The following is a 48,719-nucleotide window of genomic DNA, read 5'->3' on the forward strand; positions in this document are numbered from 1 at the left end:
CACCTCGGCCCCGAGCGCCACCAGCGTCTCGATCAACACCGCGGTCTGCACCGTCATGTGCAACGAACCCGCGATCCGCGCCCCGTGCAACGGACGCGCCTCGGCGTACTCACGCCGCAACGCCATCAAACCCGGCATCTCATGCTCGGCGAGCCGGATCTCCTTGCGACCGAACTCCGCCAGGCCCAGATCGGCCACGGCGAACTCGATGCCGTTGCGGGTCCCGGCGTAGGCGGGGACGGAGCTGTCGACGAGCGTCATCTCGTTCCTCTCAGGCGAGGCCGGCGGCGGCACGCAGCGCCGCGGCCCGGTCGGTGCGTTCCCAGGGCAGGTCGACGTCGGTGCGGCCGAAGTGGCCGTACGCCGAGGTCGGCGAGTAGATCGGGCGGTGCAGGTCGAGGTAGCCGCGGAACGCGGCGGGGCGCAGGTCGAAGTGCTCGGCGACGAGCTTCTCGATCAGGCGGCGGTCGACCTGCTCGGTGCCGAACGTCTCCACCATCAGCGAGACCGGCCGGGCGACCCCGATCGCGTAGGCGACCTGCACCTCGGCGCGGCGGGCGAGCCCGGCGGCGACGACGTTCTTGGCGACGTGGCGCGCCGCATACGCGGCCGAGCGGTCCACCTTGGACGGGTCCTTGCCGGAGAACGCTCCCCCGCCGTGCCGGGCGAACCCGCCGTAGGTGTCCACGATGATCTTGCGTCCGGTCAGCCCCGCGTCGCCGACCGGACCGCCGATGACGAACCGGCCGGTCGGGTTGACCAGCAGGTCGGTCTTCAGCGCGGCGGCGTCGTAGAGCTCCTCCGGCAGCTCGGAGGTGACGACGTGGCGCCACAGGTCCTCGCGGATCTGCTCGGAGGTCGCCTCCTCGGCGTGCTGGGTGGAGATCAGCACCCGCTCGACGGCGACCGGCACCCCGTCGACGTAGCGGACCGACACCTGGGTCTTGCCGTCCGGGCGCAGGTACGAGAGCGTGCCGTCCTTGCGCACCACGGCGAGCCGCCGCGAGAGCCGGTGCGCGAGCGCGATCGGCATCGGCATGTACTCGGGCGTCTCGTCGGTGGCGTAGCCGAACATCATCCCCTGGTCACCGGCGCCCGCCCGGTCCAGCTCGTCCTCGGAGAGGCGGCCGCGGTGCTCGTGCGCCTCGTCGACGCCCTGGGCGATGTCCGGCGACTGCTTGTCCAGCGCCACGAGCACCGCGCAGTTGTGCCCGTCGAAGCCGTAGCGGCCGTCGTCGTAGCCGATGCGGTTGACGGTGTCGCGGACGATCTGCGTGTAGTCCAGCTGCTGCGGGGTGGTGATCTCCCCGGCGAGCACCACCATGCCGGTGGTGATCAGCGTCTCGCACGCCACCCGCGAGAGCGGGTCGTTCGCGAGCGCGGCGTCGAGGACCGCGTCCGAGATCGCGTCGGCGATCTTGTCCGGGTGTCCTTCGGTCACCGACTCCGAGGTGAACAGGTACTCGTGCGGCTCGGACTGGGTCATCGCGTCGCTCCTCCTCGGGGGGCGTCCGGATCGGGTTCGGGGTCGGGGTCGGGGGCGCCGGTGAGCTCCCCGCGGACCTGCGCGGCGCCGGAGACCATGGCCGCGAGCTTCGCCCTGGCGACGGCGCCGGTGACGTTGCGCAGCCCGCAGTCGGGGTTGATCACCAGGCGCTCGGCGGGCACGAGCTCGAGCGCCCCGCGGATGCGGGAGGCGACGAGGTCGGGGGTCTCGACGTGGTTGGTCTTGACGTCGACGACCCCCACGCCGACCGCGCGGTCCCACCCGTGCTTGGCGACGACGGTCAGGTCGTCGTAGCCCTTGCGGGCGAACTCGAGCACGAGCTGGTCCACGCGGGCGTCGAGCACGGCGGGGAACAGGAAGTCGTAGTGCCCCTCCCAGGACGGGCGGGCGTAGCGGTTGCCGTAGCAGACGTGCAGGCCCCAGGTGACGTCGACGCCCTCGGTGACGATGTTGACCGCCTCGACCGCCGTCTCCGCCTCGTGCGGGTAGCCGGCGAGGAACGGCTCGTCGATCTGCAGCAGCCGCGCGCCGCGCGCCGCGAGCGCGTGCGCCTCGGCGTTGAGGTGGCGGGCGATCGCGAACACCAGGTCCCGCCGGTCGGCGTACGCCTCGTTGTGCACCCGGCGGGCCAGCGAGAACGGGCCGGTGAACGAGAACTTGATCGGCCGGTCGGTCTGGGCCGCGGTGAACGCGAAGTCGTCGGCGAGCCCCAGCGGCGCGTCGCCCGTGGGCGGGGGCAGCGGGGCGCGCACCCGGGTGTCGTAGTAGTCGAAGTAGAAGTCCTTCGCGGTGTGCGGGATCTCGATGCCGGGCAGGCGGGCGAGGAAGTAGTCGAGGTCGTTGTCGCGGCGCAGCTCGCCGTCGGACACGATGTCGATCCCGGCCAGCTCCTGGTCGCGCAGCGCGGCCTTGATCGCCATCTCGTGCACGTCCTGCAGCTGGGCGTGGCTCATGCGCCCGCGGAAGTACTCGGTCTTGAGCCGCTCCATCCACTCCGGCACCGGGTAGGAGCCGACGACGGTGGTGGGCAGCAGGGGCAGGCCGTCCATCAGTCCCGCACCTGCGCGGTCATCGTGACGATGTTGCCGCCGCTGCGGTGGCGGAACCGCTCGTAGTGCACGTCGAAACCGCGCCGGCGGCCCACGTGCGCGAGCAGCGGCCCGTTCACCCAGTTGACGACCGAGCCGTCGTACTTGCCGGGCCCGCGGAAGTGGGTCCGGTAGGCGTCGATGTCGGTGACGAACAGGTCGTGGCAGACGAGCCTGCCGAACGGGTGCAGCAGCGTGAGGCTGTCGACGAAGCTGGCGAGCGCCCCGCCCGAGACGTGCATCCGCACGTCCGCGCCCGACTCCAGCAGCGGGCGCAGCAGCTCGCCGGTGAGCGGGAGCTGCCCGCCCAGGTCGTCGTCCGGCACGAGCCGGTAGGTGTCCAGCCCGGGCAGGGGGACGTAGCGCTCCTCCAGGCGCAGCGCCGACCAGGTGCGCCGCCAGAACTCCACCGCCGACTCGACATCGGAGAAGTGCGCCGGCGCGGCGTCGGGCAGCAGGGCGGGACCCAGCCGCAGGAGCTTGTGCACCAGCGCCGGGAGGTCCTCGGTGCGCGCGCCGACCGAGTCGGCCAGCTCCGCGGCCGGGTCGGCGGGCAGGTAGGTGCGGGTCTGCACCTCGTAGGTCCGCCCGCCGAGCTGGGCGACCTCGTCGGTGGGCAGGTTGTCGTAGACGTTGGAGACGTAAACCAGGAACGCCTTGTACTGCAGGAAGCCCAGCGAGGTCCGGGGCCGGGTGGCGTCGAGGGCGAACGAGCTGACGTGCGCGATGTGCTCGGCCACGGTCTGGCGGGCGAGGTCGAGCACGTGCGGCGAGTAGTCGCACATGAGGTAGTGCAGGCGCCGGTAGTAGCCGGCGCCGTGCTCGCGGTCGCGCGCGGCGAACTCGTCGAGGAACACCTTGGCCTGGCCGCCGTTGCCCACCCCGAGCTCGACGACGTAGAGCTCGTCGGGCAGCGCACCGGCGGCCGACAGCCGGTCCCACACGGCGAACAGCCCGTCGACCAGCTCCCGCGCGGCGTCCCGGTTGCGCGCGTCGCTCTCCCCGCCCGGCAGCGCCTGCTCGTACCCGCGGCCGGTGGCCTTCTCCCACAGCTCGAGCGCCGACCAGTAGAGGGCGTTGAAGTCCCAGATGAGCGACTCGCTGCCGCGGCCCCAGTCCTCCAGCACCACCCGGTCCGGGGCGCCGCGCAGCCGGGCCGCGGTCAGCTCCTTGAGCGGGACGCCGTCGCTGCGCCGCACGTCGACGGCGACCTCGAGGTCGTCCTCGCGCACCCCCATCGGGACGGGGGCGCCGGAGGCGGCACCCCCGGGCGCGGAGTGCAGGATCGGGCGCACGTCCACGACGTCGCGGAAGTTCTCCCGGTACTGCACCCAGTCGGAGACGACCCGCACCTTCGCCAGGTCCACCGACCCCTCGGCGAGGGCCTCCACGACGGGCACCAGCGAGGTCGACAGGTCGACGGGGGCGTTCCCCCGGAGCCTGGTGTGCGGCCGGAAATCCACGAGCATCATCGATCGCCCTTCACGTTCCTCGGGAATGCGGTGCGGAATTCCGGCGGCTGGCCCGCCGGGCGATTCCGCCGCATCCACGGCAACGCCGGAAACCCGGTCCGCCTGCATTTCGCCGACCGTTCCTGCGTTGGTTCGCGATCAGGTTGGCAGGCCGACGGGGTCCGGGTCTTCGGGCCGCGCCTCAAACCTCCTGGCCGTTCCGCTGTGGTCGGCCACAACGCGACCCCCTCGACCGGCGTCGTCCGCCGGGGCCGTGGCCTGCGCCGACGGCGGCGGTACGAGCCGTTGTGCCGCGACCCCAACGCCAGCCGCGTCGCGGTTGTGGGGTTCGACAACGACCGTCGCGGCCCCGACGCGCGCGTTGCCCCGGACGCGAACCGCGCCGTAGGGTCCACCCATGTCGGCCGCCGACGCATTCCCGGATCGGCTGTCCCCCGCCCGTTCTCCGGTGGCTGGAATGGGGCAGGCGGACGGCGCCGACGAGTTGGTCCGGCTGCGGCGGCTCGTCGCGATGTGCAGCCACCTGTCCGCGGCCGCGGCGCAGCAGACCGACCTGGAACCGGTGCTGCGGTTCCTCGCGGCGAACACGCGCTCGTCGGTGGCCGTGCTCGACCGCGGGCTCGAGGTGATCGCGACGGGAGGAGACGCCGACGGCGTCGTCGCCCGCGCTCGCCACCACTCGGGCACCGCCGGCTTCAAGGGCGTCCTCACCGCGGCGGCCCGCAACCGGCGGGCCCTGCGCGTCCCGGGGCGCGGGCGCAGCGGCTCGGTGCTCGTCGCCCCGGTGTCGGTCGGCGACGAGGTGGCCGGCTACCTCGTCGCGGTCACCGACGCGGTGGAGGGCGACGCGGGCGGGATGGGCGACGACCTGATGCTGCTCGCCTGCGAGCACGCCGCGATGGTGTGCGGGGTACTGCTGGGGCGGGAGGTCGTCGTCACCGCCGCGGCCGGCCGGGCCCGCCGGGAGCTCGTCGAGGGCCTGCTGCTGCACCGCGGGCAGGACGACGGCGAGGCGTCCCGGTGGGCCAAGCACCTCGGCTACGACGAGTCGCGCCACCACGCGGTCGTGTCCGTCGCGCTCGGCACGGGCGGCCGGGCCGCGCCGCAGCCCGCCGTCGAGGGCCTGCTCGCCCGGCTCGCGGGCGACGCGATCCTCGCCACCCGCACCGACGAGGTGGTGGCGATCGTCCCCGAGCACGGCGGGGTGAGCGCCACCGAGCGCGCGCGGCGCATCGCGACCGACTGCATCGCCGGGCTGGCCAAGCGCGGGCTCACGGTCGCCGCCATCGGGATCGGCAACGCCTACCGGCCCGCGGCCGACATCGCGAGCTCCTACTCCGAGGCGCGGCGCGCGGCCGCCTCCGGCGAACGGATGGGCACCGGGCGGGTCGTGCTGTTCTCCGAGCTCGGCATCCACCGGCTCCTGCTGCGGTTCCCCGACGTCGCCGAGCTGCGGGCGTTCGCCGACGACGTCATCGGCGACCTGGTCCGGGAGGACGAGGCGGCGGGCACCGACTACGTCGCGACGCTGTCGGTGTACTTCGAGGAGCTGGGCAGCCCGAGCCGCGCCGCGAAGCGGCTCCACGTGCACCCCAACACCGTCGCCTACCGGCTGCGGCGGGTGGAGGAGATCACCGGCCTGCGGCTGGACCTGCAGCGGGACCGGCTCATGGTCGAGGTGGCCGTCGAGATCCTGGAAGGGCTGAACGCGCGATGACCCCGATGACGGCCGCCGAGTTCCGCTCCCTCCTCGCCGAGCGCACCCTCGTCGCCGACGGCGCGATGGGGACGATGCTGCACGCGGCGGGCAACGCGCTCGACCAGGCCCTGCCGGCGATCTCGCTGTCGGACCCCGCGCTCGTGCGCGCGGTGCACGACAGCTACGTCGACGCCGGGGTCGACATCATCCAGACGAACACCTTCGGCGCCTCCCGCCTGCGGCTCGCCGAGCACGGCCTCGCCGAGAAGACCGAGGAGATCAACCACAGCGCGGCCCGCATCGCCCGGGAGGCCGCGGCGGGCGGGCGGATCCTCGTCGCCGGGTCGGTCGCCCCCGCGGTGAGCGTGCACCAGCGCAGGCGGATCGGGCGCGCCGCCCGCGCCGACGCGCTGCGCGAGCAGATCACCGCGCTCGCGGCCGCCGGCGTCGACCTGATCCAGCTGGAGACGTTCGGCTACCTCGACGAGCTGCTCGAGGCCGTCGAGGTCGCCCTCGGCGCGGTCGAGATCCCCGTCGTCGCGCAGGCGACCTTCGGGCCCGACGCGCGCACGCTCAGCGGGCACACACCCGCGGAGGTCGCGTCCGCGCTCGCGGGCACCCCGATCGCGGCGCTGGGCACCAACTGCACGATCGGGCCGCAGCGGATGCTGGCGGTCGTGCGCGAGCTGCGCGCGCACACCGACCTCCCGCTCACCGCGCTGCCGAACGCCGGGCTGCCCCGGCGCACCGGCCCCGCCCGGTTCGAGTACGACATCGACGCGGAGTACCTCGTGCGGTACGTCCGCGAGCTGCTCGACACGGGCGCATCCGTCGTCGGCGGCTGCTGCGGGACGACCCCGACCCAGCTCGCCGCCGTCGTCGAGATGGCCGCGCGGCACCCGGCGCGCACCACCCCGCGGCTAGCCGCCCCGCCCGCCGCCCCGGTCCCGGCGCCCGCCCCCGCCACGGCCCCGTCGGTCGCCGCCGCCGGGTCGGTGGTCGTCGAGCTCACGCCGGAGGTCGGGGCGACCGTCGACGAGACCGCGGAGCTGGCCGCACGGCTCACCGATCTGGGGGTCACCCTGCTCTGCGTCGGCGCGGGCACCGGGGTGGGCGCCCGCGTCACCCCAGCCGACCTGGCTCTGACCCTGCACCAGCAGCTCGGCGTCGAGGTCATGGCGACGGTCACCACCTGGGACCGGACGATCATGGCGCTGCAGGCCGACCTGCTCGGGGCGCACGCGCTGGGGCTGCAGCGCATCGTCTGCGAGACCGGCAGCCCGCCCCTGCTCGGCGACTACCCGCACGTGGACGGAGTCTGGGACGTCGACGCGATCGGGCTGATCGAGCTGCTCGCCGGGCTCAACGAGGGCACCGACTTCTACGGCCTGCAGCTGCCCGCCAAGACCGACTTCGAGATCGGCACCCGGATCAACCCCGGCTGCCGCGACCTCGCCCAGGCCGCCGCCCGCGCCCGCGCGAAGATCGCCGCCGGGGCCCAGTTCCTGATCACCCGCCCGCTCTACGACGTCGACGACCTGCAACGCCTGCTCGACGCGATCGGCGACGACCGGCCGCCCGTGCTCGCCGCCATCCGCCCGCTGACCGGGTTCGAGGAGGCGGAGTTCCTCGCGCACGAGGTGCCGGACGTGCACATCCCCGACGCCGTGCTGGCCCGGCTGGAGCGGGCGGGCGCCGCGGGGGCGGCGGCCGGGCTGGAGCTGGCGGCGGAGCTCGCGGCGGCGGTCGAGCCGCTGGTCAGCGGCCTGGTGATCGCGCCAGCCCAGGACCCGGTCGCAACGGTGCGCCACGTGCTCGCCCGCTGATCCGAACCATCCCCGTTCAGGTCCGCGCGGCGGCGGGCTCGGGTGCGCGCACCGGCTCGCCGAGGCGGACGACCACGACGCCGATCAGGATCAGCGCGCCGCCGACCAGCTGGATCGGACGCGGGGCCTCCCCCAGCAGCAGCCAGGCGAACAGCAGCGCCATCAGCACCTCGGTGAGCCCCACGAACGACGCCAGGCGCGACCCGAGCCTGCGGGTGGCGGCGATGCCGGCGGCGTAGGCGAGGGCGGCGGTCACCACGCCGAGCGTGAGCACCGTGGGCCACCACCCGGCGGTGAAGCCCACGAACGCCACGTCCGCGGTGGACACCGCGAACGGGACGATGCCGAGCGCGCCGGCCGCGACCAGCGCCAGCCCGCCCAGCAGGAGGCCGCCGGCGGCGAGCACGCTGCCGGGCAGCCCGTCCTCCCGGCGGGCCGACAGCACGAAGTAGCTCGCCGCCCCGACCATGGCGGCCAGCGCCCAGAGGATCCCGACGAGGCTCGCCCGCGCGCCGGAGAGCAGGTCGAGCACCAGCAGCAGGCCGGCGATCGCGATCAGCGCGCCGAGCACGGTGAGCCGTCCGGGCCGCTGGCGGTGCCGCAGCCACAGCCAGCCGACGACCGCGACCGGGGCCGTGTACTCGACCAGCAGCGCGACCCCGACCTCCATGTACGTGACGGCGGTGAAGTAGGCGAGCTGGCAGCCGGCGATCGCGACGAGCCCGTAGGCGGTGATCACCCCGGCGGTGCGGCGCAGCAGCCCCCACCGGCCGCGCAGCTGCACCAGCGCGATCGGGGCGAGCACCACCGCGGCCAGCAGCACGCGGGCCGCGACCGCGGCGGCCGGCGTCCACCCGGCGTCGCGCAGGGCGCGGGCGAGCGAGCCGGCCAGCCCGAACGACGACGCCGACACGAGCGCCAGACCCAGCCCGGCACCGAGCCGCGCGTCATGAGTGAAAGCCGCCATGACTCATGACGCTACGCGGAGGAGCATAATGGGTCAACATGCCCTTCGCCCATGACACGACCGCCGCGCTGCTGGCCGCGGTGGAGCTCGTGAACTCGGCGGAGGAGCCGGACACGCTGACCGACCGCGCGCAGCTGGACGCCTTCTGCGCCAAGCACCGCTACAGCGGCGCGCGCACCCACGACGACCGGGAGCTCGACGCGGTCCGCGCCCTGCGCGCCCCGCTGCGCAGGCTGCTGACCAGCGACCGGGACACGGCGGCACAGCTGGTGAACGAGCTGCTCGCCGCGCACGCCGTCGTCCCGCAGCTCGCCCGGCACGACGGGCTCGACTACCACGTCCACGTCGCGGACCCGGACTCCCCGCTCGCCGACCGCATCGCCGCCGAGACCGCCATGGCGATGATCGACCTCATCCGCGCCGACGAGCTCGGCCGGCTGTCGGTCTGCGCCGACGGCACCTGCGAGGGCATCGTCCTCGACCTGTCGCGCAACCGGTCGCGCCGCTACTGCAGCACCGCCTGCGGCAACCGCAACGCCGCGGCGGCCTACCGCGCCCGCAGGCGGTGATCCGTCAGCGGGTCGCCTGGGCGAGGGCGAGGAGGTTGCCCTCGCTGTCGAAGAAGAACGCGCCCCGCTCGCCGGTGCCCTTGCTCGGGTAGTTGTCGGGCGCGGTGACGATGTCGTCCTCGGCCCCGAAGCCGGGGATGTCGAAGCCCTCGAACCGCACGCCGCGGGCGCGCAGCTCGGCGACCGCCTCGGCGAGATCCTCCACCTCGAAGCCCATCTGCGTCGCGGAGCCCGAGGCCGTCCCGGACGAGGCGAAGACGTGGAACTCCGTCGTGCCGCACACGTAGCGCAGCCCGCCCCGGCGTTCCTCGATCGGCTCGAGCCCGAGCCGGTCGCGGTAGAAGCGCCGGGCCCGATCCAGGTCCTGGGCGGGGAGCTTGGTGATCGCGTGTGCAGAGTCGAGCGGCCCGGTCATGGGCGTGCTCCCTCCTCGTCGGGTCGAACACGGTGATGTGCAGACCGGGCCGCAGGGCGATTCTCATCGTCGCGGAACGACGGCGCTCAGGCCTCCTGCGGTGCGCGCAGCAGGCCCAGCAACCGGTCCCCTGTGCGCGCGACCTCCTGCCGGTAGGGCGTGTCGGAGAGGATGAAGTGGGTGATGCCGAGGTCGGCGTAGCGGCGCAGCGCGGCGGCGACGTCCGCGGCCGAGCCCACCAGCCAGGTCGTCCCCGCGCCCCCGCCCCCGTAGCGCCCCGGCGCGGTGTACAGGCAGGTGTCGAGCACGTCGCCGCGCGCGACGAGGTCGAGCAGGCGTTGCTGGCCGACCGAGCCGTTGTGGCTGCCGCGCAGCGGCTCGTCGCGCCGGTTCGCCATCTGCTCCACCTTCGCCTCGGCGGCGCGCCACGCCTCGTCGGTGGTGTCCCGGACGACGGTGGTGATCCGCAGCCCGAACTCCAGCGGCGGGTGCTCGCGGCCGAGCGTGGCCGAGAGCTGCGTGAGCCGGTCGATGCGCTCGGCGATGCCGTCGAGCGGCTCACCCCAGAACAGCTGCACGTCGGCCTCGGTGGCCGCGACCTCCTCGGCGGCGCTCGAGGCGCCGCCGAAGTACAGCCGCGGGTGCCGGCCGTCCTCGGCGCCGAGCGGCCGGGGCCGCAGCGTGGCGTTCTCGACCCGGTAGAACTCGCCGGTGGAGGTCACTGCGTCCTCGTGCCAGAGCCTGCGGACCAGCCGGAGGAACTCGCGGGTGCGGTCGTAGCGGCGCGCCGGGTCGAACTCGCCGTCGCCGTAGGCGGCGAGGTCGTCGACCCCGGTGACCACGTTGACGTACAACCGCCCGCCGGACAGGCGGTCCAGCGTGGCCGCGGCGCTCGCGAAGTGGGCGGGCTGCCAGTAGCCGGGCCGGACCGCGACGAGCGGCCGGAACGTCGTGGTGCGGGCGGCGATGGCCGTGGCGACGGTGAACGTGTCGGGGCGGCCCCAGCCGGTGCCGATCAGCGCCCCGCCCCAGCCGTGCCGCTCCGCGGCCTCGGCGAGGTCCACCGAGTAGTCGAGGGTGCCCCAGCCGTCGGTCGTGTCGTCGCCGCGGTGACCCGGCTCGACGGTGTTGGGGATGTACCAGAGGAACTCGTTCACGCCTCCACCTGGAACCCGGTGAACAGCAGGGCCGCGAGCCCGAGCCCGACCACGAGGTTCACGCCGGTCGCGGCGGCGAACACCCCGACGGGCCGCCAGCCCGCCTCGCGGACCGGCGCGACGCGGAACTCGAGGCCGATCGAGACGAACGCCAGGATGAGGAACAGCGTGCGCAGGTCGTTCACCGCCGAGATCGCGTCCTTCGAGCCGCCGCTCGCGAGGAACACCGTGGCGATGATCGACGCGGCGAGGAAGCCGAGCACGAACTTGGGGAACCGCTCCCACAGGTCGCGGCCCCACGACCGGGCCGGGGCGGCCCCCTTCCGCTCGACGACCAGCGCGAAGTAGGCGGTCAGCGCGACCGCCACGACCCCGAGCAGGGCGTTCTGGGTGCTCTTGATGATGGCCGCCAGCTGCAGCGCCTGTTCGCCCGCGATGGCGCCTGCCGCCGTCACCGCGGCGGTGGTGTCGATGTTGCCGCCGATCCAGGCGCCCGCCACGGCCTGCTCGAGCCCGAGCCCGCTCGCGAGCAGCGGCAGCAGGAAGATCGACGGCAGCGCGAAGACGATCACCAGGCTCGCGGTGTAGGCGAGCTGCTCCCGCTTGGCCTGCACCGCGCCCGCGGCGGCGATCGCGGCGCTCACCCCGCAGATCGACACCGCGGTCGACAGCAGGGCGCGCAGCTTGTCGTCGAGGCCGAGCCGCCCGCCCAGCCACCAGGTGAAGCCGAACACGATCGAGATCAGCACGACCGCCTGGACGATCGCGGGCCCGGCCGCGCTGACGATCGTCGCGAGGTTGATCGACGCGCCGAGCAGCACGAGGCCGGTCTTGATGAAGAACTCCGTCCGGAACGCGCCGGACAGCCGCTCGCGCAGGCCGAGGCGGGTGAGCACGAGGTTGCCGAGCAGGCCGAGCAGGATCGCGTACACCGGGTACTCGATCACCGACACGACCCCGCCGATCGCGGTGTCCTCGGTGGCCTCGGGCAGGGTCTGGTCGAGCAGCCGCACCACCGCGGCCAGCGCGACGAGCACGACGAGCCCGGCGATCGTGCCGCCGGTGGTCCGCGGTGGCGCGGGCGCGGCCGCCTCGGTCCGCTGCTCGACGCTCTCCTGCCTGGTGGCCTCCTCGCCGGCCATCAGGGCACCACCCAGCCGGGGATCACGCCGGCGAGGACGAGCAGGAGCAGGACGAGGCCGGTGATCGTGGCGGCCCAGTCCTCGCCCAGGACGGGGCGACGGGACGACATGGGTGTCTCCTCCGGAACGAGGGTTGGCAGGTCGCTGACGTGCGCGGTCAGCGACAGCCCTCGTCGAAGGTGTGGACGCGGCGCGACGGCCAGAACAGCTCCAGGCCGAACGACGGCAGGCCCGACCGCGGGGTGGTCGAGCGGGTGCGCGCCGGGGTCATGCCCGCATCGTCGTATCGCCCCGCCGGGCTCCACAAGACGCTGGTCACATGGCAGGACGGGCCCGGGAAATGTCCGGTCCGGTGGTCGGGGCGGGATCCTGCCCGGCACCGTTGCGGGCGTGGTAGGCCGCCCGCGCCGCGGCCATCGCCGCGTGGTGGCGCTCGGCCCACCCGGACAGCTGGCGGGTGGAGGCGAGCAGGTCACGGGCGATCTCGGCGGCCTCGTGCTCCACCTGCGGCGGCACCGTCGGGTGCACCAGCAGGCCGTCGCGCTCGAGGTCGCGCAGCGTCAGCGCCGGCATGCGAGCTGCGCTCCGACACCGACCTGGACGAGCTCGCGTCCGCGCTGCTCTCGGCGCTGCAGGGCGGGGTCCTGCTCAGCCGCACCATGCGCGACGTGCCCCGCTCGACGCGGCGATGAACGACGCGCTCGCCCACGTCGGCTCGTTCGCGACCACCCCCGCCCCGCTGAGGGATCACCGCCCGCGGAAGAACTCGCCGAGCGCCCGCGCGACTTCGTGCGGCGCCTCCTCGGGCAGGTAGTGGTCGGCCGGCAGGGCCGCCCCGGAGACGTCGTCGGCGTACTCGCGCCACGCGGCGAGCACGTCGTAGGTGCGGCCGACGAAGCTGTGCGCGCCCCAGAGCGCGAGCAGCGGCGCCGTGACCCGGCGGCCCGCCGCGGCGTCGGCGTCGTCGTGCTCCAGGTCGACGCCCGCCGCGGCCCGGTAGTCGGCGCAGGAGGCGGCGATGGCGGCCGGGTCGGAGAAGCAGCGCACGTACTCCGCGACGGCCGCCGGGTCGAAGCGGGTGCCGCCGTGGTGGCGGGCGTTCATCCGCGCGGTGATCCAGAACCCGGGGTCGTTGCCGATGAGCCGCTCGGGGATGCCGTTGCCCGCCGCGAGGAAGAACCAGTGGTAGTAGCCGAGTCCGAACGCGGTGTCGGCGTGCTGGAACGTGTAGCGGGTCGGGACGATGTCGAGCACCGCGAGCGCCGCCACCGCATGCGGCGCGTCCAGCGCCATGCGGTGCGCGACCCGGCCGCCGCGGTCGTGCCCGGCCACGCAGAACCGGTCGAACCCCAGCGCGGCCATGAGACCGACCTGGTCGGCGGCCATGGCGCGCTTGGCGTACTCGCGGTCGCCCGGGGTGGGCGCGGGCTTGTCGCTGTCGCCGTAGCCGCGCAGGTCGGCGAGGACCACCGTGTGCTCGGCGGCGAGCCGGGGCGCCACCTCGTGCCAGATCAGGTGGGTCTGCGGGTAGCCGTGCAGGAGCAGCAGCGGCGGCCCGTCGCCGGCGACCGCGCAGTGGATGCCGACCCCGTCGACGTCGATCCGCCGGTGGGCGAAGGCCGGCGGCAGGGGCACGCTCATGATCTCCCTCTTTCCATCTCGCCGCTCAAGCGCCCGGGTGCACCGGCACCGGTGCGGTCAGCCCATGGCGCGCGCGATGCCCAGCGCCGCGGTCCGCACGGCGGGGGCGAGCCGGTCGACGGCCGCGCGGGAGTGCGCCACGATGCCGAGCGCCGCCCGGACCCGCCCGTCCACGGACAGGACCGGCGCCGCGACGGACACCGCACCCAAGGTCATCTCCTCGTAGCAGTAGGCCACCCCCGTGCGGCGGACCTCGGCCAGCGCGGCGGCGAGCCGACCGGGCTCGGTGATCGTGTGCGGCGTCATCCGGGCGAGTCCCGCGTCGACGACGGCGCGCAGCAGCTGCTTGCCCGAGAACGCGAGGATGGCCTTGCCCACCCCGGTCGCGTGCAGCGGGAGGCGGCCCCCGACGTGGGTCATCGTCGACACCGCCCGGTCGCTGGAGATCTTCTCGATGCACAGGGCCTCGGTGCCGTCGGGCACCGTCAGCTGGATGTTCTCCTGCGTCGCCTGGAACAGGTCGTGCATCGCGGGCAGCGCCGCCTCCCGCAGGCCGCGCTGCTGCGGGGCGAGGCTCCCGACCGTCCAGAGCCGCATCCCGATCCGGTAGCGGCCGTCGCGGAGACGCTCCAGCCCGCCCCACTCGCGCAGCTCGGTGATGAGCCGGCGCGCGGTCGAGATCGGCAGACCGCTGCGCGCGGCCACCTCGGTGAGCGACAGCACGGGGTGCGCCACGTCGAAACAGTCCAGGACGGCGAGCAACCGCCGCGACACGCTCTGCCCGGGCGTACTGGTCCGACCCGCCACACCGCCTCCTTCGCCGTCGACCGACCAGAGCGTATCCGCCGCATTGCCACTGGATGGCAACGATTCCTGGCGGCGGCCCCGAACCACGCCGCAGGATCTCCCGCGACCAAGGAGGTCCCGACGATGAGACCGAACCCTCACGACCGCGGTGCGCTGCACGAACCCGGAGCCGAACACGCGCAGGGGCGCGAGCGGGACCGTGTTGCCACTGGACGGACGGAACCCGAAGGCCTCTGGGCGCGCCACGGCATCGCCCCCGGCCTGCGCTGGGGGTTCGTCGCGCTGACCCTGGTCACGCGCGCGGCGTGGCGGGACGTCCCGTCGCACTTCGTCGTCCGCACCCTCGACCGAGCCTGCACGCCGGAGGTGCAGCGCGCGCTGGCCGCCCGGCTGGGGACGGTGAGCGAGCTCGAGTCGAGCCACTCCCCCGTGCCGTCCATGCCCGAGGCGCTGACCCGCGACATCGTCGGGTTCGCCGCCCGGGCCCGGCCGCAGGTCGGCGCGTCGTGAGCGCGCCGGTCGCGATCGTGACCGGCGGCGCGGGCGGGCTGGGCACCGCGATCGCGCGGGTCCTGGTCGGCGACGGCTTCCGCGTCGCCCTGCTGGACCGGCACGGGGCGGTGGAAGCCGCCGCCGGGTTCGGTGACGATCGAGGCGGTGACGACCGGGTTCTCGGCGTGCCCGTCGACGTCACCGACGAGGAGTCCGTGCGCACGGCGGTCGGGCGGGTCGACGCGGCGTGGGGCCGGGTCGACGCGCTGGTCAACAACGCGGGCGTCGAACCGCAGCACTCCGTGGAGGGCCTCGAGCTGGGCGACTGGCAGGCCACGCTCGACGTCAACCTGACCGGCGCGGCGCTGATGATCAAGCACTGCATCCCGCCGTGGCGGCGCGCCGGCGGCGGCCGGGTGGTGTCGATCGGCTCGCGCGTGTGGCTCGGCGGCGGCTCGACCGCGTCCTACTCGGCGTCCAAGGCCGGCCTGGTCGGCATGACCCGCGCGGCCTGCCGCGAGCTCGGCCCGCTCGGGGTCACCGCGAACGTCGTCGCGCCCAGCTTCCTGCGCACCCCGTTCAACGCCGTGAAGGGCGACGAGGAGTGCGTCGAGGCCTACGCGCGGCGGTTCACCGCGGCGTCGCCGCTGGGGCGGCTGGTGGAGCCGGTCGACGTGGCGCACGCGGTGGCGTTCCTGCTGTCCGACCGCGCCCGCGCCATCACCGGGGAGACCCTCCACGTCGCGGCCGGGACGCAGCTCGCCCCCCGCATCGACTGAGACCACGTACGACCGAACGAGGAGGCGAGGAAGCGTGTCGACGAGTCAGGACGACCGGCTGGCGCTGCGTGAGCTGGTGGACAACTGGGCCGTGTGGCGCGACGCCGGCGACTGGGACCGCTTCGCCACGGTGTGGGACGCCGACGGGTGGATGACCGCGACCTGGTTCCAGGGCCCGGCGACGGAGTTCATCGAGCGCAGCAAGGCGGGCTTCGAGAGCGGGGTGAGCATCCTGCACTTCCTCGGCGGGCACTCCGCCGACGTCGTCGAGGACCGGGCGATCGCCCAGACGAAGATGACGATCAACCAGCGCGCGACCGTCGACGGGGTCGAGGTCGACGTGGTGTGCACCGGCCGGTTCTACGACTTCTGCCGGCGCGACACCGACGGCGCGTGGAAGATCGTACGGCGACAGCCGATCTACGAGAAGGACCGCCTCGATCCGGTCGACCCGGCCGCCTCCCTCGCGCTCGACCCGGAGCTGCTCGCCCGGTTCCCGGTCGGCTATCGCCACCTCGGCTACGTGCAGACCAAGGCCGGGTTCGCGGTGATGACCGGGCTGCCCGGGCTCACCGGGGAGGCGGTCGAGCGCCTCTACGACGAGGGCGCGAAGTGGCTCGCCGGGTCGAGCACGCCGGGCGTCCCGCTGCGCGCGGAGGGCTGACATGACCGCCCCGCTCACGTGCAGCGCCAACACGTTGCGCTTCGCCGACCTGCCCAGCCGGGCGGCGGCCGCGGCGGCGGCCGGCTTCACCGGCCTCGGGCTGCGGGTCGCGGACTACGTCGACTCCGGGATGTCCGACGAGGAGATCCGCGACCTGCTCGACCGGCACGGGCTGCGCGTCCTGGAGCTGGAGCACACCTGGGACTGGGCCGCGGGCGAGGACCGGGTGGAGGAGGCGGTGTTCCGCCTCGCCGACCGGATCGGGGTCCGGCAGCTCAACGTCCCGATGTTCTTCGAGCACCCGACGGCGGAGCTCGTCGAGCCGTTCGGGGCGCTGTGCGACCGCGCCGCCGCGCACGGCGTGCTCGTCGGCTTCGAGTTCCTCCCCTACAGCCACGTGCGCACCTTCGGCGAGGCGTGGGAGGTGGTGGCCGCGGCGGGTCGGCCGAACAGCGGGGTCGTGATCGACCTGTGGCACTGGTTCCGCTCCGGCGCCACCCCCGCCGACCTCGACGGCGTCCCCGCCTCCGCCATCACCTCCCTGCAGCTGTGCGACGTGCTGCCCGAGGCAGGCCCCGACCTCGCCGACGAGGCACGGCACCGCCGGCAGCTGCCCGGCCACGGCACCGGTGACACGCTCGGCCTGCTCGGCGCGCTGCGCGACCGCGGCGTCCACGCGCCCGCGTCGGTGGAGGTCTTCTCCGACGACCTCGACGCGCGCCCCGCCGCGGAGGCGGCCCGGCTCGCGTTCGACGCCGGCGCCGCGGTCCTCGACCGCACCGGCTACTCCCCCGCGTCCTGGACCACGAACCTCGAGGCGGCCGGTCGCTGACCCCCGCTGCCTCGCCCCGCCCCGTCCAACGGAGGACCCGATGACCGCACCACCCGTTCTCGACCTGCAACGCCTCATCGACCGGCACAAGGTCGGCCCGTTCCAGCGCCGGGTCCTGCTGCTCTGCCTGGGAGTGGCGACCCTCGACGGGATCGACGTCGCCATCGTCAGCTACATCACGCCCTCGCTGCTCGACGACTGGGGGCTCACGAAGGGCGAGCTCGGCCCCGTCGTCACCAGCGGGTTGCTCGGCCTGGCGATCGGATCGCTCGTCGCGGGCCCCTTCGCCGACCGGGTCGGGCGGCGCCGGGTCATCATCGCCTCGCTGGTGTTCTTCGGGCTGATGAGCGTGGCGACCGCGCTCACCACCGACGTGCTGTCGTTCTCGATCCTGCGCCTGCTCACCGGCATCGGGCTCGGCGCGGCCCTGCCCAACGCCACGACGCTGGTCAGCGAGTTCGCCCCGGCCCGGCGGCGCGCCGCGATGATGGCGCTCACCTACTGCGGGATGACCCTCGGCGGGGCGCTCGCCGGCTACCTCACCAGCGCGGCCGTGCAGATCGCGAGCTGGCACTGGGCTCTGGTCGTCGGCGGGGTCCTCCCGGTCGCCTACGCCACCGTCGTCGCGGCGCTGCTGCCGGAGTCGCCGAAATACCTCGCCCGCCACGAGGCCCGCCACGCCGAGCTGGCCGCATTGGTCCGCCGCGTCGTGCCGGAGCCCGTCGCGCCGGGCACCCGCTTCCTGCTCGACGAGCCGCCCGTCCCGCCGGGCCTGCCCGTCGCCGGGCTGGTGGCGCGCGGCTTCCGCCTCGGGACGTTCACGATCTGGCTCGGGTTCGTGGCGGCGTTCTTCATCGTCTACCTGACCAACAGCTGGCTGCCGATCCTCATGACCGATGTCGGCTTCTCCCTGACCGCCGCCGCGACGATCGGGCTGCTGCTGCAGGCCGGCGGCACGCTGGGCAACCTCGGGATCGGCGTGCTGATGGACCGCTTCGGCCTGCACCGCACGCTCGTCGCCGCGATGGGCTGCGCCGCCGTCATGGTCGTGCTCATCGCCGTCGCCCCGCAGGACGTGGTCGTCCTGGGCACGCTGGTGTTCGTGCTCGGCATGTTCACCAACACCGTCGGCACCGGCTTCCCGATCCTGTCGGCCGCCTTCTACCCCACCTCGATCCGCGCCACCGGGACCAGCTGGGCCACCGGCATCGCGCGGTTCGGCGCCATCGGCGGCGCCGCCGCGGGCACCGTGCTCGTCGCCGCGGGCCTGGGCTACCGCCAGGTGTTCCTGAACCTGCTCGTCCCCGCCGCCGTCTGCATCCTCGCCGTGACGATCAAGGGCCGGCGGGCCCGCACCGCGCCGAAGGAGCCGTCCGCCCACCCGCTGACCGGAGGAAGGAACCGCCATGCGACTGCCTGACAAGATCGCCCTCATCACCGGCGCCGCCGGCGGGATGGGCCGGGCCACGGCCGAGACGTTCGCCCGGGAGGGCGCGACTGTCGTCATCGCCGACGTCGAGGGCGGCGACGCGGCCGCGGTGGCCGAGAAGATCCGCGCGGACGGCGGCCGGGCGATGCACCTGCACCTCGACGTGTCCGCCGAGCCGGACTGGGTCGCCGCCATCGAGGAGGTGCTCACCCGGTACCGGCGGCTCGACGTGCTGGTCAACAACGCCGGGATCAGCGGCACCTTCGACCCCGACCTCACCAGCACCGAGTTCTACGACCGGCTCATGCAGGTCAACGCGCGCGGCGTCTTCCTCGGCATCAAGCACGGCGCCGCCGCGATGGCCCGCACCGGCGGCGGCTCGATCGTGAACCTGTCGTCGATCTCGGCCTCGATCGGCCAGCTCGGCGTGCACCTGGGCTACGGCGCATCGAAGGCCGCCGTGAAGTCGATGACCCGGACCGCCGCGGTGCACTACGCCGACGACGGCATCCGGGTCAACGCCGTCGCGCCCGGCATGCTGCCGCCGATGCGCACCTCCCGCGGCTCCGCGGACCCGGTCTGGCGGGCGAAGCAGATCGCAGGCGTGCCGATGAAGCGAGCCGGAGAGGTGCGCGAGGTCGCCGACGTCGTGCTGTTCCTCGCCGGCGACGAGTCCTCCTACGTCACAGGCGTCGAGATCCTCGTCGACGGCGGGCTGACCGCGGTCTGAGGCCTCGCCCTCCAGGGAGGTGCGTCCGCGGCGAGTGGTCCGGTGCATTCCGGCTCCTCGCCGCGGGTGGGTGGTTGCGTCGGGTTCACCACCGAATTCCGTGGTTGCGTGGACGGCCGTACCCGGCTCAGGGGCACGCCCGTTCGCAACGAGCCCGCTGCGGCCGGGTGCCACCGGCCGAGGGGCGGCCGGGGAACTGGCACCGCTCTCCGTCCCGCGCCGTGAGTGACGCACCTGGGCATCGGAGGCCGGTCCGGTCGTCGAGCAGCAAGCAGCGATGTACCCCGCGATACCGAGCAACCCGGTCTCGACATCGCGATCGCTCAGGGCCTCGAACCGGGGGAACGGGTCGACCGTGCCGAACATCGGATTCTCCCTCACCGGATGTGTGAGACGAGGATGACACCCGGGTGCGACAGCTTTGGGGGCGCGGATCAGGTTCCGCGGAACCCGAGATTCGACGCAGCCGCCTCCTGGCGGCGCCGCGCGAACACGGGCAGGCCTCCAACCTGCCCGGCGAATTCCTCCCCGAAAGGGGGCCGCAGACGCTCGCAGGTCAAGGGTCGGGAAGCGATCCGCGGAGCGGACGCCGACAGGCGCCCTTGACCTGCGAGGAGCGGTCCCGCACAATCCGCCGCGCCACCAGGAGGCCCACCGGAGCCGCGCACGGGGAACAACGAAAACCAGGTTCCGCGGAACCTGAGAGTGAGGCTGCCTCCTGGTGGCGCACGCGGAATAGCGGCGGGTGAGCACGATCCGCTAGAGGGCGGCGTTCGCTCGTCGGTCGCCGCCGCGGTTGAGCCGGTGCCGGCGCTGCGCCCGGAGGAGACGGCGAGGGTGCGGCGGCGCAGAGCGTGGCGAACGCCGTCTCGGAGCGCAACCGGTGCGGGTTGTTCCCGGCGGTGGCCGGCAACCGCCCCGCGCGCTCGGGCCGACCAGGCAGTCAGCAGGCCACCCCGCGCAGAGCTCGGTCCGCTACCACTTGTTCCAGTGCAGGACCTCGTCGACCGGCACCCGGGGCGCGGGCGTGAACTCCGTGCCGATCGTGTGGGCGACCGGGATGACCGCGGCCTGCATGACGGAGTCGTACGGGATCCCGAGCAGCTCAGCGACCTCCCGCTCCACCGCCATGTTGCCGGTGGTCCACACGGTGCCGAGACCGTGCAAGCGGGCGGCGAGCATGAAGCTCCACACCGCGGGCAGCAGCGAGGCCCAGCGGCTCGCCTGCCGGTCGGCGCCGAGCCCGTCCGTGCGGCCCTCGATGCACGGCACCACCAGCGCGGGCGCCCGGTGCAGGTTCGCGCCGAGGTGGCGCAGCCCGCTCCACACCTTCTCCATCGAGCCCGGGGTGCGGTAGGCGCGGCGCAGCGCCGCCTCGGACATCGAGCTGTCGCCCTGCCCGAGGCCGCGCCGCCACAGCTCGGCGAGCGCCGCGCGCCGCTCCGGCTCGGTGACGATCACGAAGTTCCAGCCCTGCTCGTTGCGCCCGCTCGGCGCCTGCAGCGCGATCTCGACGCACCGGCGCAGCAGCGCCGGGTCGACGGGGCGGTCCAGGTCCAGGCGGTGGCGGACCGCGCGGGTCGTGGTCAGCAGCTCTTCGGCGGAGAGGTCGAGGACGGTCACGACGCCACGCCCGCTCGCGGCTCGAGGTGCGCGAGGAACGTCTCGACCGCGTCGACGACGCCCTGCGGCGCCTCCTCGGGGAGGTAGTGGCCGCACGGCAGGGCGTGCCCGCTCACGGCCGCCGGATCGGCGTGGTGCTCCTTCCAGATCCCCACGACGTCGCGGCCGGCGAGGCCGCCGTGGCCGCCCCAGAGGGCGAGCAGCGGGGCCCGCACCCGCGCCCCGCGGGCGTGGTCGGCCTCGTCGAGCTCGAGGTCCGACGTGAAGCCCTCCCGGTAGTCCTCCAGCGACGCGCGCAGGTGCGCCCGGTCGCTGAAGGCGGCCACGTAGTGCCGGAACGTCGCCTCGTCGACGGCCCCGGAGGCGACCACCCCGCCGAGGAAGTGGCGCAGGTAGGCCTCCACGTCGCCCGCGATCAACGTCTCCGCGAGGTCGGTGTGCCGGTGCAGGAACCAGTGGAACATCGCGCTCGCCGAGTCGCGGTCGAACGAGTTCATCACGACGCGCGTCGGCAGGATGTCCAGCAGCACCAGCGCGTCGATCTCCGCCGGGCGGTCGAGCGCCCAGCGGTGGGCGACCCGCGCGCCGCGGTCGTGGCCGACGACGATCGCGGATTCGTGGCCCAACGCCCGGATCAGGCCGCTCAGGTCGCGCGCGGTCGCGCGCTTGCCGTACCCGGTCGCGGCGAGCCCCGAGTCGCCGTACCCGCGCAGGTCGGGGGCCACCACCGTGCGGCCGCGGCTCAGCGGGCCGATGACCTTCCGCCAACAGGCGCGCGTCTGCGGCCAGCCGTGGAGCAGCACCACCAGCTCCGGACCGTCTCCCACGACGCGGTAGATCAGCTCGACCTCCTCGACGCGCACGGACTCGACCGTGTCCCGCGGCATGCGACTCCCTCCTGCGACCTGTCGTGCCGAGCCCATCCTGGCCGCGTCCGCCGGCCGACCCCAGCATTCGTTGCCGCTCAGTGGCAAGGTTGCGCACCGCCTCCGCCGTACTCCCGGGTCGCGGGTGCCCCGGAGGGTCGGACCGCGCCCGCTGGAAGGCGACGACGGCCTCGCCATCCGCCCTCGCCCACTCCGTCAGCGCCGCGTTGGGCTCCACGAGGGAGCGGCCGAGAGGGCGAAGATCGTGACCACCGCCCGCTTGCTCGCAACGACCTCGATCACCAGCTTTAGGGAGCAGTCGGCGAGGAAGGCAGGGCCGGGGAGCAGGGCCGGGGCGCAGGCTCACCGACCGGACGTCACCGATGGGCACCCATCGGCTGCCTAGCCTTCGTGCCCGGGACGCGGCCCGCGCGCCCAACCGCTCAACGAGAAGGGGCCGTCATGCCGACCCGACACCACACGTACCTCCTCGTCCACGGCGCGTGGCACGACGGGCGGGTGTGGCGGCGCGTCGCCCCGTTGCTCGCGGCGGAGGGCCACCGGGTCCTCGCACCCTCGCTCACCGGCCACGGGGACAAGGCGCACCTGCTGGGCCCCGAGGTCGGACTGACCACCCACGTCGACGACGTCGTCGGGCTCGTCCTCGCCGAGGACCTGCGCGACGTCATCCTCGTCGGGCACAGCTACGCGGGGATGGTGATCTCGTCGGTGGCCAACCGGATCCCCGAACGCCTCGCCGGCCTGGTGTACGTCGACGCGTTGGTGCCGGAGCACGGCGAGACGGTCGTCGACGTCGTGCCCGCCACGCGGCCGATGATCGAGGCGGCCTCGGGCGGCGACGAGCCGTGGCGCATCCCGCCGCCGCCCGCACTCCCCGCGCCGATCGGCCTGTTCGGCGTCACCGACCCCGACGACGTGGCCTGGCTCGAGACCACGCTGGGCGACGAGTCGGTCCGCTGCTTCGCCGAACCCGCCGAGCTGGACAGCCCGGCCCAGGCGTCGATCCCCCGGACCTACGTCCTGTGCGTCGGCAGCGAGCCGCCCGGGATGCAACGCAGGCCCGCCCCCGCGGCGCGGCCCGACGGCGCGCCGACCCGCGTCCGCGAGCTGCGCACCGGCCACGACTGCATGCTCACCCGTCCCGCCGAGCTGGCCGACCTCCTGCTCGAGGCCGCGGCGGGGTAACGGCGCGGGCTCGGCGGACGAGCCGGACGGAGCGGAAGTCCGCCCGTCGGAAGGGGCCCGTGATGACCCAGGCGACACCGGCCGGAGGCGTCCCCACCGACCCGGTGGCGGCGCTGCACGTCGAGACCGTCGAGACGGAGGGCCTCGGCGACCGCAGCTACCTCGCCCACGACGGGCGGACCGCCGTGGTCGTCGACCCGCAGCGCGACATCGACCGGTTCACCGCCCGGCTCGACGCCGCCGGGCTGCGGCTCAGCCACGTGGTCGAGACCCACGTGCACAACGACTACGTCTCCGGCGGGTTGGAGCTCGCGCGCTCCACCGGGGCCACCTACGTGCTCGGCGCGGGTGACGACCTGCGCTTCGAGCACCAGGAGGTCCTCGACGGGGACGTGCTCGAGGCCGGCCGGATGCGGTTGCGCGTGGTGCACACCCCCGGGCACACCCACCACCACGTGAGCTACGTGCTGCTCGACGCCGCGGGGCGGGCCCGGGGTGTGTTCACCGGCGGCTCGATGCTCTACGGCGCCACGGGGCGCACCGACCTGGTGAGCCCGCAGGACACGCGCCCGCTCACCCACGCCCAGTACCGCTCGGTGCGCCGGCTCGCCGCCGAGCTGCCCGCCGAGACCCCGGTCTACCCCACCCACGGGTTCGGCAGCTTCTGCGCGGCCACCCCGACCGCGGGCGGCGCCTCCACCGTCGGCGCGCAGGCGCGGGTGAACCCCGCGCTGGTCATGTCCGAGCCCGACTTCGTCGAGACGCTGATCGCCGGGCTCGGGGCCCACCCCGCCTACTACGTCCACATGGCGCCGCTCAACCGGCGAGGGCCCGATCCGGTCGACCTCTCCCCGCCCGAACCGGTCGACCCCGCCGAGCTGCGCAGGCGGGCCGCCGCCGGGGAGTGGGTGGTGGACCTGCGGCCGCGCGGCGCGTTCGCCACCGCGCACCTGGCCGGTTCGCTCGGGTTCGAGCTGTCTGCGAGCTTCGTCACCTACCTCGGCTGGCTGCACCCGTGGGACGCCCCGCTCACCCTGATCGGGGAGTCGCCGCAGCAGGTGGCGCAGGCCCGCCGCGAGCTGGTCCGGATCGGGATCGACCACCTGTCCGGCGCCGCCTGCGGCGAGATCCGCCGGCTCGCCGGCGGGGATCCGCTGCGCTCCTACCCGGTCAGCGACTTCCCCGGGCTGGCCGCCGCGCTGGCCGCGCCCGGATCCCGGATCACGGTGCTCGACACCCGGCGCGACGAGGAGCGCGCCGCGGGCGCGGTCGCCGGCTCGGTGCACGTCCCGTTGCACGAGCTCACCGCCCGGCTCGACGAGGTGCCCGAGGGCGAGGTGTGGGTGTACTGCGGCTCCGGCTACCGCGCCTCGATCGCGGCCTCGATCCTCGACGCCGCCGGCCGTACCCCCGTCCTGGTCGACGACCGCTACGCCAACGCGGTGCGCGCCGGGCTGACCGGCGGCTGACCGGCCCGGGTCACGACGGGCCCGCGCCGTCCGGGACGGGCGGGGTCACCACCACCGGGCAGGGCGCGAACTCGACCAGCGCCCGGCTGGTGGAGCCGAGCCCGAGGCCGCGCGCCGGCCGGTGGCCGCGGTGGCCGACCACGAGCAGCCGCGCGTCGGGGGCACGGTGCAGGAGCGCCCGCAACGGGGTGTCGTGCACCAGCTCGGTGCGCACGTCCAGGCCGGGGTGGGCCCCGCCGACAGCGCGCGCCTCGGCCGCGAGCCGCTCCCCCGCCTCCCGCTCGTGGCCGACCTCGTCCACCCGGCGGCGCAGGCGCCCGTCCGCATCGACGACCTCGGTCCAGGCGAGCACGAGCACGAGCTCGGTGTCGGCCCGCGCGGCGAGGTCCGCCGCGAGGAGGCCGGCGGCCCGGGCCGTGGCGGAGCCGTCGACGCCCGCGACCACGGGGCCGCGGCGCGGAGGCGGTGCCTCGGGGCCCGCGCCGCGCACGACGGCCACCGGGCAGGGCACGTTCCCGGCGAGCGCCAGCGCGACGTGGCCGGCGAGCATGCCGGCGATGGCCCCGTCGCCGTAGCTGCCCAGCACGAGCATCCCGGCCTGCGGCGCGCGCTGGGCGAGCACGTCGGCCGGGGCCCCCGCAGCGACCTCGGTGCGGCTCGCAGCCGCCCCGGCCCGCCGGGCCCCGTCGGTCAGCTCCACGAGCCACGCCGGCGGCGCCGACCCCACCTCGGGTGACCCGTCGGGCACGGCGTGCACGAGGTGCAGCGGGGCGGCCCAGGCGGCGGCGAGGTCAGCCGCCCAGCCCGCTGCGGCGCGGGCCGAGTCCGAGGCGTCCACCCCCACCACCACCGGGCGGTCTGCGCGGGTCTCCACGGATCCTCCTTCCGGCCGCCGGCAGCAGGACCCGCCGGGCACCCCTCACTGTGCGCCGACGCGGCGAGCGGCGCCACGGGACGACGGGCCCCCGTCCGGGGGTGTTTCGGCCCGGCCCGACGCAGACCACATCCGGCCGCCCGCCCGGAAGGGGCGATGGTCCCGAGCCGAGGAGCCGTCGGTCGCCCACCGGCCGGGCCGTCCGGCGACCTCGGCCACCGCCGCACGGGTCGTCCGCCCCTGGCAGGGGCAGGGCCGAAGGGGCATCTTCGTAATCGGGAAGATCGAGGTGAGAGGGGGTCGATTCGACGATGACGATCGCGAGGACCTGGCCCCGCCCGTGGCGACGGGCAGCGGCGCCGGAGCACGACCACGACGACCCGCTCGTCACGGAGCTGATCACGGCACCCCTCGTCACGATCGCGTGGGACGCAGGCCTCGCGACCGCGTTGAAGCTGATGGCCGAGAACCGGGTGCGGCACCTGCCCGTGCTGGACCGGGTGCCCGTGCGGGACCGGACCCGCTGCCTCGGCCTCCTCCACGAGTCCGACGTCGTGGACCAGCTGATCTCCGGGCCCGTGGTCAGGCGTTGGATGCGGCCGATCGCCGAGATCGTGCGGCCCTCGCCGACCGTCGCCGCGACGGCGCGCCGGTCCGAGGTCGCGCGCGTCATGCAGGAGACCGGGGCCGACGCGGTGCTCGTCACCGCGGAGGACCAGCTCGTGGGCGTCGTCACCACCACCGATCTGGTCCGCTCGCTCGCCGGCGTGTTCGTGCAGGTGGACGACGAGCTGGAAGAGGAGATCGCACAGACGGCCTGACCTGGCCGACCTGACCCGCCCGACCCGCGGCGGCTGCGGGAGCGGGGCCCGGGAGCCACCGGGCCCCGCTCCCCAGTGCAGCTCGGCAACCCCCGGGCCGTGTCGGAGGTCTCCGGTGTGGGCCGCCCGTCAACGGTCCACGCCGGTGCCCGGGCGCCGCGCACGCTGTGCGCCCCCGCGCGACAGCGGCGACGTGGACGCCCGCTCGCTCCGACACCACGAGACTGCCCCGCCCGCTCGGCACCCGGCAGGGCCGGAAGTCCCGCCCCACCGGTCCGGCGGTCCCGCTGTCGCGTTGTGCATACCGGCCGGGACGAGCAGCATGGGCGTGCGGGGCAACCGGAAGCACGCCCCGCCTGGTGAGACCCGAGAGGCGTGCTGTGCGATCCGACGAGCGGATGTCGTCCGAGGAGAAGGACCCTGCCGAGGAGCAGACGTCGAGGATCAGCGGGGAGGACCTGCGCCAGGAGGGCGGCGGCCAGTACGCGCAGGGTCCGGTCCGCCGCGTCGCCCCCGGATCGGTCCCCACCCCGGCCCCCGGTGAGCTCACGTTCCCCGACATGCCCCGCATGGAGCTCGACCAGCTGCTCACCCAGCTCGTCGAGCGGGCCCAGGAGGTCATGGCGACCCAGGGCAGGTTGCGCGGGCTCCTGCGGGCCAACCAGATGGTCATCGCCGGGCTCGACCTGCCCGCGGTGCTGCGGCGCATCGTCGCCGCGGCGCGCGAGCTGGTCGGCGCCAAGTACGCCGCGCTCGGCGTGATCGCCCCCGCGGGCGGGCTGGCCGAGTTCATCCACACCGCCCTCCCGGAGGGCACGGTGGAGCGCATCGGCCACCTGCCGCAGGGCAAAGGGCTGCTCGGGGCGCTCATCGACGACCCGCGCCCGATCCGGCTGGCCCGCATCTCCGACGACCCGCGGTCGGCGGGCTTCCCGCCCGGCCACCCGCCGATGACGAGCTTCCTCGGCGTGCCGATCTTCATCCGCGACGAGGTCTTCGGCAACCTCTACCTGACCGAGAGCACCAAGGGCGCGTTCACCGCCGAGGACGAGGAGCTCTGCAGCGCCATCGCCGCCACGGCGGCGGTCGCGATCCAGAACGCGCGCCTCTACGAGGCCGCCCGCACCCGTAGCGAATGGCTGCAGGCCACCGCCACGATCACCCGCCAGCTGCTGTCGCCCGAGGCGGAGGACGGGCGCCCCCCGCTCGAGCTGATCGCCCGGCTGAGCATGGAGGTCGCGAAGGCCGACCTCATCACCGTGTCCCTTCCCGCCGGGGACGACCAGCTGCGCATCGCCGAGGTCGCCGAGGCCGAGCCGTCGGGGGTGCACCGCGGCACCCGGGTTCCGGTGGCGGGCACCCTGGTCGGCCGGGTGTTCGGCAGCGGCGAGCCGCTCCGGCTGCCGCACCTGGAGGACGTCGAGGAGCGCGAGGCCCTCAACGTCACCCGCCTCGACGTGGGACCGGTCATGGTCGTACCGCTGCTCGGTTCGAGGGGCCCGCGCGGCGTGCTGGCCGCGGTGCGCAAGCGCGGCCGGCTCGCGTTCACCGACACCGACCTGGACATGGCCACCAGCTTCGCCAACCACGCCGCCATCGCCGTCGAGCTGGCCCAGGCCCGCGCCGAGCAGCAGCGCGCCGCGATGCTCGACGAACGCGACCGGATCGCCGCCGACCTGCACGACCAGGTCATCCAGCGCCTCTTCGCCGCAGGGCTTTCGTTGCAGAGCGTCGCGACCAGCCTCGGCCCCGGCCGCGCGGCCGATCGGATCCTCGCCACGGTGTCCGATCTCGACGCCACCATCAGCCAGATCCGCACCACGATCTTCGAGCTCCACGACCAGCGCACCGCCGCCCCCGACGGGCTGCGGGCCCAGCTGGTCGAGGTCGCCGCCGACGCCGCCAAGGCCCTCGGGTTCGACCCGGCCGTGCGCTTCGAAGGCCCGGTGGACACGCTGCCGCCCGATGTCGCGGAGGACGTCGTCGCCGTCCTGCGCGAGTCGCTGGCGAACGTCGCCCGCCACGCGCGCGCCAAGAACGCGACCGTCGAGCTCAGCGTCCAACCCGAGCAGCTGGTCCTGACCGTCCACGACGACGGCGTCGGCATCGGCGACGTCCCGCGCGCGAGCGGCCTGCACAACATGCGTCGCCGCGCCGAACGCCACCAGGGCGAGTGCCACGTCACCCGCCGCCGCCCGCGGGGCACCACGGTGCGCTGGCGGATCCCGCGCGCGTAACCGGTACCGGCGGCGGTTACCGCCGTGCCGCCGCGGCGGGCGCGCCGCGGGAGCGAGGGCCGATCCGGCGGCCCGACAGCAGGGGCAGCGGGATGCCGACCGCGATGTCGGAACGCCGCGACCACGGTGGCAGCCCGCGGCGCACCAGGTCCCGCACCCGGGCGGGATCCACGATCTCGTACGCGGCGCCGATGCCCAGCACGCTCCACCCGGTCCGCGTGTCCGGCGCGACCCGGTCGACCTCGAACGCCACCACCCGTCCCACGGTCGCGGTGGCGAGCCGGCCGGTCCGCGCGGCGCGGAACACGACCTCCTCGCCGTCGAGCACGTAGGCGACCGGCCAGGCCGCGGGCAACGCACCCTCGGTGAACACCACCCTGCCCACGCGCTCGCTCGCCAGCAGTCGCAGGCACTCGCCGCGGGTCATCTCGACGAGCTCGGGACTCGGAAGCACCGCCCACCTCCCTGCAGCTGCGGACCGCGCCAGGGTGCGCGCGGCCGCGCCGCGGCGGCGGAGGCCAAGGGCCCGGGTGTACGGGCGGAAGGACCCGATACGGCCGGAACGCCCTTCAGAGCAGGTTGCGCCGCCACTGCGGCTCCACGGCCGCCCACTCGCGCTCCCACCGCCGGTCGTTGACGAGCCCGATGAGGTAGCGCGCCCCGAGCCAGGTGGCGACGAGCAGCGTGCCACCCGCGCACAGGATCCCGACCGCGACGGCGACCCCGGCCACGACGGCGCTCGCCGCGCTCGGCGGGCGGTTCGTGATCTCGCCCGCGTCGTCCACCCAGACCTCGACCTGCGCCCCGGCCGGCTGGGCCCCGTCGACGGTCACCATCCCGCGGTGCTCCCGGCCGGACCGGTCGGTCCACGCCGCGAGCGCCCGGGTGGGCACCGGCCACCCGCCCTCGCCGACCTCCACCGGCGCGGGCTCGAGCAGCACCGCGCGCGTCGCGTAGGTGGTGTCGCGTTGTTGCTCGGCGCGTTCGAGCTCGTTGCCGTGCACCGCCAACCCGACCACTCCCGCGACGACGATCAGCAGCAGAGCCGCCGCAGACAGGATCCAGGCCACCAGGTCCTCCACGCGGTCCGTGCCGCGACGCGGCAGTCGACCCGGCGCCGGAACCTGGTCCGGATCAGGGCGCACGCCGTCCTCCCTTCGTCGTCGTTGCGCACCTCGGCGCACCTTCGTCGTCGATCCCGAGACCGATGATCCCCGTCCTGCGGGCGGTGGGTCAGCGGCTGGGGACCTCGGCCCCTAGGGGCGGGAGTCCTCTCCCGGTGGGACCATCGTCGCTGGTCACAGCGGTCGGGGCGGGCGATCGTGGAGGCCGGCCGAGCCCCCGCGGGGCCTTGCCGCCGCCCGACGTGCCGTTCGTCACCCCACCGCCCCGGGCGACCCGCCCGGGCCCGCTGCACGACTCACCGTGTCGAGGGTACGACACACCGTGATCACAGGAAGGAGCGCAGGGACGTGGACGTGGTGGCGGCAGCAGCCTTCACCTGGCTCGGCATGGTGCTGGCGATCTCGTTCCTCGAGGCGCCGCTGAAGTTCCGGGCGCCGGGCGTGACGGTCCAGCTCGGTCTGGGCATCGGGCGGCTGGTGTTCGCCGCGCTGAACAAGGTGGAGATCGCGCTGCTGGTGGTCGTCGGGGCCGCGCTCGCGCTGGCGGGCGCCCGCCCGGTCCCGGTGCTCGCCGCCGCGGTGCTCGCGGGCGGGCTGTTGGTGGCGCAGCTCGCGGTGGTGCGCCCCGTCCTCACCCGCCGCTCGGACGAGGTGCTCGCCGGGGGCGACCCGAGCCGCTCGCGGGCCCACCTGTGGTACGTGGCGCTGGAGGTGGCGAAGGTCGTCGCACTGGTGGTGCTCGGCTCCGCAGCACTACTTGCGCAGGTCAGTTGATTGCTAAGGTGTAAGTGCACTCCTGATCATGGCGCCCGCCGCGCGTGATCCGGGGTGCGATTCGTGAAGACAGGGCGGCAGCCGCCGGTCCGGACGGACCGGCCCGGCGGGGTGCGGCGGACACGCGCGATGCAGGACCGACAGCGATCGGCGCGGCTGGAGCGCCGGAGGCGAGTGCCGGGGACGGGTGCGTCCGAGCGTTCCGCCCGAACGCACCCGTTGCGGCCTGCGCCGCACGCCGGTGACCCCGGTGCGCGACCCCCCTCCCCGCCGGAGAGCGCGTTCCCGCGCCCTCCACCCCAGACTTCTCCAGCGGCACCGGGCCGCCCCAGGGCCGAAGGTCCCGACCGGGGCGGGACGTGGCGCGGACCGCGCCAGGGCGCCGGGTCAGCCGGGACCGCGGTGGTCGAGCACGGCCACCCTGATGCGCCGGATCGATGCGTCGAGCCCCTCGAGCAGTCGGTCGAGCTCGTCGCGCGCCTCGCCGTCGACCTGCGACCGCAGCAGGCGCAGGTCGAGCGCGGTGCGGAACAGCACCTGCACGACCGCGTCCCCGTCGAAGGGATCCCCGAGGGGCTCGGGCCACGGGTCCGCGCGCACGGGGGCGTCCCGTGCGGGGTCATCGCCGTCCTGTCCCCCGTCGCCGTGCGACATGCGCTCCTGGTGCACTGGGACCTCCACGATGCTCGCCCCGCAGCACGGCCCACCGTCGTACCACCGGGCCACACCCCGGACCAACGGCCATGCGGGCCCCGGTCGCTCCGGCTGAACTGCCCCGACCGGATGAGCGACCCCCGCCGACGGGCGCAACGCCGGGGCGGCACGTCCCGACAAACCGGGCCTTCCTGCCCTGTCGCCGCCGAGGTGCCCGGGAGACGGTATCGACGACGAGTGAGGAGGGACGATGGACTCGACCACGGTCGCTGCGACGAAGAGCGCAGCCCGGGCGAAGAACCCAGCCCCGAAGATGCCGGCCCGTCCGCAGGCGGACCGGCGCTCGGCGAACGCCGCTGCCGTCGAGCTCGAGGAACGACGGGTGCTCGCCACGCTGCACGGCGACGACGACGAGCGCGACGACCTGCTGCTGCGCCCCGTCCACGACCACCCGGGGGTGCGCCGACGACGGCTCGCCTGACACCCGCCCGCTCCGCGGAGAGCTCCGCGGGAGCTCTCCGCGGGGTCGGCGGATCACCACCGCCGCCCCTGTGATCGACCCGTGATCGTGGAACTCGCCCGATGGGGACCTTCGACCCTGTCCGCAAGCCGAGCGGCAGGGCATCGTGGTCGCCGGTCCGAGTGCAACAGAGACGGGTGCGAAGGACAGGAGCGGCTGTGGCATCCGCAGACCCCGCGGCGACCGCCGAGTTGATCGAGCTCGACGAGGCCGAGTGTCTTCGCCTGCTCGCGGGAAGCGAGATCGGCCGCGTCGTCTTCACCGATGCCGCCCTCCCGGCCGCGTTGCCGGTCAACTACCTCCTGGACGGCCAGGAGATCGTCTTCCGCACCGGTGACGGGAGCAAGCTCGCAGCCGCCGCCCGCAACTCGGTGGTGGCCTTCCAGGTCGACCAGATCGACCCCGAGACCCGCACCGGGTGGACGGTGCTCGGCGTCGGCGCGGCCTACGAGGTGGTCGTGCCCGAACGCCTCGCCAAGCTCGCCACCCGCCTTCCCGAGCCCTGGGCGCCCAACCGCACGGAGCACACGATCGCCGTGCCGCTGCAGCGGCTCAGCGGACGCCGCCTCGTCCGCGGGACCGGCCGGCCCACCCCCGGGTCGGTGACCCCCGAAGAGTCGTAAGTCCCTTGCCGCCTCCCCGCGTGTCGGCGATGCTCCCCGCCGCACGGTGCCCGATAACGTCCCGGAGATGTCCATGCCGTCGAACCACTCCCCGGTCGACCCGGTCGTCCACGACGACCCCGCGGTCGCCGCGGCCGTCGCCCGGCTGTCCGCCGAGTTCGCCCCGCGGGTGCAACCGTCGGTCATCAGCCGCGTGGTCGTGGGGAGCCGGGTCGACCTGAGCGGCGCGCCCGGCCCCGCCCTCCCCGAGCTGGTGGAGCGCCTGGCCCGGCAGCGGCTGCTGCAGGCGGCGGGCGCGGACGCAGGCGCCTGACACCGGCCGGTCCGTACAAGCCACGAGCCCGGCCTGGCCCGAGAGGCGCTCACCCGCCCGACCGCAACGCCTCCGACACCGCCCCGGCGGCGGCGACGACCATGCCGGCGAGCGACCGCCCGACCCGCTTGGTCGGCATCCGGCTCGACGGCAGCACCACGTTGACCGACGCGACCGGCACCCCGGTGGCGTCCCGTACCGCCGCCCCGACCGCGCATACGCCGGGTTCGCCCTCCTCGACGTTCATCGCGAACCCGGCCCGGCGGATCGCGGCGAGCTCCCTGGTCAGTTCGGGCCAGCTCGACACCGACGCCTCCGTCCGCCGCTCCAGGCTCCGACCGGCGAACCGGCGCTGGAACTCGGCCCGCGGCAGCACCGCCATGATCGCCTTGCCCGCCGCGGTGCAGTGGGCCGGGATGCACACCCCCGTGCGGTTCCCGACCCGCACCGTGCGGGTCCCTTCGATCCCGTCGACGAACCGGATCTCCCGGCCCTCGAGCACGCCGAGGCTCACCGTCTCCCCCGTCTGCGTCCACAGCCGCTCCAACACCGGCCTGGCCACCTGACGGACGTCGAACCGGTGCACCGCAGCCAGCCCGATCTCCTCCAGCACCGGACCTGGCCGGTAGGGGCCGTTGCGGCTGTCCTGCACCGCGAAACCCTGCGCGCGCAGCGTGTTCAGCAGGCGGTGCGCTGTGGACGGGGCGACGGCCAGCATCTCGGCCACCTCGGACAGGCGTAGCGCCCGGTGCTGGGCCAGCAGCTGCACCAACTGCAGCGCGTTGTCCACCGATCCGAGCGTCGGTTTCGCCATAGCGGAATTCTAGAAGCAAGATCTTCCTCTGATTCGAAGTGCGTGCTTGTCTCGGTCCCGAGGTCACATCGCGGTGCCCGAGAGGCAGGAGTCCCTTGTCGCCCACGCAACCGATCGATGCCACCGGAGAACTGCGAAGCGCCCGGTTCGGCCGCTTCCACCTGGTGCTCGTCTCCGCCGTCCTGCTGGCTCTGCTGTTCGACGGCTACGACACGCTCAACCCGGCCTACGTCATCCACTACACCGCTGAGCCGTGGCACCTCAGCCACAGCGAGACCGGGTTCCTGGTCTCCTCCGGCCTCATCGGGTTCCTCGTCGGCGCGCTGGTCCACGGCCCGATCGCCGACCGGGTGGGGCGACGGCCGGTGTTGCTCGCCGCGTTGGCGGGCGCCGGGTTGTTCAGCCTGCTGACCGCCGTGGCCGCGCACGGGTTCGGCTCGTTCGTCCTGATGCGCTTCCTGACCGGCCTGTTCCTCGGCGTGATCATGCCGTTGGGCACGGCCTACATCAACGAGTTCGCGCCGGCCCGGTCGGCGAACCGGGTCGTGGCCGCGGCACTGGCCGGGTTCTGCCTCGGCGGGGTGCTCGCCTCGCTCGTGGGGATCTACGTGACGCCGACGGCGGGGTGGCGGTCGCTGTACTGGATCGGCGCGGCGCCCCTGCTGCTCGCCGTGCTGCTGCGCCCGCTGCTGCCGGAGTCGGTGCAGTTCCTGGTGCTGCGCGGGCGGCACGCCGACGTCGCGCGCACGCTCGCGAAGATCCGGCCGGACCGCGACTACGAGGGTGCGCGGTTCCTGCAGCCGCGGGAACGCGCCTCGACAGCGGAGATGCTCGGCACCGTGGTGGGGCGCCGGCTCCGGCCGAGCAGCATCGCGCTGTGGGTGTGCGCCTTCATGATCCTCTTCTGCATCTACGGCCTGTCCGGGTGGCTGCCGTCGGTGATGGAGCAGCGCGGCAACACGTTCGCGGCCTCGTTCTGGTTCCTGGCGATCCTGCAGCTGGCCGGCATCGTCGGCGGGATCACGGTCGCGACCCTGTGCGACACGATGCGCGCCGACCTGGCCAAGGGCCTGGTCACGCTGATGGCGATCGCCACGCTCGCGGTGGCGCTGGTGGGCGTGACCGGTGGTTCGGTGGCCCCGCTGGTCGCCACCGGGTTCGCGGGCCTCGGGATCATCGGCGGGCAGTCGGCCCTGGACACGCTGGCCGCCCAGACCTATCCGGCGCACCTGCGCAGCACGGGCACCGGGATGATGTTCGGCATCGGCCGCGTCGGCGGCATCCTCGGCCCCTACCTGATCGGCTGGCTGCTCGACTGGACCGACGGCGCCACGGGCGTGGTTTTCGCGGCCCTCGTCGTGGCCTCCGCCGTCGCTGCGGCGTCGGCCGCCGCGCTGGTCGTGTTCCGCCGCCGCCTCTCCTCCGCTGTGGACCTGCCCGGACCCCCCGTTGCGGCGAAAGGATGACGATGAGCTACCTGCGGATCGCCACAGAAGAGGCCTACGCCCCCGCGGAGCTGTTCGACCTGTACCGCGAGCTGCTGCCCGACACCGACGACATCGGCTTCCGCAGCCTCATGGGCCACTACCTGACCAGCGACGCCGAACGCCCCCGGTTCGTGCGCAGCCGGCTGACCGACCTCGGTGAGACCCGGTTGTCCGAGATGGACGCCGCGGGAGTCCACCACGCCGTGCTCGCGCTGACCTCGCCCGGCACGCAGGTGCTCGAGGACAAGCACGCCCGCGAGATGGCGACGCTCGCCAACGAGCGGATCGCCGAGGCCGTGCGCAAGCACCCCACCCGGTTCTCCGGGCTCGCCGCCGTCGGCTTCGACGACATCCCGTCGGCCGTCGACGAACTGGACAGGGCGGTGAACACGCTGGGGTTGAAGGGCCTGATCTGCAACTCGCACATCAAGGGCCACTACCTGGACGAGCCGCGCTTCCGCCCGCTCCTCGAAGCCGCTGAAGCGCTGGACGTGCCGGTCTACCTGCACCCGAACACGCCGCCGAACGACATGATCCGGCCGATGCACGAGGCCGGGATCGACGGCGCGATCTTCGGGTTCGGCGTCGAGACCGCCACCCACCTCCTGCGGATGATCACCTCGGGTGTGTTCGACCGGTTCCCCCGGCTCAAGCTCGTCGTCGGCCACCTCGGCGAGGCGCTGCCGTACTGGTTCTACCGGCTGGACTACATGCACGCAGGCCAGGTGGCGGCGAGGCGGTACGAGGCGATCAAGCCGCTGGAGCTGAAGATCAGCGAGTACTTCCGCCGCAACATCTGGCTCACCACGAGCGGGATGCCGTGGGCACCCACCATCATGTACGCCAGGGAGGTCGTCGGCGCCGACCGCGTGATGTACGCGATGGACTACCCGTACGAGTACGTGCCCGAGGAGGTGCGGATGCAGGACGCCCTGCCGCTGAGCCCGGAAGAGCTGAAGGAGTTCTTCCAGGACATCGCGATCCGGGTGTTCGGGCTCGACGAGGAGGTGCTCACGGGCCGAGCCGGCGGCCGGTGACGACCCGCGTGGCGCGGGCGGTGCGGCCTCGCCGTACGATCGTCGGGCGATGCTCGTCGCCGTCGGCTCGAAGAACCCCGTCAAGATCGAGTCCGTCCGGCTCGCGTACGCCGCGCTGCGACCGGACGAGCAGCGCTCCGTCGAGGGCTGCGAGGTCGACTCGTCGGTCCCCGACCAGCCGCTGAGCGAGGACGAGACCAGGCTCGGCGCCCGGATGCGCGCCCGGCGCGCCCGCGAGGCGCTGGGCGCCGACCACGGCGTCGGCCTGGAGGGCGGCCTGCAGGAGCTCGACGGCCGCTGGTTCAACTGCGGCTGGGTCTGCGTCGTCGACGCCGACGGCCGGGAGGGCCTCGGCGCGACGATCCGCATGGTCGTCCCGCAGCCCGTCATGGACCTCGTGCTGGCCGGCCACGAGCTCGGCGAGGCGTGCCGGCGCGTCCTCGCCGCCCCGGACGGCGCGCCCGGCAACGGCCACTTCGGGCTGATGACCGGCAACGCCGTCGACCGGACCCGCGCCTACCGCGACGCGGTCGTCGCCGCGCTCGCGGGCCTGCGCCACGCCGCACCGCGCTGAACCGGGCCTCGCCAGGAGGCCTACCCGCCAGCCGCCCCGGATCAGCGCGCGTAGGGGTCGCCGCCTGCCGCGATGGTGCGCAGCGCGGCGTCGAGGTGGCCGTGCAGCAGCCGGAACAGCCCTGGTCCGAAGCTGATCCGCGCCACCCCGGCCCCGGCGAGCTCGGCGAGCGACGGCCCGCCCGGCAGGTAGGCGAGGTTCACCGGCGCGCCGATCCCGTCGACGAGCGCCCTCGCCACGTCGAGGTCCAGCCCGTCGACCACGAGCGGGTAGACGCAGTCCGCCCCGGCCTCGACGTACGCCCTCCCGCGCCGCACCGCCTCCGCGACGAGCTCCTCGCGGGGGCCCGAACCGTGCAGGAACACGTCGACCCGCGCGTTGATCACGAGGTCCGGGGCGGCCGCCCGGACGCCCGCGAGCAGCTCGACCTGCTCGGACAGCGGGGCGAGCCCGCCGGTCCGGGCGTCGGTGTCCTCGAGGTTGCACCCGACGGCGCCCGCGGCGGACAGCCGAGCGGCGATCTCGGCCGCGGGCAGCCGGTAGCCGCGTTCGACGTCGGCGGTCACCGGGACGTCCACGGCCGCCGCTATCCGCGCCACCGCCGCGAACATCTCGTCCGGCGGCGTCTGCTCGTGGTCGTCGTAGCCGAGGGCGGGGGCGATGGCGGCGCTCGCGGTGGCGACGGCCGGGAAGCCCGCCGCCACCACCGCACGCGCCGTCGCCGCGTCCCACGCGTTGGGCAGCACCAAGGGCGTGCCGGGCACGTGCAGGGCGCGCAACCGGTCGGTCGGCCCGGGCCCGTTCGATTCGGGAGTCATGCCTCGACGCTACGGCCTGGGCTCCGGCTGCGGGCGTGGCTTCGGCTCGTGCACCGCCGAGGCCACAGTGGATCAGACCCCGACCCCGGCCCGGGCGAGCATCCGGTCGACGAGGGCGTCGAGCCGGGCGCGCGCCTGCGCGGCGCGCCGCTCGGTCTCCTCGAGCAGGGCCGTGGGGTCGAGGCCGAGCCGGTCGAGCGACCCGCGGTAGCGCTCGGCCCACACCCGCACGCTCGCGAGCGTGGCCTCGGGGTGGAACTGCACGCCGAGGTGCGGCCCGTGCCGGAAGGCCTGCACACCGACATCGGTGCGCGCGACGACGGTGCTCTCCGGGCCCGGCTCCATCAGGTCGAGGTGCCAGACGAGCCACGGTCCCGGCTCGACGAGGTCCGGCTCGGTCGTGTCGACGCGCAACCAGCCGATCTCCGGCCCGCCCGGGGCGGGCCGGACCATCCCGCCGAGGACCCGGCACAGCAGCTGCGCGCCGAAGCAGATGCCCAGGACCGGGACATTCGCGCGCACCGCCCGTGCCAACAGCTCCCACTCCCGACGCAGGTAAGGCACAGACTCGTCGGCGGCGGAGTCGTCCGACCCGAGCGTGACGACGAGGTCGAACCCGGTGGGGTCGGGCAGCGGGTCGCGCGCGTCGACCACGAGCTGGTCGGCCCCGAGCTCGGCCAGCCGCTCCCCCACCAGGCCGGGCGGGCAGTCGTCCTGGTGCTGGACGTGCAGGACCCGCACGTCAGCTCCAGGGGAACGGCGAGTTGCTCGTCGGGTGCAGCTCACCGGTCTGGTAGCGCGAGAAGCGGAACGGCTCGAGCAGCTTGCTCTTCTCCCCGAGCAGCTCCCCGGCGACGAGCTCCCCGATGCCGATCATCTTGTAACCGTGGTTGGAGTCAGCGATCACGTAGGCGTTCTCACGGAACCGGTCGAAGATCGGGAAGCTGTCGGGGGTGAAGGCGCCGAGGCCGCCCGAGGGCTCGTTGCGGTAGAGCGCGCGCTTGCCCTCGAACCGCTTGTGGCAGTGTGCCAGCGCCGAGGTCCACATCCGCGCGAAGTCCTGCCCCACGGTGAACTCCGGGCTCGCGGGGCCGTAGGGGTCGACCGCGACCTCCGCAGCGGGCCGGTCGACCGGGACAGGCGCGGCGCCGCCCTGCACCCCACCGAAGGAGAAGTCGGGCTTGTAGTAGATGCCCCACATCTGGTCGGTGATGAGGCTGCCGTCGGTGTCGTCGTAGAGCGGCTGGTCCGAGTCGACGTGCAGCACCGGCGGCATCTCGCCGCGGTTGTCGCGGAACTCGCCGGGGTCGACGTCGAGCACGCCCTCCTGAAGCGCCCAGTAGGTCCACATCGGACGGTCCGGGTGCACGGTGCCGTCCGGGCCGGTGACCGGGATGCGCTCGGGCAGGTCCAGCATCGCCCACAGGTCGCGGATCCAGGGCCCGACGGCGATCACGACCTCCTCGCATCGGATCGCGCCCTGGTCGGTCTGCACGGCCGTCACGGCGCCGCCGTCGACGTCGAACCCGGTCACGCGTACGCCGGTGCGGATCCGCACGCCCTCGGCCTCGGCCTTGCCAGCGAGCCCCTTGAGCGAGGCCAGGTTGTGGGCGTAGCCGCCGCGCTTCTCGTGCAGGACGGCCGTGATCCCCGGGGCCTGCCAGTCGGCAAACAACCCGGTCATGTATTCCCGGCAGGCCTTCTCGCCGACCACGAGCTCGGACTCGTAACCGATGGCCTTCTGCTCGGCGTAGATCTGCTCGATGTCGGCCCGCATGACCTCGGGAGCGATCTGGATGTAGCCGACCCCGTGGTAGGCGAAGGCCTCCGGGTCGGACTCCCAGACACCGACGGAGTGCGCCATCAACTCGCGCATCGCCGGTTGGAAGTAGTTGTTGCGAACGACGCCGCACGCCACCCCCGAGGCGCCGGCCCCGATCCCCGACTTGTCGATCACCAGGACGTCCTCGCCGCCGCCCTTGCCCGCCACGCGAAGGCGACGGGCGAGGTTCCAGGCGGTGGCCAGACCGTGGATTCCGGCACCGATGATCACGTAGCGGGCGTTGTCGCTCATGCTGGCTCACTCCGGACGACGCGATCGGACGACGGACAGCCATGGGACGGGCGCGCTCCGAGGGCCTGACCTGCGAGCGCTGGCATCATTGCCCAGCCTCCCAAGCCGGGCCTGGCACAATTGCCCTTTCGGCAATACCATCTCCATAGCTACAGGTGACGATACTATGGCTCGCACTGGTCGACCAGCGGCTCGACAGGTCGGATCGGTTCAGCGCGCGATTGATGTGCTGGACGCGCTCGCGGAAGCGGGCACCGAACTCGGCACGAACGAGATCGCGCGCCGCACCGGCATCAACGTCAGTACGATTTCGCGGCTCCTGTCGACGCTGACCTCGGCGGGCCTGGTGCAGCACGTGCCGTCCACCGGTCGCTACCGGTTGGGCATCCGGATCATGCAGCTGGCCAACGCCGCCCGCGACAGCCTCGACGTGCGCCAGCTCGCCCGGCCCTTCCTCGAAGAGCTCAGCGCGCTCACCGGCGAGACCACGACGCTCTCCCTGCCCGCCGTCCACGACCTGGTCACCATCGACTTCGTGCCCAGCGCGCACTCGGTGCGCAGCGTCGCCCAGATCGGGCGCAACAGCGTGGCGCACGCGACCGCGGTCGGGAAGGTGCTGCTGGCCTGGGGCGGGCAGCTCCCCGAGGGGGAGCTACCCGCTTACACCGAACGCACGATCACCGACCGCGAGGCGCTGGCCAGGGAGATCGAGCAGGTGCGGCGGCGAGGCTGGGCCCAGGCGATCGGCGAACGCGAGGACGAGCTGAACGCCGTGGGTGTGCCGGTGCTGGACCGCACCGGAACGCTCGTGGCCGCCCTCGGTGTGCAGGGTCCGGCGAGCCGTTTCACCCCCCGCGCCATGCGGGCGGCGATCGACCCGCTCGTCGAACGCGCGAAGGCGCTGGCCGCGGCGCTCTGACCGGCGCGCCGCGCCCCGTCGGTCGCGGCGCGCCGGCACCTCAGGAGTCGGTCCGCAGGAAGGTGGCCAGCGAGTCGTCGAGCTCGTCCCACCACGCCGTGTGGTGCACCGGACCCACCGTCCCGGTGCACGGCGAGGAGAAGGACCGGTCCCGGTAGCCGGTGATGCTCTCGACCTTGTGGTGCTCCCAGGTGTGGAAGTGCTCGCGCGCGAGGTCGAGGTCGAACTCCGGGTAGTCGAGGCCCCTCAGCAGGTCGCGCATGTAGTCGGTCTGGAAGTCGATGTCGGCCGCCGGGCCGTCGAGGGTCTCCTGGCGCTTGCGCCATGCCGCGATGTCGGCCTCCATCTCCCCCCGCGACGGCAGCTCGATCCGACCGAGCACGACGTCACGGGCGAACCACGCCTGCGCGTCGAACATCGTGAACGTGTAGTACTGGTCCTGCATCCCGAGGTACATCAACTTCGGGTTGCCGGTCCAGACGACGCCCTTGTAGAGGTTCGGCGGGTACAGGACGTTGTCGGTGCGCAGCCGCAGGCTGTCTTCGATGAACGGGAACCAGTGGCGGTACCCCGTGCACAACACGATCGCATCCACCGTGCGCGTGCTCCCGTCCACGAAGTGCGCGGTCCGGCCCTCCACGCGGTCGAGCCTCGGCACCTCGCAGATGCCTTCGGGCCAGTCGAACCCCATCGGCGCGTTGCGGTATGAGATCGTGACGGAGCGCGCCCCGTACTTCTTCGACTGCAGCGCGATGTCCTCTGCCGAGTAGCTGCTGCCCAGGACCAGCAGGTCCTTGCCGGCGAACTCCTGGGCGTCACGGAAGTCGTGCGCGTGCATCACCCGACCCGGGAAGGTGGCGAACCCGGGGTACTCGGGCACGTTCGGCGTCGAGAAGTGCCCGGTGGCCACGATGACGTGGTCGAACTCCTCGACGCGGGTGGAGGCGGTCGGACGGGACTCGACGGTCACTTGGAACACGCCGCGGGCTGAGTCGAAGCTGATCCACCGCACGGCCGACTCGAACTGGATGTGCTGGCGGATGTTGCTCTTCTTGGCTCGGCCGGTGATGTAATCGAACAGCACCTCGCGCGGCGGGAAGGACGGGATCGGCTTGCCGAAGTGCTCGTCGAACGAGTAGTCGGCGAACTCCAGGCACTCCTTCGGCCCGTTCGACCACAGGTAGCGGTACATGCTCCCGTGCACCGGGTCGCCGTACTCGTCCAGCCCGGTGCGCCAGGTGTAGTTCCACAGGCCGCCCCAGTCGCTCTGCTTCTCGAAGCAGACGATCTCGGGCACCCGTGCACCGTTGCGCCGGGCTTCTTCGAAGGCGTGCAGCTGGGCCAGACCGCTCGGACCGGCACCGATGACGGCGACGCGTGTCATGTGTCCTCCTGCTTCGGCGTGATCGATCAGGACCGCGGACGGGTCTTGTCGGGGTCGTAGAACGGGAACCGGACGACGCGCGCCGGGATCCGCTTGCGGTGGCCGTCGAGCTTGCCGACCTCAACCTCGGTGCCGATCTCCGCGTGCTGGACGGCGATGCGGCACAGCGCGATGTTCTTGCGGAGGATGGGCGAGCGGGTGGCGCTTGTGATCACACCCACCTGGGAGCGTCCGATGTGGACGCAGTCGCCGTGCTGGGCGGGCTCGTTTCCGGCCAGCTCCAGCCCCACGAGGGTGCGCTGCGGGTGGGCCTTCCGCTCGAGCAGCGCCTCGCGCCCGACGAAGTCGTCCTCCTTCGTCTTCAGCGGCACCGTGAACCCGATGCCCGCCTCGAACGGGTCGGTCTGGTCGCAGAAGTCGTAGCCGGCGAACACCAGGCCGGCCTCGATGCGCAGGGTGTCGAGCGCCTCGAGCCCGAGCGGGGTGAGCCCGTAGGGGCGGCCCGCCTCCCACACCGCGTCCCACAAGGCGTTGGCGTCGCGCGGGTGCACCCACAGCTCGTAGCCCAGCTCACCGGAGTACCCGGTGCGCGAGACGATCAGCGGGATCCCGTTGTGGTCGCCGATGCGTCCGATCGCGAACCGGAACCAGGTCAGGTCGGTGAACCGCGGCTGCGTCGGCGGCGTCCAGATGATCTGCGCCAGCAGGTCGCGGCTGGCCGGGCCCTGCACGGCGATGTTGTGCAGCTGGTCGGTGGAGTTCTTGACCCACACCCGGTCCAGGCCGAGGCGCTGGGCCTGCTCGCGCAGCCAGACGCCGTCGTACTCGTCGCCACCGACGAACCGGAAGTTCGTGTCGCCCAGGCGGAAGATCGTGCAGTCGTCGATCATGCCGCCGGTCTCGTTGCACATCGCCGAGTAGACGACCTGACCCTGGGAAAGCTTGCGGATGTTGCGCGTGACGGTGGCCTGCAGCAGCGCCTCGGCGTCCGGGCCGAGCACCTCGAACTTGCGCAGGGGCGACAGGTCCATGACCGCTGCGCGCTCCCGGCAGGCCCAGTACTCCTCCTGGGGGCCGTGGCCGTCGAAGCTGCTCGGCAGCCAGTAGCCGCGGTACTCCACGAACTGACGGGTGAGCGCCGAGGTCCGTTCGTGGAAGGCCGTCTCCCGGGACAGCGTCGCCTCGGAATCCGGCGTAACCCGGTGGGCGATGGCCATCGAGAACTTCCTCCTCGAGTCGTACACCCGCACGTGGACGTCCGTGGGGATCCAGGCGTTCGACGGGTCGATGTCGTCCGGGCACGCCGACGACGCGCACACCAAGTCGGTGGCCGCCCGCAGCAGGACGTAGTCGCCCGGCCGCGACCAGGGCTCGTCGAAGACGAGCAGGTTGTTGTCGTCGAACATCGTGTTGTAGAAGAGGTTGAGCGCCGGCCAGCCCTTCCGGGGCGCCACGCCGTAGCGGGCGAGCTGGGCGTTGAAGTTGTCGGTGCAGTTGACGTGCCCCGGGTAGCCCATGTCCTCGTAGTACTTGGGGTTGCACGCGAGGCCGAAGGTGTCGTGGCGGCCCACCGTGTCGCGCACGACCTCCACGAGCGGCTGGGCGTCCTGGTCGTAGAACTTCCCGTGGAGGCCCGGCTGCGGATAGGCGTTGCCCATCAGGTACCGGGTGGTGGTGGAGTCCAGCCCGCGCTCGACGCCCTCCTGCAGCTGCCGGGCACCGAAGGCCAGGAAGTCCGAGCACTGCCTGCCTTCGACGTCGATGATCTGGATGTACTGGCCTTCGCGCACCTCGTAGCTGCGCGCCGTCGCCGCGTCGACGCGCATGTCGAGGATCGGCTCGGCGAGCGGTTCCGGTAGGCGGGGTTCGGCCGCCGGTCGCAGCACCGCCCGTCGCACCTCGAGCAGCAGGTCGGACGGCGGGTTGGCGGCATCGTCGTCGACCGCCATGGGCACCGCCGGCGCCGCGACGAGGACCACCGCGCGGTCTGTGGCCGTGAACGACTCCCGCGCCCCCGCGGGGGTCCACTCGCCGAACAGCTGGGCGGCGGTCGCCTCCGTCGGGTCGAGGCCGTGCTCGGCCAGCACCGCGAGCACAGCGCGCGCGCCCTCGCCGTCGGCGTCGCTGTGGGCCAGCGCGCGCAGCGTGGTGGCCGGCGCGTCCTGGCGGGCACCGAGCACGTGCTCCGCCCCGAGCACGGTGAGCTCGGCGCGCTGCCGGCCCTGCCGGTCGACCACGTCGAGCCGGTCCCCGCCCTCCAGGCGCACCGCGGTGACCCCGCCGGGGCGCACCCAGTACGTCTCAAGGCCGGGCTCGCGGGGCAGCAGGCCGGGCAGCACGAGCCGTGGGGTCGGCGTCGTCGGCATTGCGAGTGTCATGTCCGCATCACCCTTCCTGCGACGTGCGTCTGCTCGGCCGCTTCGGCTTCGGCGAACAGTCGGGCGGCGAGAGCGCGCTTGGCTGCCGGATCGAGCTTCCCGGTCTCGTTGCGCAGGGCACGTTCGTCGACGGTGCGGTTCCTGTAGTCGACGGCGGAGAAGCCGAAGAGCGCCGAGCGCGCCACGAACTGGCGGAGCACCTCGTTGGACGGCCCCATCACCCACCCGGCCTTGCCGTCGCGCAGGTATCGCTCGAGCTCGAGGTCGCGTCGGTAGCCCGATCCGCCGCAGGCGTGCAGCATCCGGTCCACCACGGCGCTGACGTTCTTCGCCGCGGTGAACTTGGCCTGCCAGCACCAGTGCAGGTGGTTCGCGCGGGCCCGGACGTCCGGGGCGAGCACCCGCCGGTTGCCGTCGGTGGCCTCGTCGAGCGCCGCGGCCGTGGCGAGAACGGTGAGGCGCGCGGCGTTCGTGTCGATCAGGGACTCGCCGATGTAGTCCTGCACAACGGGGTAGTCGGCCACCCGCCGTCCGGTGTCGCGGTGCTCCTTGCCCAGCGTGTGCCGCTTGGCGATGTCCACCGCCCCCATCGCGATCCCGTTCCACACCGCGGCGGAGCCGGTGAGGAACCACGGATCGACGACCTCGTCGTTGGACTCGGCGCCGTCGCCGAGCGGTCCGACGAGGTGCTCGGTCGGCACGAAGGCGGCGTCGATCTCGACGGGGCCGGACTGGTTGCCCCGCAGGCCCAGCGCGTCCCACAGGGACGGCTGCGCGCGCACGTCCTCGGCGTCGACCACGAACACCGACAGGTCGTCGTAGCTGGTGAACCCCGGGCTGGTGGTCTGCACGACGTAGAAGTCGGCGAAGCCGCCGGAGGTGGTCCACGACGACTTCTTGCGGATGCGGAAGCCCCCGTCCACCCGCTCGGCGCTCGAGGAGATCGGGTACCAGAAGTGCCCGCCGCTGGCCGGGTCGGAGTAGGACAGCGTGCCGATGCGCCCCTTCGACAGCGGGCGGATGTAATCGTCGACGAGCGACGGGGTGGGACGCAGCATGATCGCCTGGACGGCGACGACGTGCATGACGTAGCACATCGCGGTGGACGCGCAGCCGTAGCGGGCGATCGTTTCGCAGGCCACCGCGAACGCGGTGTGATCGCCGCCCAGCCCTCCGTACTCCTCGGGCACGGTGAGGGCGAGGTAACCGTGCTCCCCGAGCAGCTCCAGGTTGCGGCGCGGGAACCGGAGCTCGTCGTCGACGCGCTCGGCGTTGCCGCGGATCTCCTGCTCGCACAGCTCGACGAGCGTGTCGCGGAGCCTGCGCTGGCGGGGGCTGAGCAGCCAGTCCGGGTCCCACTCGGCCCCGACGCCCCAGAACGGCTGGTTGTCCCACGTCCTCACTCGGATGCTCCGGCCGCCCTCAGAGCCGCTTGACGAACGTGCGCGCCTGGTACAGGGCCAAGAGCGGCAGCCCGATCATCAGGACGACCATCAGCACCGGTCCAGCGCCGTAGGCGAAGAACTCATCCATTCCCTGCTCCGATCAGTCCGGACTGCCGCATGCGGGAGCGGCCGAACTCGTTGAGCGTGAACTTGAACAGCAGCTTCTCGACCCCGCCCGACCGGCTCGGGTCCACCGCGGTCTCGACCTCGTCGAGCAGCCCGCTTGAGTACAGGTCGGTGAGCGTGAGGCGCACCGTGCCGTACCAGTAGTCGCCGGAGACCCCGTACTCGCGCATCACCTCATCGGCGATGTCGTAGTCCCACATCGGTCCGCGCTCGGCGAGCAACTGCAGCATCCGTCCCTTGATGTGCACGGCCGACCTCCTCAGCTCGTGGCCGCCCGCGGCCGGGTGGCGGGCACCGCCCGGACGACCTCCAGCACGTCGCGCTTCTCGGTGAACAGGATGAAGCTGCCGAGCACGGCGATCAGGCCGCCGACGACGAACTGCAGGCCCGGCGCCTCGAGGGTGAACAGGTACAGCCACACCAGGGCGAGCGGCCCGTAGAGCGCGGCGATCGCCTGGCCGCGCCCAACGCCGATCAGCGGGAACGACTTGTACCAGGACACGTAGCAGAAGCCGAAGGTCAGCCCGAGCAGCACGAGCAGCAGCAGGTTGTTCGGGTTGGCCAGGGCCGCCCCCGTGACCTCCCACAGCCGAGCGCCGGCGAGCGCCGCCGTCAGCGGCACGGCGACCACCAACCACAGCGCGACCTCGGCGGTGAACCGCAGGGTGAGGCCGACGTCGGGGTCGCTGACGTCCAGCGCGCGCCCGGCGATGGCCCCCTCGATCCCCCAGCCGACGAACGCCAGCGCGCCGCCCACGTAACCGAGCAGCCCACCCGAGCCGGCCCCGGCCAGCTCACCGGCGATGCCCGGCGCGAAGATGATCACGCCTCCGGTGATGATCACGATGATGCCCACCGCCGCCTGCCGGGTGATGCGCTCGTGGTACCAGACCCGGGCCAGCAGGGCACCGACGATCGGGTAGAGCAGCGCGGCGACCGCGGCGAACGCCGCGCCGACGTAGGCGATGGCGAGGATCGACCCGAAGATCGCGAGCATCCCCGCGAGACCGGCGGGCGCGTACCAGCGCGAGATGCGCACGCGGCGCATCGTGCGCACGTACTCGCCCGTCTTCCCGAGGACGGCGACCCACAAGAACATCGCCAGCAGCACGGCCACGGCGTTGAGCGTGGTGATCACCATGGCCGCGAGCAGGTAGTCGGCCGTCGAGCCGGCGAGGTCGACGAACGGAGCCTCGGAGTAGATGACGGTGCCGGGTACGTACCAGGCACCCCAGAGCACCGCGCACCAGACGGCCCAGATGAAGCCCCACCGCACCTGCCGGTTGCGGTGCTCCTGGCGCAGCTGCACAACTTTGTCGCTGTCGAGCATGGCGACTCCTCACAGGGACCCGGCGCCCGGGGCGCCCGGCGGGGCGCGGGGCTGCAGTGGGCGGAGACGGCATCCGGATGACACGAGTGCGCACGTCGACAGGGCGGTCACAGCACCTCGGAACTGCCCTGTGTGACCTACATCATGGCCGATCTCGGCGCGCCTGTACACCCCTCTTGGAGACATCGTTGCCCAAAGAATCGGACACAACGACGGCACTGACCAGCGGATCTGGTCCCTCATCGGGGCAAAAAATTTCCATCAGGGCAATTCATGCGCTCACTAATTCCCTGACATCCAGTTCCGGCCCGGGGAGCCCCTTCGCCCGCCGAACCGGGTCCGTCGCGAGCGCGAGCCGCGCCGCGGCCACGGTGTTGCGCAGCAGCCACGTGTAGGTGACCGGGCCGACCCCACCGGGCACCGGGGTGATCGCGGCGGCGCGGCGGGCGACGCTGTCGTGGTCGAGGTCGCCCACCAGCCGCACGGCCCCGGTCATCTCGTCGTGGACCGCGTTGATGCCGACGTCCACGGCGATCACCCCGGGCTTGACGTCCACGCCGCGCAGCAGGCCCGGCACACCCGCGGCCACGACGAGGATGTCCGCGGCAGTGGTGTGCTCGCGCAGCAGCCCCGCCCGGGCGCTGTGCACGTCGCACGAGACCACGGTCGCCCCGCGCGCCATCGCCAGCGACACCACCGGCTTGCCGACGTTGGCCGACCGGCCTACCACGACCACCCGGCTGCGCCGGTAGACCTCGCCCGGGTCCCGGCCGTCGCGGGAGAGGTACGTGTCGAGCAGGTGGAACACCGAGGCCGGGGTGGACGGCACGAACCGCGGCCGCTCCAGTGCGAGCAACCCGGCGTTCACCGGGTGCACCGCTTCGATGTCCTTGAGCGGGTCGAGGGCCCGGTACACCGCCGCCTCCGACACCTGCGGCGGCAGCGGCCGCAGCACGAGCACGCCCGAGACGCGCGGGTCCGCGCACAGCCCGCCGACCGCCGCGACGACGTCGGCCTCGGCGGCGTCGCCGGGCAGGGCGACGCACGAGTAGCGGCAGCCGAGCGACTCCGCGAGATCCCGCACCCGCCGCTCGTAGGCGCGCGCGGGATAGGAATCGCCCGCCAGCACGGTGGCGAGCCCCGGCCGGGCCCCGCGCGCGGTCAGCTCGCGCACATCCGCCTGGACCTGCTCGCGCAGCCGCGCCGCGCACGACCGCCCGTCGATCAGTTCCGCGGTCACACTCGCTCCTCCGCCATCGGCAGCACCCGCTGCGCGGTCTCGCGGGCGGCCGCCGCCGCCCGCGACGCCGCGACGGCGATCCCCGCGTCGAGGCCGCCCAGCTCGACGTTGATCCGCACCAGCTCCGCCGCGGCGCGCGCGGCACCCTCGGCGAGCACCACCCCGGCGCGCACGTCGCCCGCGAGGTTCGGGTTGCCGCCCTCAGCGATCGCCTCCCCCGTCCGGGCGACGCGCGCCGCGGCCTCCGCGATGCGCAACGGCACGTCCGCAGCCCGTTCCACCGCAGACCGGATGCGTGCCGGGCGGCCCGGGTCGTCGCGCGGTGCGCGGAAGGCCGCGAGCACCTCGCCGTAGGCGAGCGAGTCGCGGTCGGCCAGCGCGGTCGCCTCCGCCCGCACGGCGTCGGCCTCGTCCGCCGCCGGCACCTCCGCCTCGACCGCGGAGGAGAACCGGGCCGCCATCGCGACCAGGCCCGCCGCCGCGGCGACCGTGAGCGCGGCGACCGCGCCGCCGCTGGGTGCCGACCGCCGCGCCGCCACCGCGGCGAGGAACTCCGCGACGGTCTGCTCGGCGTAGCCGGGGTGGGCCGGAGACGACACCTCAGGACAGCCCGACGATCTCGCCGTTGGCGGCGAGGTCGATGCGGTGGGCGGCGGGGTTGGTGCCGAGGCCGGGCATGGTGCGCATGTCGCCGCAGATCGGGTAGATGAACCCGGCGCCGACGGAGGCGCGGACCTCGCGCACGGGCAGCCGCCAGCCGGTGGGGGCGCCTT

50 protein-coding genes and 1 pseudogene are annotated in these 48,719 nt (G+C 73.6%); 21 read left to right on the plus strand and 30 right to left on the minus strand.

Annotated features, from left to right (window positions below; genetic code table 11):
* From VKZ81_RS02785 to VKZ81_RS02800, 4 genes are all read right to left on the minus strand, one after another.
* On the minus strand, positions 1–261 hold a 261-nt coding region (locus tag VKZ81_RS02785), incomplete at its 3' end, for an adenosylhomocysteinase (RefSeq protein WP_324239787.1).
* 10 nt (positions 262–271) lie between these two features.
* Positions 272–1,486 (minus strand): methionine adenosyltransferase, encoded by a 1,215-nt coding sequence (gene metK / locus VKZ81_RS02790; RefSeq protein WP_324239788.1) that lies wholly within the window; start codon positions 1,484–1,486, stop codon positions 272–274.
* Positions 1,483–2,556 carry a uroporphyrinogen decarboxylase/cobalamine-independent methonine synthase family protein gene (locus VKZ81_RS02795; RefSeq protein ID WP_324239789.1) on the minus strand — a complete coding sequence of 358 codons (1,074 nt, stop codon included), beginning with the start codon at positions 2,554–2,556 and terminating at the stop codon, positions 1,483–1,485. Before VKZ81_RS02795 ends, metK begins: the two co-directional genes overlap by 4 nt.
* Entirely contained in the window at positions 2,556–4,067 is a 1,512-nt protein-coding gene (locus VKZ81_RS02800) for a hypothetical protein (protein ID WP_324239790.1), read from the minus strand. The genes VKZ81_RS02795 and VKZ81_RS02800 overlap by 1 nt, the downstream gene beginning before the upstream one ends.
* Before the next feature lie 457 nt (positions 4,068–4,524).
* Here VKZ81_RS02800 and VKZ81_RS02805 point away from each other — a divergent pair, with 457 nt between their 5' ends.
* Together VKZ81_RS02805 and VKZ81_RS02810 are read left to right on the plus strand one after the other, a co-directional pair.
* Positions 4,525–5,784, plus strand: a complete 1,260-nt coding sequence (locus VKZ81_RS02805; protein ID WP_324239791.1) for a PucR family transcriptional regulator — start codon at positions 4,525–4,527, stop codon at positions 5,782–5,784.
* Positions 5,781–7,592: a bifunctional homocysteine S-methyltransferase/methylenetetrahydrofolate reductase gene (locus VKZ81_RS02810; protein ID WP_324239792.1), complete on the plus strand. Its 1,812-nt coding sequence runs from the start codon at positions 5,781–5,783 to the stop codon at positions 7,590–7,592. Before VKZ81_RS02805 ends, VKZ81_RS02810 begins: the two co-directional genes overlap by 4 nt.
* A 16-nt stretch (positions 7,593–7,608) precedes the next feature.
* Here VKZ81_RS02810 and VKZ81_RS02815 read toward each other — a convergent pair whose 3' ends face one another.
* Positions 7,609–8,559, minus strand: a complete 951-nt coding sequence (locus VKZ81_RS02815; protein WP_324239793.1) for an EamA family transporter — start codon at positions 8,557–8,559, stop codon at positions 7,609–7,611.
* 38 nt (positions 8,560–8,597) lie between these two features.
* Between VKZ81_RS02815 and VKZ81_RS02820 the strand changes: the two genes are divergently transcribed.
* The gene (locus tag VKZ81_RS02820; protein ID WP_324239794.1) at positions 8,598–9,128 is read left to right on the plus strand and encodes a CGNR zinc finger domain-containing protein; all 531 of its coding nucleotides are present in this window, start codon (positions 8,598–8,600) and stop codon (positions 9,126–9,128) included.
* Between the two features lie 4 nt (positions 9,129–9,132).
* On the opposite strand, the gene VKZ81_RS02825 is transcribed toward VKZ81_RS02820, so the two are convergent.
* From VKZ81_RS02825 to VKZ81_RS02850, 6 genes are all read right to left on the minus strand, one after another.
* Positions 9,133–9,543, minus strand: coding sequence for a VOC family protein (locus VKZ81_RS02825; protein WP_324239795.1), 411 nt, complete (start codon positions 9,541–9,543; stop codon positions 9,133–9,135).
* Positions 9,544–9,629: 86 nt separating this feature from the next.
* The gene (locus VKZ81_RS02830; RefSeq protein ID WP_324239796.1) at positions 9,630–10,700 is read right to left on the minus strand and encodes an LLM class flavin-dependent oxidoreductase; all 1,071 of its coding nucleotides are present in this window, start codon (positions 10,698–10,700) and stop codon (positions 9,630–9,632) included.
* Positions 10,697–11,842: a YeiH family protein gene (locus VKZ81_RS02835; protein ID WP_324239797.1), complete on the minus strand. Its 1,146-nt coding sequence runs from the start codon at positions 11,840–11,842 to the stop codon at positions 10,697–10,699. Before VKZ81_RS02835 ends, VKZ81_RS02830 begins: the two co-directional genes overlap by 4 nt.
* 315 nt (positions 11,843–12,157) lie before the next feature.
* A complete protein-coding gene (locus tag VKZ81_RS02840; RefSeq protein ID WP_324239798.1) occupies positions 12,158–12,415 on the minus strand; it encodes a winged helix-turn-helix transcriptional regulator in 258 nt (85 codons plus the stop codon).
* Positions 12,416–12,589: 174 nt separating this feature from the next.
* The gene (locus tag VKZ81_RS02845; protein WP_324239799.1) at positions 12,590–13,483 is read right to left on the minus strand and encodes an alpha/beta fold hydrolase; all 894 of its coding nucleotides are present in this window, start codon (positions 13,481–13,483) and stop codon (positions 12,590–12,592) included.
* Positions 13,484–13,540: 57 nt separating this feature from the next.
* Complete coding sequence (locus VKZ81_RS02850; RefSeq protein ID WP_324239800.1) at positions 13,541–14,290, minus strand: IclR family transcriptional regulator; 750 nt, start codon at positions 14,288–14,290, stop codon at positions 13,541–13,543.
* 123 nt (positions 14,291–14,413) lie between these two features.
* On the opposite strand from VKZ81_RS02850, the gene VKZ81_RS02855 reads away from it, so the two are divergent.
* The 6 genes from VKZ81_RS02855 to VKZ81_RS02880 are packed head-to-tail and all read left to right on the plus strand — an operon-like array spanning position 14,414 to position 19,216.
* Positions 14,414–14,800, plus strand: a complete 387-nt coding sequence (locus VKZ81_RS02855; RefSeq protein ID WP_324239801.1) for a hypothetical protein — start codon at positions 14,414–14,416, stop codon at positions 14,798–14,800.
* Entirely contained in the window at positions 14,797–15,561 is a 765-nt protein-coding gene (locus VKZ81_RS02860; RefSeq protein WP_324239802.1) for an SDR family oxidoreductase, read from the plus strand. The genes VKZ81_RS02855 and VKZ81_RS02860 overlap by 4 nt, the downstream gene beginning before the upstream one ends.
* Before the next feature lie 34 nt (positions 15,562–15,595).
* On the plus strand, positions 15,596–16,225 hold the full coding sequence (locus VKZ81_RS02865; RefSeq protein ID WP_324239803.1) for a nuclear transport factor 2 family protein: 630 nt from the start codon (positions 15,596–15,598) through the stop codon (positions 16,223–16,225).
* Position 16,226: 1 nt separating this feature from the next.
* Positions 16,227–17,057 (plus strand): sugar phosphate isomerase/epimerase family protein, encoded by an 831-nt coding sequence (locus VKZ81_RS02870; protein WP_324239804.1) that lies wholly within the window; start codon positions 16,227–16,229, stop codon positions 17,055–17,057.
* Positions 17,058–17,097: 40 nt separating this feature from the next.
* A complete protein-coding gene (locus tag VKZ81_RS02875) occupies positions 17,098–18,477 on the plus strand; it encodes an MFS transporter (RefSeq protein ID WP_324239805.1) in 1,380 nt (459 codons plus the stop codon).
* A complete protein-coding gene (locus tag VKZ81_RS02880) occupies positions 18,464–19,216 on the plus strand; it encodes an SDR family NAD(P)-dependent oxidoreductase (RefSeq protein WP_324239806.1) in 753 nt (250 codons plus the stop codon). Before VKZ81_RS02875 ends, VKZ81_RS02880 begins: the two co-directional genes overlap by 14 nt.
* Before the next feature lie 762 nt (positions 19,217–19,978).
* Here the strand turns inward: VKZ81_RS02880 and VKZ81_RS02885 are convergent.
* The 3 genes and pseudogenes from VKZ81_RS02885 to VKZ81_RS02895 all read right to left on the minus strand — a co-directional run.
* Positions 19,979–20,138 (minus strand): annotated as a pseudogene (locus VKZ81_RS02885) (IS110 family transposase); the annotation flags it as partial.
* Between the two features lie 53 nt (positions 20,139–20,191).
* Complete coding sequence (locus tag VKZ81_RS02890; RefSeq protein ID WP_324239807.1) at positions 20,192–20,839, minus strand: nitroreductase family protein; 648 nt, start codon at positions 20,837–20,839, stop codon at positions 20,192–20,194.
* Positions 20,836–21,726 (minus strand): alpha/beta fold hydrolase, encoded by an 891-nt coding sequence (locus tag VKZ81_RS02895; protein WP_324239808.1) that lies wholly within the window; start codon positions 21,724–21,726, stop codon positions 20,836–20,838. The genes VKZ81_RS02890 and VKZ81_RS02895 overlap by 4 nt, the downstream gene beginning before the upstream one ends.
* A gap of 441 nt (positions 21,727–22,167) precedes the next feature.
* On the opposite strand from VKZ81_RS02895, the gene VKZ81_RS02900 reads away from it, so the two are divergent.
* Positions 22,168–22,911, plus strand: a complete 744-nt coding sequence (locus VKZ81_RS02900; protein WP_324239809.1) for an alpha/beta hydrolase — start codon at positions 22,168–22,170, stop codon at positions 22,909–22,911.
* 62 nt (positions 22,912–22,973) lie between these two features.
* The gene (locus VKZ81_RS02905; RefSeq protein ID WP_324239810.1) at positions 22,974–24,380 is read left to right on the plus strand and encodes an MBL fold metallo-hydrolase; all 1,407 of its coding nucleotides are present in this window, start codon (positions 22,974–22,976) and stop codon (positions 24,378–24,380) included.
* Positions 24,381–24,390: 10 nt separating this feature from the next.
* On the opposite strand, the gene VKZ81_RS02910 is transcribed toward VKZ81_RS02905, so the two are convergent.
* Entirely contained in the window at positions 24,391–25,254 is an 864-nt protein-coding gene (locus VKZ81_RS02910) for a universal stress protein (RefSeq protein ID WP_324239811.1), read from the minus strand.
* A 311-nt stretch (positions 25,255–25,565) separates the two neighbouring features.
* Here VKZ81_RS02910 and VKZ81_RS02915 point away from each other — a divergent pair, with 311 nt between their 5' ends.
* Positions 25,566–26,075 (plus strand): CBS domain-containing protein, encoded by a 510-nt coding sequence (locus VKZ81_RS02915; protein ID WP_324239812.1) that lies wholly within the window; start codon positions 25,566–25,568, stop codon positions 26,073–26,075.
* Between the two features lie 380 nt (positions 26,076–26,455).
* Complete coding sequence (locus VKZ81_RS02920; RefSeq protein ID WP_324239813.1) at positions 26,456–28,312, plus strand: sensor histidine kinase; 1,857 nt, start codon at positions 26,456–26,458, stop codon at positions 28,310–28,312.
* Positions 28,313–28,328: 16 nt separating this feature from the next.
* On the opposite strand, the gene VKZ81_RS02925 is transcribed toward VKZ81_RS02920, so the two are convergent.
* Together VKZ81_RS02925 and VKZ81_RS02930 are read right to left on the minus strand one after the other, a co-directional pair.
* On the minus strand, positions 28,329–28,766 hold the full coding sequence (locus VKZ81_RS02925; RefSeq protein WP_324239814.1) for a pyridoxamine 5'-phosphate oxidase family protein: 438 nt from the start codon (positions 28,764–28,766) through the stop codon (positions 28,329–28,331).
* Positions 28,767–28,881: 115 nt separating this feature from the next.
* Positions 28,882–29,496, minus strand: a complete 615-nt coding sequence (locus VKZ81_RS02930; RefSeq protein ID WP_491723607.1) for an Rv1733c family protein — start codon at positions 29,494–29,496, stop codon at positions 28,882–28,884.
* Positions 29,497–29,823: 327 nt separating this feature from the next.
* Here VKZ81_RS02930 and VKZ81_RS02935 point away from each other — a divergent pair, with 327 nt between their 5' ends.
* Positions 29,824–30,210, plus strand: a complete 387-nt coding sequence (locus VKZ81_RS02935) for a hypothetical protein (protein ID WP_324239835.1) — start codon at positions 29,824–29,826, stop codon at positions 30,208–30,210.
* 387 nt (positions 30,211–30,597) lie between these two features.
* On the opposite strand, the gene VKZ81_RS02940 is transcribed toward VKZ81_RS02935, so the two are convergent.
* Positions 30,598–30,891, minus strand: a complete 294-nt coding sequence (locus VKZ81_RS02940; protein WP_324239816.1) for a hypothetical protein — start codon at positions 30,889–30,891, stop codon at positions 30,598–30,600.
* A 223-nt stretch (positions 30,892–31,114) separates the two neighbouring features.
* On the opposite strand from VKZ81_RS02940, the gene VKZ81_RS02945 reads away from it, so the two are divergent.
* From VKZ81_RS02945 to VKZ81_RS02955, 3 genes are all read left to right on the plus strand, one after another.
* Positions 31,115–31,345 carry a hypothetical protein gene (locus tag VKZ81_RS02945; RefSeq protein ID WP_324239817.1) on the plus strand — a complete coding sequence of 77 codons (231 nt, stop codon included), beginning with the start codon at positions 31,115–31,117 and terminating at the stop codon, positions 31,343–31,345.
* A gap of 197 nt (positions 31,346–31,542) precedes the next feature.
* Positions 31,543–32,007, plus strand: coding sequence for a pyridoxamine 5'-phosphate oxidase family protein (locus VKZ81_RS02950; protein WP_324239818.1), 465 nt, complete (start codon positions 31,543–31,545; stop codon positions 32,005–32,007).
* Between the two features lie 67 nt (positions 32,008–32,074).
* A complete protein-coding gene (locus VKZ81_RS02955; protein ID WP_324239819.1) occupies positions 32,075–32,320 on the plus strand; it encodes a hypothetical protein in 246 nt (81 codons plus the stop codon).
* A 49-nt stretch (positions 32,321–32,369) separates the two neighbouring features.
* Here the strand turns inward: VKZ81_RS02955 and VKZ81_RS02960 are convergent, their stop codons facing one another.
* Positions 32,370–33,134, minus strand: a complete 765-nt coding sequence (locus tag VKZ81_RS02960; RefSeq protein WP_324239820.1) for an IclR family transcriptional regulator — start codon at positions 33,132–33,134, stop codon at positions 32,370–32,372.
* 95 nt (positions 33,135–33,229) lie between these two features.
* Between VKZ81_RS02960 and VKZ81_RS02965 the strand changes: the two genes are divergently transcribed.
* From VKZ81_RS02965 to VKZ81_RS02975, 3 genes are read left to right on the plus strand one after another with little or no spacing between them, the layout of a single operon-like run.
* Positions 33,230–34,600: an MFS transporter gene (locus VKZ81_RS02965; protein ID WP_324239821.1), complete on the plus strand. Its 1,371-nt coding sequence runs from the start codon at positions 33,230–33,232 to the stop codon at positions 34,598–34,600.
* A 2-nt stretch (positions 34,601–34,602) separates the two neighbouring features.
* A complete protein-coding gene (locus tag VKZ81_RS02970) occupies positions 34,603–35,658 on the plus strand; it encodes an amidohydrolase family protein (RefSeq protein WP_324239822.1) in 1,056 nt (351 codons plus the stop codon).
* 49 nt (positions 35,659–35,707) lie between these two features.
* Positions 35,708–36,232 carry an inosine/xanthosine triphosphatase gene (locus VKZ81_RS02975; protein ID WP_324239823.1) on the plus strand — a complete coding sequence of 175 codons (525 nt, stop codon included), beginning with the start codon at positions 35,708–35,710 and terminating at the stop codon, positions 36,230–36,232.
* A gap of 41 nt (positions 36,233–36,273) precedes the next feature.
* On the opposite strand, the gene VKZ81_RS02980 is transcribed toward VKZ81_RS02975, so the two are convergent.
* The 3 genes from VKZ81_RS02980 to VKZ81_RS02990 all read right to left on the minus strand — a co-directional run bounded on the left by VKZ81_RS02980 (position 36,274) and on the right by VKZ81_RS02990 (position 39,124).
* A complete protein-coding gene (locus tag VKZ81_RS02980) occupies positions 36,274–37,050 on the minus strand; it encodes an isocitrate lyase/PEP mutase family protein (protein WP_324239824.1) in 777 nt (258 codons plus the stop codon).
* Positions 37,051–37,122: 72 nt separating this feature from the next.
* Entirely contained in the window at positions 37,123–37,791 is a 669-nt protein-coding gene (locus tag VKZ81_RS02985) for a type 1 glutamine amidotransferase (RefSeq protein ID WP_324239825.1), read from the minus strand.
* A 1-nt stretch (position 37,792) separates the two neighbouring features.
* Complete coding sequence (locus tag VKZ81_RS02990; RefSeq protein WP_324239826.1) at positions 37,793–39,124, minus strand: NAD(P)/FAD-dependent oxidoreductase; 1,332 nt, start codon at positions 39,122–39,124, stop codon at positions 37,793–37,795.
* A 166-nt stretch (positions 39,125–39,290) separates the two neighbouring features.
* Between VKZ81_RS02990 and VKZ81_RS02995 the strand changes: the two genes are divergently transcribed.
* A complete protein-coding gene (locus tag VKZ81_RS02995; RefSeq protein ID WP_324239827.1) occupies positions 39,291–40,043 on the plus strand; it encodes an IclR family transcriptional regulator in 753 nt (250 codons plus the stop codon).
* A 40-nt stretch (positions 40,044–40,083) separates the two neighbouring features.
* On the opposite strand, the gene VKZ81_RS03000 is transcribed toward VKZ81_RS02995, so the two are convergent.
* From VKZ81_RS03000 to VKZ81_RS03035, 8 genes are all read right to left on the minus strand, one after another.
* Complete coding sequence (locus VKZ81_RS03000) at positions 40,084–41,427, minus strand: trimethylamine monooxygenase (protein ID WP_324239828.1); 1,344 nt, start codon at positions 41,425–41,427, stop codon at positions 40,084–40,086.
* A gap of 26 nt (positions 41,428–41,453) precedes the next feature.
* Entirely contained in the window at positions 41,454–43,805 is a 2,352-nt protein-coding gene (locus VKZ81_RS03005) for a trimethylamine N-oxide demethylase (protein ID WP_324239829.1), read from the minus strand.
* Positions 43,802–45,208, minus strand: a complete 1,407-nt coding sequence (locus VKZ81_RS03010; protein WP_324239830.1) for an acyl-CoA dehydrogenase family protein — start codon at positions 45,206–45,208, stop codon at positions 43,802–43,804. Before VKZ81_RS03010 ends, VKZ81_RS03005 begins: the two co-directional genes overlap by 4 nt.
* A 122-nt stretch (positions 45,209–45,330) precedes the next feature.
* On the minus strand, positions 45,331–45,624 hold the full coding sequence (locus VKZ81_RS03015; protein WP_324239831.1) for a hypothetical protein: 294 nt from the start codon (positions 45,622–45,624) through the stop codon (positions 45,331–45,333).
* 11 nt (positions 45,625–45,635) lie between these two features.
* Entirely contained in the window at positions 45,636–46,706 is a 1,071-nt protein-coding gene (locus VKZ81_RS03020; protein ID WP_324239832.1) for a hypothetical protein, read from the minus strand.
* Between the two features lie 271 nt (positions 46,707–46,977).
* Complete coding sequence (locus VKZ81_RS03025) at positions 46,978–47,946, minus strand: bifunctional 5,10-methylenetetrahydrofolate dehydrogenase/5,10-methenyltetrahydrofolate cyclohydrolase (protein ID WP_324239833.1); 969 nt, start codon at positions 47,944–47,946, stop codon at positions 46,978–46,980.
* A complete protein-coding gene (locus tag VKZ81_RS03030) occupies positions 47,943–48,545 on the minus strand; it encodes a cyclodeaminase/cyclohydrolase family protein (protein WP_324239834.1) in 603 nt (200 codons plus the stop codon). Before VKZ81_RS03030 ends, VKZ81_RS03025 begins: the two co-directional genes overlap by 4 nt.
* A 1-nt stretch (position 48,546) precedes the next feature.
* A partial coding sequence (locus tag VKZ81_RS03035) for a formate--tetrahydrofolate ligase (RefSeq protein ID WP_324239836.1) occupies positions 48,547–48,719 on the minus strand: 173 nt, incomplete at its 5' end.

The sequence above is a fragment of the Pseudonocardia sp. genome (assembly GCF_035305885.1).
Classification (GTDB): Bacteria; Actinomycetota; Actinomycetes; order Mycobacteriales; family Pseudonocardiaceae; genus Pseudonocardia.

Excerpts from the sequence above, each read along its gene's own strand:
- VKZ81_RS02955 (WP_324239819.1), top strand. The coding sequence starts at position 32,075 with ATGTCCATGCCGTCGAACCACTCCCCGGTCGACCCGGTCGTCCACGAC.
- VKZ81_RS02810 (WP_324239792.1), top strand. The coding sequence starts at position 5,781 with ATGACCCCGATGACGGCCGCCGAGTTCCGCTCCCTCCTCGCCGAGCGC.
- VKZ81_RS02960 (WP_324239820.1), bottom strand. The coding sequence starts at position 33,134 with ATGGCGAAACCGACGCTCGGATCGGTGGACAACGCGCTGCAGTTGGTG.
- VKZ81_RS02855 (WP_324239801.1), top strand. The coding sequence starts at position 14,414 with ATGAGACCGAACCCTCACGACCGCGGTGCGCTGCACGAACCCGGAGCC.
- VKZ81_RS02870 (WP_324239804.1), top strand. The coding sequence starts at position 16,227 with ATGACCGCCCCGCTCACGTGCAGCGCCAACACGTTGCGCTTCGCCGAC.
- VKZ81_RS02990 (WP_324239826.1), bottom strand. The coding sequence starts at position 39,124 with ATGAGCGACAACGCCCGCTACGTGATCATCGGTGCCGGAATCCACGGT.
- VKZ81_RS02840 (WP_324239798.1), bottom strand. The coding sequence starts at position 12,415 with ATGCCGGCGCTGACGCTGCGCGACCTCGAGCGCGACGGCCTGCTGGTG.
- VKZ81_RS02975 (WP_324239823.1), top strand. The coding sequence starts at position 35,708 with ATGCTCGTCGCCGTCGGCTCGAAGAACCCCGTCAAGATCGAGTCCGTC.
- VKZ81_RS03005 (WP_324239829.1), bottom strand. The coding sequence starts at position 43,805 with ATGACACTCGCAATGCCGACGACGCCGACCCCACGGCTCGTGCTGCCC.
- VKZ81_RS02915 (WP_324239812.1), top strand. The coding sequence starts at position 25,566 with ATGACGATCGCGAGGACCTGGCCCCGCCCGTGGCGACGGGCAGCGGCG.
- VKZ81_RS02820 (WP_324239794.1), top strand. The coding sequence starts at position 8,598 with ATGCCCTTCGCCCATGACACGACCGCCGCGCTGCTGGCCGCGGTGGAG.
- VKZ81_RS02805 (WP_324239791.1), top strand. The coding sequence starts at position 4,525 with ATGGGGCAGGCGGACGGCGCCGACGAGTTGGTCCGGCTGCGGCGGCTC.
- VKZ81_RS02815 (WP_324239793.1), bottom strand. The coding sequence starts at position 8,559 with ATGGCGGCTTTCACTCATGACGCGCGGCTCGGTGCCGGGCTGGGTCTG.
- VKZ81_RS03020 (WP_324239832.1), bottom strand. The coding sequence starts at position 46,706 with ATGCTCGACAGCGACAAAGTTGTGCAGCTGCGCCAGGAGCACCGCAAC.
- VKZ81_RS02880 (WP_324239806.1), top strand. The coding sequence starts at position 18,464 with ATGCGACTGCCTGACAAGATCGCCCTCATCACCGGCGCCGCCGGCGGG.
- VKZ81_RS02795 (WP_324239789.1), bottom strand. The coding sequence starts at position 2,556 with ATGGACGGCCTGCCCCTGCTGCCCACCACCGTCGTCGGCTCCTACCCG.
- VKZ81_RS02945 (WP_324239817.1), top strand. The coding sequence starts at position 31,115 with ATGGACTCGACCACGGTCGCTGCGACGAAGAGCGCAGCCCGGGCGAAG.
- VKZ81_RS02800 (WP_324239790.1), bottom strand. The coding sequence starts at position 4,067 with ATGATGCTCGTGGATTTCCGGCCGCACACCAGGCTCCGGGGGAACGCC.
- VKZ81_RS03000 (WP_324239828.1), bottom strand. The coding sequence starts at position 41,427 with ATGACACGCGTCGCCGTCATCGGTGCCGGTCCGAGCGGTCTGGCCCAG.
- VKZ81_RS02845 (WP_324239799.1), bottom strand. The coding sequence starts at position 13,483 with ATGAGCGTGCCCCTGCCGCCGGCCTTCGCCCACCGGCGGATCGACGTC.
- VKZ81_RS02935 (WP_324239835.1), top strand. The coding sequence starts at position 29,824 with ATGGTGCTGGCGATCTCGTTCCTCGAGGCGCCGCTGAAGTTCCGGGCG.
- metK (WP_324239788.1), bottom strand. The coding sequence starts at position 1,486 with ATGACCCAGTCCGAGCCGCACGAGTACCTGTTCACCTCGGAGTCGGTG.
- VKZ81_RS02905 (WP_324239810.1), top strand. The coding sequence starts at position 22,974 with ATGACCCAGGCGACACCGGCCGGAGGCGTCCCCACCGACCCGGTGGCG.
- VKZ81_RS02970 (WP_324239822.1), top strand. The coding sequence starts at position 34,603 with ATGAGCTACCTGCGGATCGCCACAGAAGAGGCCTACGCCCCCGCGGAG.
- VKZ81_RS02895 (WP_324239808.1), bottom strand. The coding sequence starts at position 21,726 with ATGCCGCGGGACACGGTCGAGTCCGTGCGCGTCGAGGAGGTCGAGCTG.
- VKZ81_RS02980 (WP_324239824.1), bottom strand. The coding sequence starts at position 37,050 with ATGACTCCCGAATCGAACGGGCCCGGGCCGACCGACCGGTTGCGCGCC.
- VKZ81_RS02825 (WP_324239795.1), bottom strand. The coding sequence starts at position 9,543 with ATGACCGGGCCGCTCGACTCTGCACACGCGATCACCAAGCTCCCCGCC.
- VKZ81_RS02900 (WP_324239809.1), top strand. The coding sequence starts at position 22,168 with ATGCCGACCCGACACCACACGTACCTCCTCGTCCACGGCGCGTGGCAC.
- VKZ81_RS02995 (WP_324239827.1), top strand. The coding sequence starts at position 39,291 with ATGGCTCGCACTGGTCGACCAGCGGCTCGACAGGTCGGATCGGTTCAG.
- VKZ81_RS02875 (WP_324239805.1), top strand. The coding sequence starts at position 17,098 with ATGACCGCACCACCCGTTCTCGACCTGCAACGCCTCATCGACCGGCAC.
- VKZ81_RS02835 (WP_324239797.1), bottom strand. The coding sequence starts at position 11,842 with ATGGCCGGCGAGGAGGCCACCAGGCAGGAGAGCGTCGAGCAGCGGACC.